The organism is Luteimonas colneyensis, assembly GCF_014836665.1.
GTDB classification, from domain to species: domain Bacteria; phylum Pseudomonadota; class Gammaproteobacteria; order Xanthomonadales; family Xanthomonadaceae; genus Luteimonas; species Luteimonas colneyensis.
The window spans coordinates 657,877-714,226 of the sequence record NZ_JACSQJ010000001.1 but is presented as its reverse complement, the minus strand read 5'-3'; the positions used below and the strand labels follow the sequence as shown (position 1 = coordinate 714,226).

Annotated in this window: 48 protein-coding genes and 2 tRNA genes (2 of these 50 running past the window's edge); 22 read left to right on the top strand and 28 right to left on the bottom strand. The window is 71.9% G+C overall.

The genetic code is table 11. The features are described 5' to 3' along the window. From H9645_RS03210 to H9645_RS03200, 3 genes are all read left to right on the top strand, one after another. Positions 1–95, top strand: the final stretch of a protein-coding gene (locus tag H9645_RS03210; RefSeq protein WP_191728263.1) for a hypoxanthine-guanine phosphoribosyltransferase. Its footprint begins 466 nt before the window's first position; 95 of the gene's 561 nt are visible here — the last part of the coding sequence; the start codon falls outside the window, past its left edge; it ends in the stop codon at positions 93–95. Continuing rightward, positions 92–850, top strand: a complete 759-nt coding sequence (locus tag H9645_RS03205; RefSeq protein WP_191728262.1) for an S-methyl-5'-thioinosine phosphorylase — start codon at positions 92–94, stop codon at positions 848–850. Before H9645_RS03210 ends, H9645_RS03205 begins: the two co-directional genes overlap by 4 nt. A 96-nt stretch (positions 851–946) precedes the next feature. Beyond that, positions 947–1,153, top strand: a complete 207-nt coding sequence (locus H9645_RS03200; protein WP_144893142.1) for a cold-shock protein — start codon at positions 947–949, stop codon at positions 1,151–1,153. 673 nt (positions 1,154–1,826) lie between these two features. Here the strand turns inward: H9645_RS03200 and H9645_RS03195 are convergent. Then, the gene (locus tag H9645_RS03195; protein WP_225217922.1) at positions 1,827–2,384 is read right to left on the bottom strand and encodes a DUF6630 family protein; all 558 of its coding nucleotides are present in this window, start codon (positions 2,382–2,384) and stop codon (positions 1,827–1,829) included. A gap of 80 nt (positions 2,385–2,464) precedes the next feature. Between H9645_RS03195 and H9645_RS03190 the strand changes: the two genes are divergently transcribed. Further along, entirely contained in the window at positions 2,465–4,090 is a 1,626-nt protein-coding gene (locus tag H9645_RS03190; protein ID WP_191728261.1) for an acyl-CoA dehydrogenase family protein, read from the top strand. A gap of 24 nt (positions 4,091–4,114) precedes the next feature. On the opposite strand, the gene H9645_RS03185 is transcribed toward H9645_RS03190, so the two are convergent. From H9645_RS03185 to H9645_RS03170, 4 genes are read right to left on the bottom strand one after another with little or no spacing between them, the layout of a single operon-like run. After that, positions 4,115–5,956, bottom strand: a complete 1,842-nt coding sequence (locus tag H9645_RS03185; protein ID WP_191728260.1) for an ABC transporter transmembrane domain-containing protein — start codon at positions 5,954–5,956, stop codon at positions 4,115–4,117. Next, positions 5,956–6,546: an IMPACT family protein gene (locus H9645_RS03180; protein ID WP_191728259.1), complete on the bottom strand. Its 591-nt coding sequence runs from the start codon at positions 6,544–6,546 to the stop codon at positions 5,956–5,958. Before H9645_RS03180 ends, H9645_RS03185 begins: the two co-directional genes overlap by 1 nt. Further along, the gene (locus H9645_RS03175) at positions 6,543–7,607 is read right to left on the bottom strand and encodes a hypothetical protein (RefSeq protein ID WP_191728258.1); all 1,065 of its coding nucleotides are present in this window, start codon (positions 7,605–7,607) and stop codon (positions 6,543–6,545) included. Before H9645_RS03175 ends, H9645_RS03180 begins: the two co-directional genes overlap by 4 nt. After that, positions 7,604–8,212: an RNA polymerase sigma factor gene (locus H9645_RS03170; protein WP_191728257.1), complete on the bottom strand. Its 609-nt coding sequence runs from the start codon at positions 8,210–8,212 to the stop codon at positions 7,604–7,606. Before H9645_RS03170 ends, H9645_RS03175 begins: the two co-directional genes overlap by 4 nt. A gap of 177 nt (positions 8,213–8,389) precedes the next feature. On the opposite strand from H9645_RS03170, the gene H9645_RS03165 reads away from it, so the two are divergent. Continuing rightward, positions 8,390–11,281, top strand: coding sequence for an EAL domain-containing protein (locus H9645_RS03165; protein ID WP_191728256.1), 2,892 nt, complete (start codon positions 8,390–8,392; stop codon positions 11,279–11,281). A 22-nt stretch (positions 11,282–11,303) separates the two neighbouring features. Here the strand turns inward: H9645_RS03165 and H9645_RS03160 are convergent, their stop codons facing one another. The 4 genes from H9645_RS03160 to xseA all read right to left on the bottom strand — a co-directional run bounded on the left by H9645_RS03160 (position 11,304) and on the right by xseA (position 17,801). Next, positions 11,304–13,019, bottom strand: a complete 1,716-nt coding sequence (locus H9645_RS03160) for a vWA domain-containing protein (protein ID WP_191728255.1) — start codon at positions 13,017–13,019, stop codon at positions 11,304–11,306. Positions 13,020–13,128: 109 nt separating this feature from the next. Continuing rightward, on the bottom strand, positions 13,129–14,691 hold the full coding sequence (locus H9645_RS03155) for an aldehyde dehydrogenase family protein (RefSeq protein WP_191728254.1): 1,563 nt from the start codon (positions 14,689–14,691) through the stop codon (positions 13,129–13,131). 37 nt (positions 14,692–14,728) lie between these two features. Further along, on the bottom strand, positions 14,729–16,375 hold the full coding sequence (locus tag H9645_RS03150; protein WP_191728253.1) for an acetolactate synthase large subunit: 1,647 nt from the start codon (positions 16,373–16,375) through the stop codon (positions 14,729–14,731). Between the two features lie 76 nt (positions 16,376–16,451). Beyond that, complete coding sequence (gene xseA, locus H9645_RS03145; protein WP_191728252.1) at positions 16,452–17,801, bottom strand: exodeoxyribonuclease VII large subunit; 1,350 nt, start codon at positions 17,799–17,801, stop codon at positions 16,452–16,454. Between the two features lie 408 nt (positions 17,802–18,209). Here xseA and ispG point away from each other — a divergent pair, with 408 nt between their 5' ends. The 3 genes from ispG to H9645_RS03130 all read left to right on the top strand — a co-directional run bounded on the left by ispG (position 18,210) and on the right by H9645_RS03130 (position 23,650). Then, positions 18,210–19,502 carry a flavodoxin-dependent (E)-4-hydroxy-3-methylbut-2-enyl-diphosphate synthase gene (gene ispG, locus H9645_RS03140; RefSeq protein ID WP_191728251.1) on the top strand — a complete coding sequence of 431 codons (1,293 nt, stop codon included), beginning with the start codon at positions 18,210–18,212 and terminating at the stop codon, positions 19,500–19,502. A 73-nt stretch (positions 19,503–19,575) separates the two neighbouring features. Further along, on the top strand, positions 19,576–20,181 hold the full coding sequence (locus tag H9645_RS03135; protein ID WP_425490188.1) for a phosphatase PAP2 family protein: 606 nt from the start codon (positions 19,576–19,578) through the stop codon (positions 20,179–20,181). 184 nt (positions 20,182–20,365) lie between these two features. Continuing rightward, positions 20,366–23,650 carry a S8 family serine peptidase gene (locus tag H9645_RS03130; RefSeq protein ID WP_191728250.1) on the top strand — a complete coding sequence of 1,095 codons (3,285 nt, stop codon included), beginning with the start codon at positions 20,366–20,368 and terminating at the stop codon, positions 23,648–23,650. Positions 23,651–23,727: 77 nt separating this feature from the next. Here the strand turns inward: H9645_RS03130 and H9645_RS03125 are convergent, their stop codons facing one another. From H9645_RS03125 to H9645_RS14385, 6 genes are all read right to left on the bottom strand, one after another. Continuing rightward, the gene (locus tag H9645_RS03125; protein WP_191728464.1) at positions 23,728–24,597 is read right to left on the bottom strand and encodes a DMT family transporter; all 870 of its coding nucleotides are present in this window, start codon (positions 24,595–24,597) and stop codon (positions 23,728–23,730) included. Positions 24,598–24,638: 41 nt separating this feature from the next. Next, positions 24,639–25,697 (bottom strand): UDP-N-acetylmuramate dehydrogenase, encoded by a 1,059-nt coding sequence (murB, locus tag H9645_RS03120; RefSeq protein ID WP_318240482.1) that lies wholly within the window; start codon positions 25,695–25,697, stop codon positions 24,639–24,641. Beyond that, positions 25,694–26,752 (bottom strand): quinone-dependent dihydroorotate dehydrogenase, encoded by a 1,059-nt coding sequence (locus H9645_RS03115; RefSeq protein WP_191728248.1) that lies wholly within the window; start codon positions 26,750–26,752, stop codon positions 25,694–25,696. The genes murB and H9645_RS03115 overlap by 4 nt, the downstream gene beginning before the upstream one ends. A 10-nt stretch (positions 26,753–26,762) precedes the next feature. Then, positions 26,763–28,298, bottom strand: a complete 1,536-nt coding sequence (amaB, locus tag H9645_RS03110; protein WP_191728247.1) for an L-piperidine-6-carboxylate dehydrogenase — start codon at positions 28,296–28,298, stop codon at positions 26,763–26,765. Between the two features lie 333 nt (positions 28,299–28,631). Then, positions 28,632–28,708, bottom strand: a tRNA-Arg gene (locus H9645_RS03105). A 67-nt stretch (positions 28,709–28,775) separates the two neighbouring features. Further along, on the bottom strand, positions 28,776–29,000 hold the full coding sequence (locus H9645_RS14385) for a helix-turn-helix transcriptional regulator (RefSeq protein WP_225217995.1): 225 nt from the start codon (positions 28,998–29,000) through the stop codon (positions 28,776–28,778). A 76-nt stretch (positions 29,001–29,076) separates the two neighbouring features. Here H9645_RS14385 and H9645_RS03095 point away from each other — a divergent pair, with 76 nt between their 5' ends. Continuing rightward, positions 29,077–29,322, top strand: a complete 246-nt coding sequence (locus H9645_RS03095; RefSeq protein WP_191728245.1) for a helix-turn-helix domain-containing protein — start codon at positions 29,077–29,079, stop codon at positions 29,320–29,322. Positions 29,323–29,385: 63 nt separating this feature from the next. On the opposite strand, the gene H9645_RS03090 is transcribed toward H9645_RS03095, so the two are convergent. After that, positions 29,386–30,378, bottom strand: coding sequence for a DNA cytosine methyltransferase (locus H9645_RS03090; RefSeq protein ID WP_191728244.1), 993 nt, complete (start codon positions 30,376–30,378; stop codon positions 29,386–29,388). A gap of 283 nt (positions 30,379–30,661) precedes the next feature. Between H9645_RS03090 and H9645_RS03085 the strand changes: the two genes are divergently transcribed. After that, positions 30,662–31,126: an HNH endonuclease gene (locus H9645_RS03085; RefSeq protein WP_191728243.1), complete on the top strand. Its 465-nt coding sequence runs from the start codon at positions 30,662–30,664 to the stop codon at positions 31,124–31,126. Positions 31,127–31,587: 461 nt separating this feature from the next. Here the strand turns inward: H9645_RS03085 and H9645_RS03080 are convergent, their stop codons facing one another. The 3 genes from H9645_RS03080 to rnd all read right to left on the bottom strand — a co-directional run bounded on the left by H9645_RS03080 (position 31,588) and on the right by rnd (position 35,078). Next, positions 31,588–33,714 (bottom strand): hypothetical protein, encoded by a 2,127-nt coding sequence (locus H9645_RS03080; RefSeq protein WP_191728242.1) that lies wholly within the window; start codon positions 33,712–33,714, stop codon positions 31,588–31,590. Between the two features lie 154 nt (positions 33,715–33,868). Continuing rightward, positions 33,869–33,944: transfer RNA gene (locus H9645_RS03075), tRNA-Ala, on the bottom strand. A gap of 15 nt (positions 33,945–33,959) precedes the next feature. Continuing rightward, entirely contained in the window at positions 33,960–35,078 is a 1,119-nt protein-coding gene (gene rnd / locus H9645_RS03070) for a ribonuclease D (RefSeq protein WP_191728241.1), read from the bottom strand. Between the two features lie 89 nt (positions 35,079–35,167). Between rnd and H9645_RS03065 the strand changes: the two genes are divergently transcribed. Then, positions 35,168–37,054, top strand: a complete 1,887-nt coding sequence (locus H9645_RS03065) for an SUMF1/EgtB/PvdO family nonheme iron enzyme (protein ID WP_318240481.1) — start codon at positions 35,168–35,170, stop codon at positions 37,052–37,054. 26 nt (positions 37,055–37,080) lie between these two features. Continuing rightward, positions 37,081–37,980 carry a M48 family metallopeptidase gene (locus H9645_RS03060; protein ID WP_191728239.1) on the top strand — a complete coding sequence of 300 codons (900 nt, stop codon included), beginning with the start codon at positions 37,081–37,083 and terminating at the stop codon, positions 37,978–37,980. 49 nt (positions 37,981–38,029) lie between these two features. On the opposite strand, the gene phaR is transcribed toward H9645_RS03060, so the two are convergent. The 3 genes from phaR to gluQRS form a co-directional block, all read right to left on the bottom strand. Next, complete coding sequence (gene phaR, locus H9645_RS03055; RefSeq protein ID WP_191728238.1) at positions 38,030–38,521, bottom strand: polyhydroxyalkanoate synthesis repressor PhaR; 492 nt, start codon at positions 38,519–38,521, stop codon at positions 38,030–38,032. Between the two features lie 86 nt (positions 38,522–38,607). Then, a complete protein-coding gene (gene phbB / locus H9645_RS03050) occupies positions 38,608–39,348 on the bottom strand; it encodes an acetoacetyl-CoA reductase (RefSeq protein ID WP_191728237.1) in 741 nt (246 codons plus the stop codon). Between the two features lie 49 nt (positions 39,349–39,397). Continuing rightward, positions 39,398–40,348, bottom strand: coding sequence for a tRNA glutamyl-Q(34) synthetase GluQRS (gene gluQRS / locus H9645_RS03045; RefSeq protein WP_191728236.1), 951 nt, complete (start codon positions 40,346–40,348; stop codon positions 39,398–39,400). Between the two features lie 73 nt (positions 40,349–40,421). On the opposite strand from gluQRS, the gene htpX reads away from it, so the two are divergent. After that, the gene (gene htpX, locus H9645_RS03040) at positions 40,422–41,330 is read left to right on the top strand and encodes a protease HtpX (RefSeq protein WP_191728235.1); all 909 of its coding nucleotides are present in this window, start codon (positions 40,422–40,424) and stop codon (positions 41,328–41,330) included. A gap of 49 nt (positions 41,331–41,379) precedes the next feature. Here htpX and H9645_RS03035 read toward each other — a convergent pair whose 3' ends face one another. Further along, on the bottom strand, positions 41,380–43,461 hold the full coding sequence (locus tag H9645_RS03035) for an EAL domain-containing response regulator (protein WP_191728234.1): 2,082 nt from the start codon (positions 43,459–43,461) through the stop codon (positions 41,380–41,382). Between the two features lie 101 nt (positions 43,462–43,562). After that, on the bottom strand, positions 43,563–44,567 hold the full coding sequence (gene epmB / locus H9645_RS03030; RefSeq protein WP_191728233.1) for an EF-P beta-lysylation protein EpmB: 1,005 nt from the start codon (positions 44,565–44,567) through the stop codon (positions 43,563–43,565). Positions 44,568–44,616: 49 nt separating this feature from the next. Between epmB and efp the strand changes: the two genes are divergently transcribed. The 8 genes from efp (at position 44,617) to H9645_RS02990 (ending at position 52,327) form a co-directional block, all read left to right on the top strand. Further along, entirely contained in the window at positions 44,617–45,183 is a 567-nt protein-coding gene (efp, locus tag H9645_RS03025; RefSeq protein ID WP_191728232.1) for an elongation factor P, read from the top strand. Next, positions 45,183–46,532: a TRZ/ATZ family hydrolase gene (locus H9645_RS03020; protein WP_191728231.1), complete on the top strand. Its 1,350-nt coding sequence runs from the start codon at positions 45,183–45,185 to the stop codon at positions 46,530–46,532. Before efp ends, H9645_RS03020 begins: the two co-directional genes overlap by 1 nt. Before the next feature lie 34 nt (positions 46,533–46,566). Continuing rightward, complete coding sequence (gene ubiG / locus H9645_RS03015) at positions 46,567–47,289, top strand: bifunctional 2-polyprenyl-6-hydroxyphenol methylase/3-demethylubiquinol 3-O-methyltransferase UbiG (RefSeq protein WP_191728230.1); 723 nt, start codon at positions 46,567–46,569, stop codon at positions 47,287–47,289. Continuing rightward, entirely contained in the window at positions 47,286–47,945 is a 660-nt protein-coding gene (gph, locus tag H9645_RS03010; protein ID WP_191728229.1) for a phosphoglycolate phosphatase, read from the top strand. The genes ubiG and gph overlap by 4 nt, the downstream gene beginning before the upstream one ends. After that, positions 47,942–48,643, top strand: coding sequence for an isoprenoid biosynthesis enzyme family protein (locus H9645_RS03005; RefSeq protein ID WP_191728228.1), 702 nt, complete (start codon positions 47,942–47,944; stop codon positions 48,641–48,643). The genes gph and H9645_RS03005 overlap by 4 nt, the downstream gene beginning before the upstream one ends. 90 nt (positions 48,644–48,733) lie before the next feature. Further along, positions 48,734–49,660, top strand: a complete 927-nt coding sequence (gene folE2 / locus H9645_RS03000; protein ID WP_318240480.1) for a GTP cyclohydrolase FolE2 — start codon at positions 48,734–48,736, stop codon at positions 49,658–49,660. Between the two features lie 64 nt (positions 49,661–49,724). Continuing rightward, a complete protein-coding gene (locus H9645_RS02995) occupies positions 49,725–51,461 on the top strand; it encodes a GGDEF domain-containing protein (RefSeq protein ID WP_191728227.1) in 1,737 nt (578 codons plus the stop codon). Then, on the top strand, positions 51,461–52,327 hold the full coding sequence (locus tag H9645_RS02990) for a C40 family peptidase (RefSeq protein ID WP_191728226.1): 867 nt from the start codon (positions 51,461–51,463) through the stop codon (positions 52,325–52,327). Before H9645_RS02995 ends, H9645_RS02990 begins: the two co-directional genes overlap by 1 nt. A 20-nt stretch (positions 52,328–52,347) precedes the next feature. Here H9645_RS02990 and H9645_RS02985 read toward each other — a convergent pair whose 3' ends face one another. Genes H9645_RS02985 through yidD form a run of 3 tightly spaced genes read right to left on the bottom strand, consistent with a single transcriptional unit; the run spans position 52,348 to position 54,837 of the window. Further along, positions 52,348–53,205 (bottom strand): M23 family metallopeptidase, encoded by an 858-nt coding sequence (locus H9645_RS02985; protein WP_191728225.1) that lies wholly within the window; start codon positions 53,203–53,205, stop codon positions 52,348–52,350. Positions 53,206–53,254: 49 nt separating this feature from the next. After that, positions 53,255–54,601, bottom strand: a complete 1,347-nt coding sequence (locus H9645_RS02980; RefSeq protein ID WP_191728224.1) for a dihydroorotase — start codon at positions 54,599–54,601, stop codon at positions 53,255–53,257. Next, entirely contained in the window at positions 54,598–54,837 is a 240-nt protein-coding gene (gene yidD / locus H9645_RS02975) for a membrane protein insertion efficiency factor YidD (RefSeq protein ID WP_225217921.1), read from the bottom strand. Before yidD ends, H9645_RS02980 begins: the two co-directional genes overlap by 4 nt. Before the next feature lie 299 nt (positions 54,838–55,136). Between yidD and dksA the strand changes: the two genes are divergently transcribed. Beyond that, entirely contained in the window at positions 55,137–56,150 is a 1,014-nt protein-coding gene (dksA, locus tag H9645_RS02970) for an RNA polymerase-binding protein DksA (protein ID WP_191728223.1), read from the top strand. 192 nt (positions 56,151–56,342) lie between these two features. Here the strand turns inward: dksA and H9645_RS02965 are convergent, their stop codons facing one another. Further along, positions 56,343–56,350, bottom strand: partial view of an MFS transporter gene (locus H9645_RS02965; protein WP_191728461.1) — the 3' portion only. It continues 1,171 nt past the right edge of the window; 8 of the gene's 1,179 nt are visible here — the last part of the coding sequence; its start codon lies off the right edge, out of view; its stop codon occupies positions 56,343–56,345.

The window sequence follows — 56,350 nt, the reverse complement described above, 5'->3', positions numbered from 1 at the left end:
GCGTGGACGTGCCCGACCGCTACGTCTTCGGCTACGGCATGGACTACAACGAGCAGGGCCGCAACCTGCCCGCGATCTACGCGCTGGGGGAGTGAGCATGGAGCCCATCGCGCTGGCGGTGATCGGCGGCACCGGGCTGTACCGCCTGGCCGGCCTGCAGGATCCCGAGGAGCACCAGCCGGTCACGCGCTACGGCGCGCTGTCGGGCCCGGTGCGGATCGGGCGCATCGCCGGTCGTCGCGTGGCCTTCCTGGCCCGCCACGGCGAAGGCCATTCGGTGCCGCCGCACCTGGTGAACTACCGCGCCAACCTGTCGGCGCTGCACGCTCTGGGGGCCAGTCGCGTGCTGGCGCTCAACACCGTCGGCGGCATCACCCAGGCCTACGGTCCGCGCGTGCTCGCCTGCCCCGACCAGCTGATCGACTACACCTGGGGCCGCATCTCCACCTTCTGCGAGGAGCCCGGCACCGAGGTGCTGCACGTCGACATGGGCGATCCCTACACGCCCTCGCTGCGCAGGGACGTGCTCGCCGCGGCGGCGACGGCCGGCGTCGCGCTGGTCGACGGCGGCTGCTACGGCGCCACCCAGGGCCCGCGGCTGGAAACGCGCGCGGAGATCGCGCGCATGCGCCGCGACGGCTGCGACCTGGTCGGCATGACCGGGATGCCCGAAGCCGGGCTCGCGCGCGAGCTCGGACTCGACTACGCCTGCCTGGCGATCGTCGCCAACTGGGCGGCCGGCGCCGGTCCGCAGGTCGACGAAGTGATCACGCTCGACGAGGTGCTCGCCAACGTCGCCGCGGCCACCTCGGGTCTACCCGCGGTGGTGGAGGCGCTGCTGGCCGGGTGATTGCGCGCGCCGTGCAGGCTTTGCATACTCGGGCCGCACGTGCCGGTCCCTTGCAGGCCGTCCGTGCAATCGCATCCAGACGAGGTAGGAAGAGTCATGCAATACGGCACAGTGAAGTGGTTCAACGACGCCAAGGGTTTCGGCTTCATCGCTCCCGAGGATGGCAGCGCGGACGTGTTCGTGCACTACTCGGCGATCGACTCCAAGGGCTTCCGCAGCCTGCAGGAAGGCCAGCGCGTCAGCTATGAAGTCACGCAGGGCCCGAAGGGCGCGCAGGCGGCAGGGGTGTCGCCGGTCGCCTGAGCGACACATCGCAACAGTATTTCCTGTTCCAGGGCTCCGGGTGTTCCGGGGCCCTTTTTTATGGTTCTTCTCCCAGGTGAGGGGAAGAGACCCGCGGTCGTGCTGACTGTCGTGATGCTGGATCGGCGTCTGCTACGGCCAGTGATGCTTGCGGAGCTGGGTCGTGATGCAAGTCGGCTCCGTGGTGGTGTACGCGGCCCGTCGCGCACACAGGGGGTGTGCTCCCCCGGCATCTCCGCGTCCTGCTCCCACTGCCGGCCGCCGGCCATCCATGGCCGGCTGTCCGCACACCCCCTGTGCGCGCGACGGGCTGTGGCGGGATCCGGCCTCGGGAAAGATCGAGGGCAACAGCAACAGCAACACCAACAGCAACACCAAGAACAGCGACAGCAGCAGCAAGACCAGCACCGCGGCGAACCGCACCCGCAGCGCCAGCATCGGCAGGAGGGCGACAGCGATCCCGGCGGCCGCCGCTCGCAGAGGGAAGGGCGGGACAGAACCGGAAGGAGTCGGGCAGGCAAGCTCTGGCGTCTTCCCGGACCGCGGGAAAGGTGGTGCCCCCTGCGTCCGCGCCGGGCCGCCGCAGCCCGAAAACACCAACGCGAACACTCCCCCCCGATGGGCGAAAAACTTTTCTTACTTCGTCGCAGCATCGCCAACCGCGGCGTCGCCCCTACGCCAGGCCTGCCGGCCTCAGCTCGATGCCCAGGGCAGGGGCGATCACGCGCATCGCCTCGTCGTCGCGGCTCAGCGTCATCCACCCGGCGACGGTATCGGTCCCGGTTTCCCACACCCACAGCGTGTAGCCGTAGGAGCGCAGCGCGTCGTAGGCCACGTGCAGCAACTCCTGGATGCTGGCGTCGTCGAGGAAGGCGTCGTCGGTCGGATCCTCGACGCCCCAGTCGAGGTCCAGGTTCCAGCGCGCCACCAGCTCGGTGATGCTCTCCACGAAAGCGGCCGCGTCATCGTCGTGGACCTGGAAGCCGGAGGTCCAGTCGATGATGTCCTTCAGCACCCAGGCCGGCTCGGTCTCGCGATCGTCCAGGTCGGCGGTCGCGTCCTGCCAGGCGCCGAACTGGCGCAGGGCGGTCTCCTCGTCGCCGGGGTTGATGAGCAGCAGCAGCTGCCAGACCAGCGCCTCGGTGCCGGCCTCCTCGTCGACCTCCATCTCCGCGTCGAAGCCGCTGGCGTACTGGTCGTCCGGGTCGAGTTCGTGGTCGGGTGCGTGCATGGCGATGTCCGCCGGGCGGGGGCGCACAGGATACGCGCGGCGCGCCACAATGACCCGACACGACAACCCGGAGCCCGGGGATGGAGCGTTGCCGCACCCACGAAGTCCGAAACCAGCCGCCACCCTTCGGCGAGCGCGATCTCTGGCGCGACGACGTCGCGCTGCGCGAGGCGCTGCGGCGCGAGGGAGGAGACGCGTTCGCGCGCGAGGTCGGCGCCTATGGCGCGCTGGCGGGCGGCGAGGTGCTGGCGCTGTCGCACGATGCGCACCGGGACCGTCCACGGCTGCGGACGCACGACGCCACGGGCCACCGCATCGACCGCGTCGAATTCCACCCGTCCTGGCACCGGATCATGGAGATCGCGATCGCCAGCGGCGTCGCCGGCCTGTCCTGGGCGCGTCCGGAGCCCGGCGTGCACGTGGCGCGCGCCGCGCTGGCCTACCTGCACTACCAGGCCGAACCCGGCAGCAGCTGCCCGCTCACCATGACGCACGCCGCGGTGCCGGTGCTGCGACAGTCGCCCAGCCTGGGCGACTGGGCGAGCAAGGTGGCGGCCTGCCGCTACGACGCGCGCGACGTCGCCATCGCCGGCAAGGCCGGGATCACCCTCGGCATGGGTATGACCGAGAAGCAGGGCGGCAGCGACGTGCGCGCGAACGCGACCACCGCGACGCCCTGCGGCGACGGTGCCGATGCCTACCGGCTGTCCGGGCACAAGTGGTTCTTCTCCGCGCCGATGTCCGACGGCTTCCTGGTGCTGGCGCAGGCTCCGGGCGGCCTGACCTGCCTGCTGATGCCGCGTCGCCTGCCCGACGGCACGCGCAACGCCTTCGCGCTGATGAGGCTGAAGGACAAGCTCGGCGACTGGTCGAACGCCTCCGGCGAGGTCGAGTTCCACGATGCGCTGGCCTGGCGCGTGGGCGACGAGGGCCGCGGCGTCGCGACGATCCTGCAGATGGTGATGCTCACCCGCCTGGACTGCATGCTCGGCTCCGCGGGCTGCATGCGCATGGCGCTGGCGCAGGCCGTGCACCATGCGCGCCACCGCATGGCCTTTGGCCGGCGGCTTGCGGAGCAGCCGCTGATGCGCAACGTGCTGGCCGACATCGCCCTGGAGGTGGAGGCCGCGCTGGCGCTGTCGATGCGGGTCGCGCGCGCGGTGGATGCGGCCGGGCGCGACCCCGCCGAGGCCGCGTTCGCGCGCATCGCCACCGCGATCGGCAAGTACTGGATCTGCCGTCGCGCGCCGGCGGTGGTCAACGAGGCGCAGGAGTGCCTCGGCGGCGCGGGCTATGTCGAGGAATCGCTGCTGCCGCGGCTGTACCGGCAGGCACCGCTGAACTCGATCTGGGAGGGCAGCGGCAACATCCAGTGCCTCGACGTGCTGCGCGCGCTGGCCCGCGAACCGGAGGCCGCCGACGCACTGCGCACTGAGATCGACGCCGCCCGTGGGCTGCACCCCGCCCTCGATACCGTGGCCGCGCAGCTGGACGACCTGCTTTCCGCAGCGGACGAAGCGGGATCCAGGCGACTGGTCGAACGCCTCGCGCTGGCCCTGCAGGCCGCCGTCCTCCTGCGCGCGGGAAGCCCGCTGGCCGAAGCCTTCTGCCGCACCCGCCTCGGCCACGATCACGGTCTCGCCCTGGGCACCCTCCCGGCTGGCTTCGACCACGCTTCGATCGTGGTGCGCGCGCTGCCGGGGTAGACGCCTTTTGCGACGGCAGAAAATTCAGCTTCCAGCCACGGGTGCCGCGTCCAGGAACTGCAGCCGCGCGAGCTCGGCGTAGAGGCCGCCCTGGGCGAGCAGCTCGGAATGGGTGCCTTCGGCGACGATGCGGCCCTGGTCCATCACCACGATGCGGTCGGCGCGCAGCACGGTGGCGAGGCGGTGCGCGACCACGATCGTGGTGCGGCCTTCCATGAGGCGTTCGAGCGCGTGCTGCACGGCGCGCTCGCTCTGGGCGTCGAGCGCGGAGGTGGCTTCGTCGAGCAGCAGCAGCGGCGCGTCGCGCAGCAGGGCGCGCGCGATCGCCACGCGCTGCTGCTGGCCGCCGGAGAGGCGTGCGCCGCGCTCGCCGAGTTCGGACGCGTAGCCGCCCGGCAGGCGCTCGATGAAGTCGTGGGCCTCGGCGGCGCGCGCGGCGGCCTCGACGTCGGCGTCGCTGGCGTCGAGGCGCCCGTAGCGGATGTTGTCGGCGGCGCTGGCGGCGAAGATGGTGGGCCGCTGCGACACCAGCGCCATGGTGCCGCGCAGCTCCACGGGGTCGAGCTCGCGCAGGTCGATCCCGTCGAGCGACACGCTGCCCGACTGCGGGTCGTGGAAGCGCTGCAGCAGGGCGAACACCGTGCTCTTGCCGGCGCCCGACGGGCCCACCAGCGCCACGGTTTCGCCCGGGGCCACGTCGAGGCTGAAGCCGTCCAGCGCGGCGCTGTCCGGGCGGGTGGGGTAGTGGAAGGTCACGTCGCGCATCGCGACGGCGCCGCGCACCGGGCGCGGCAGCGCGCGCGGCGACGCGGGTGCCACCACCGTGGGGGACTCCTCGAGCAGCTCGCCGATCCGGCCCATGCCGCCGGCGGCCTTCTGCAGCTCGTTCCAGACCTCGGCCAGCGCGCCCACCGATCCGGCGCCGAACATCGCGTACAGCACGAACTGTCCAAGCGTGCCGGCGCTCATGCGCCCGTCGGCGACGTCGTGCGCGCCCAGCCACAGCACCAGGGTGATCGCGCCGAACACCACCGAGATCGCGACCGCGGTCACCATTGCCTGCACGCCGATGCGCCTGCGCGCGACCTCGACCGCGGTGGCCACGGCGGCGCCGAAGCGGCCGCGCTCGTGGTGTTCGCGCGCGTGCGACTGCACGGTGTCGATCGCGCCTAGGGTTTCGGTCGCCAGCGCGTTGGCATCGGCCACGCGGTCCTGGCTCTGGCGCGAGATCTTCTGCAGCCGGCGCCCGCCCAGCACCAGCGGCAGCACCGCCAGCGGGATGCCGACCAGGGTCCAGGCCGCCAGCCGCGGGCTGGTCACCACCAGCATCGCGACCGAGCCCAGCACCATCACCAGGCTGCGCAGGGCCACCGACATGCTGGTGGCTACCACGCCGCGCAGCAGCTCGGTGTCGGCGGTCAGGCGCGAGACCAGTTCGCCGCTGCGGCTGCGTTCGAAGAACGCCTGGTCGAGGCCGACCAGGTGCCCGAACAGCTGCGTGCGCAGGTCGGCCACCACGCGCTCGCCAAGCAGCGAGACGAAGAAGAAGCGCGCCGCGGTGGCCAGCGCCAGCGCCAGGGTCACCGCGAACAGCAGCGCGAACGCGGCGTCGATGCCGGCGCCGCTGGCGAAGCCGTCGTCGATCATGCGCCGCACCGCGACCGGCAGGCTCAGCGTCGCCGCGCTCGAGGCCGCGAGGGCCAGCATCCACGCGACCAGCAGGCCGCGATGGCGGGCAAGGAAGGGCCACAGGGGGCGCAGCGATGACAGCGGGGCCTTCGCCTTGCCGGCGGCCACGGGCTCACCGGGGCTGGCGTCGGGCGATGGCGATGGCGGGGGCGTGGACGTGCGGGCGAATCGGACCATCACCCATTGTCGCCCATGCGCGCGCGATCGCGGGTGGCGTCGCGCAGCCGGGCGGCGAGGGCGGCGATGTGGCCGGCCGGAAGCCGCAGGCGGAAGCGCACGCCGTCGGCGGCGAAGTCCTCGCTGAGCTTTTCGGCGTCGAAGGCGGGCAGCGCGGCGTGCACGGCGGCGATGTCGGCGAAGGGGCATTCGACGTCCACTTCGGCCATCTGCACCACCTCGCGGCGTTCGGCCGTGCGCAGGCACTCCGCCGCCGTGCCGCCATAGGCGCGGACCAGGCCGCCGGCGCCGAGCTTGATGCCGCCGTACCAGCGCGTGACCACCACCGCCACGCCGTCCAGGCCCTGGCCGTCGATGGCGGCGAGGATCGGTCGCCCCGCGGTGCCTGCCGGCTCGCCGTCGTCGCTGGAGCGGTAGCCGTCGCCGATGCGCCAGGCCCAGCAGTTGTGCGTGGCCTCCGGCACCGACACCGAGGCGATGAAGGCCGCCGCGGCGTCGGCGTCGGCGACCGGCGCGGCGCTGGCGAGGAAGCGGCTGTGCTTGACGACGAGTTCGTGCGTGGCGGCCGCGGCGAGGGTGGTGGTGCTCATTCCTCGCCCAGCAGCATCCGCAGGTCGGCGGGAACGGGCGCGTCCGGGTGGCGGCGGCGGAACTCGGCGTAGCTGTCGCGGGCCTCGGCGTAACGTTCGGCCGCCACCAGCTCGCGGATGCGCGCCAGCCAGGCCTCGCGCACGGCGGGCGAGTCGACCGAGGCCGGCGGGGTGTCGTCGAGGGGCTGGTCGAGCCAGTCCTCGTCGCCAGCTTCGTCCGCGGCCGCGGCGGTGGTGTCGATGGCATTGGTCTGGCGGCGACGGGCTTCCGCGGCCGCGCGTGCCCGGGCCGCGTCTTCCGCGCGCGCAGCGTCCGGGATCGCGGGCAGGGGGCCCTGGAGCGCACGCGGCGCCGGTGGCGCAGGCGGGGCCGGCGGTGGCGGAGGAAGCGGCAACGGCGCGGGTGCCGTGGCTGGGGCGGGCGCAGGCGCAGGCGTATCCATCGGCGAGGGCGCGTCGAAGACCACCGGGGGCGCCTCGGGCTCCTGTGTCCCGGGCCCGTCCGCGGAGGGGGGCGTGGAACCCGTGGCCGCCGCCGCCGCCGGCGCGGCTGCGGCCGGGGCTGCGGCCGGTCGCAGCGGCTCCACCGGCTGCGGCGTCGCCCGTGGGTCTGGATCCGGACGTGCCTTGGCCGCGGCGTCCGCTGGGGGCGGGGAGACCACGGCCTCGGCCGCGACCTGCCGAGACGCGGCCGGCGCGGTCACCGCCGTCGCCGCCGTCCCGTCGCCCGAGAGGGCGGGCGCGTCGAACCGGGGACGCAGCTGCCAGGCCACGCCGACGGCGATCACCAGGGTCGCGGCCAGCGCGCCGCCGCGCAGCCACGCCGGGCCGCCGTGGCGCCTGCGATGCCGGCCAGCCTTCGTGATCGCATGGGCGGTCCCGGCCACGGCGGCCGATGCGCCAGCGCCAGCCGCGCGCGCGCCGGCCGCGGCCCGCGCCGACGCGAGGATCGCCTCGTCCAGCGCCGAGGGCGGCCCCGGCGGCGGCGCGCCGCGCGCGAGCGCATCGGCCAGCTGGCGTTCGGCCGGGGTCAGGGGGTCGGGGCGGGTCGGGCCCGTCATCGGGCGTCCTCCGGGGCGGGCACGCCCTCCGGCACGGGGCCGGCCAGGGCGGCGCGCAGCTTGTCCATGGCATAGCGCAGGCGCGATTTCACGGTCTCGCGCCCGACGCCGGTGATGCCGCCGATCTCGTCCAGCGTCAGCTCCTGCTCCAGGCGCAGCAGCACCACTTCGCGCTGCTCGTCCGGCAGGGCGTCCAGCGCCTGCTGCAGGTCGCGCTGGCGCTGCCAGGCGTCGAGCCGTCGCTCGGGCGTCTCCGGATCCTCGAGCCCCGCCGTGCGCGCCTCGGCGTCGTCGGGGGTGGACGGGCGGTGCTGGCGGGCGCGCCAGTGGTCGGCCACGCGATTGCGCGCGATGCGGTACAGCCAGGTGGCGAACGAGGCCTCGGGGCGCCAGTCCCGGCCCGCGGCCACCACGCGCTGCCAGGTGTCCTGGAAGACCTCGTCGGCCAGCCCGGGGTCGCGCAGCTGGCGCAGCAGGAAGCGGTGGAGGCGCTGGCGATGGCGCGCGTACAGCACTTCGAACGCCCCGGCGTCGCCGCCCACCCATGCCTGCATCAGCGCGTCATCGCTGCGTCCGGCGGCTTCGGGCTGCGACAGGGCGTCCATTGGCGGCAGGTTAAGCGCTGGGCCGGGGCGCGTGAAGCCCGTGCGCGACGGCGCGATGCACGGCATCATGTCGCCTGGGCGCAGGGGGGATGGCCGCCCCGGCTTGCCGCTGGTGGCGTGATCCGGCGTTGTTCCCCTGGTGCGGGGCTGTGCGAGGGGGCTTGGCAGGTGCAGGCAATGCTGGACATCCCGGTGGCGTCGCCGCCCCGCAACGTCGATCTCGCGGGGCTGGCGGGCATGCTCGCGCAGTCGCTGCCGACCGGGTCGATGGTCGCGGTCTGCTGGAACGACGAGCGGCTGGGCGAAGGCGAGTCCATCGTGGACGGCGCGTCCGGCCGCATGCTCGAGCGCGCGCGCAGCCTGGTCGCCGGCGCCCCGCCCTGTCGCGATGGCGGCGGGCGTACGGTGGAGGACGCCTGGCACGAAGGCGACGCGGTCGTGTCGATCGCCGCGCGCCTGCCGGAGGCGCTGGCGCCGGGCTCCTGCGAGGCCTGGCGCGCGCTGGCGCGCCGGCTGGTGTCGGCCACCCTGGCCTCGGCGCAGGCCGAAGCCCGCATCGAGTCGCTGCGCAAGTCCGAGCGGCTGCAGCAGGCCCTCTACGGCATCGCCGACCTCGCCGGCTCCGGCCTGGACATGGCGCAGGTGCTCAAGCGCATCCACGGCGTGGTCGGCGGACTGATGTCGGCCGAGAACTTCTACATCGTCGCCTATGACGACATGCGCGGCACGACGCGCTTCCTGTACTTCGCCGACCGGCGCGACACCTGGGTCGCCGATCCGGAGATGGAGATCCCGCTCGAGGACATGCCGGCCAGCCTGACCGTGGCCCTGCTCCGGCACGGGCACCCGCTGCGCGGGCCATCGGAGCGGCTCCGCGACCAGCTGGGCGTGGACCGCGCGGCCATCCACGGCCCCGACTCGGCCGACTGGCTGGGCGTCCCGATGCGCCGCGAAGGTCGGGTCTGCGGCGCGATCGTGGTCCAGAGCTACGACCAGCCGGACTGCTACACCGACGAGGACCGCGCGCTGCTGGAGTTCGTCGCGCAGCACATCCTCACCGCCCTCGACCGCAAGCACGCCCAGGCCGAGCTGGAGCGGCGCGTGGTGGCGCGCACGCGCGAACTGCAGCAGGCCAACGAGGTGCTGCAGGCGGAGATCGTCGAGCGCCAGCGCGCCGAGCGCCTGCAGCGCGCGCTGTTCCGCATCAGCGAGCTGTCGTTCACCGCGGGCAGCGTCGAGGGTTTCTACAACGACCTGCACGCGGTGGTCGGCGAGCTGCTGTACGCGCGCAACTTCTACATCGCGATGGTGTCCAGCGACGGCGACCACATCGAGTTCCCGTACTCGGTGGACGAGCGCGACATCATCCGCAAGCCGCGGCGCATGATCCGCGGCCTGAGCGAATACGTGATCAAGAGCGGCCGCGCGCTGCTGGCCGACCACGCGGTCATCGCGCGGCTGGAGGCCTCGGGCGAGCTGCAGCACCACGGCTCGCTCGCGCATTTCTGGCTCGGCGTGCCGCTGCTGCGCGACGGCGTCGCGGTCGGCGTGATCGCCGTGCAGAGCTATTCGCCGGACATCGCCTTCACCATCCACGACCAGCGGCTGCTGACCTTCGTCGCCCACCACATCGGCGGCGCGCTGGCGCGCAAGCGCTCGCAGGACCACCTGAAGGCGGCCCATGCCGAGCTCGAATACCGGGTCGAAGCGCGCACGCGCGAGCTGGAGGAGGCCAACCGCGAGCTGCGCGCGCAGATGTCGGAGCGCCTGCGCGCCGAGGAGCGCCTGATCCACCAGGCCCGCCACGACCACCTGACCGGGCTGCCCAACCGCATCCACCTGCTGGAGCGGCTGGACGCGGCGATCGCCCGCACCCGTGCCCAGGCGCGCGGGCCGTTCGCGGTGCTGTTCCTCGACCTGGACCGCTTCAAGCTGGTCAACGACAGCGTCGGCCACGCCGCCGGCGACGAGATGCTGGTGGAGGTCGGGCGCCGGATCGCACGCCTGCTGCGCGAGGGCGACGTGGTCGCGCGCCTGGGCGGCGACGAGTTCGCGGTGCTGCTGGGCGACGCCGGCGACGAGGCCGCGGCACAGGCGGTGGTCGCGCGCATCCTGGCCGATCTCGGGCGGCCGATGTGGATCGCCGGCCGCGAGCTGTTCCCCTCGGCCTCGGTGGGCATCGCCATGTGGCAGCCGCGCTACCACCACGGCGAGGACCTGCTGCGCGACGCCGACGCGGCGATGTACCGCGCCAAGGCCCTGGGCCGCGACCGCAGCGAACTGTTCGACGAGGAGATGCGCGCCGAGGCCACGCGCCTGCTCGACCTCGAGGCTGACCTGCGGCGCGCGATCCTGTCCGACGCCTTCGAACCCTGGTTCCAGCCGATCGTCGACCTGGCCGACGGCCGGGTGGTCGGCCACGAGGCGCTGCTGCGCTGGAACCACGAGGTGCAGGGGCCGCTGCCGCCGGGCGCCTTCATCGGCGTCGGCGAGGACAGCGGCCTGATCGAGCAGGTCGACTGGCTGGTCTACCGCCGCGCCTTCCAGTGGATGACGCGGCATCGCGAGGGCTACGTTTCGATCAACGTCTCGCCGCGCCACTTCCACTCCGACAACTTCGCCGAGCGTCTGCTGCGGATGCTCGAGGACGTCGGCGCGGACCCGGCGCGGCTGCGCATCGAGATCACCGAGGTGGCCCTGCTCGACGACGCGCCGCGCGCGCTGCGCATGCTGAAGACCCTGCGCGCGCGTGGCGTGTACGCGCTGCTCGACGACTTCGGGACCGGCTTCTCGGCGCTGTCCTACCTGCACCGCTTCCCGATCCATGCGCTGAAGATCGACCAGAGCTTCGTGGCCGGGCTCGACGACGAGATGCATCCCGAAAGCCTGGCCCTGGTGCGCGCGATCCTGGCGCTGGCCGGCACCCTGGGCATCGACACCATCGGCGAGGGCGTGGAGACCGCGGCCCAGGCCGAGACCCTGCGCCAGCTCGGCTGCACCATGGGGCAGGGCTTCCTGTTCGGGCGGCCGATGCCGGCGCCCGCCGCCGGAGACCGCGGCGCGGCCTGAGCGGCGGCGGGACGCGGCCATCTCAGTCGTCGCCGGCGGCGGCCGCGTCGCGCGTGGCCACGCGGCCGGCCTCGACCAGGGTGGCGAACTCCGCGCGCAGGCCCCAGCGGTCGTCGCCGCGCGTGGCGCGCGCGCTGGCCGAGATCGCGTCCCAGTCCCAGTCGCCGAGGTGCTTGCCGCCGCGCAGGGCATCGGCGAAGGCGGCGACCGTGGCCGCGAAGCGCAGCGCCTCGCCCGGCTGCGGCCGGATGTCCTCGCGACGCAGCGGCACCTCGATCAGCCGGCTGGGCCCGCCCGCCGGCAGCTTGTAGCGCAGGCGCAGGTGGGCCAGCTCGCCGCCGTGGGCGGTGGGGTGCGCAGCGCCGCCGCCGTAGCGCAGGGCGGGGAGCCGTTCGCCGCCCGAGCCCGCCAGCGCGATCTCGTACAGCGCGGTGACCTCGTGCCCGGCGCCGATGTCGCCGGCGTCGACGCGGTCGTTGGCGAAGTCCTCCTCGCGCAGCATGCGGTTGGCGTAGCCGACCAGGCGGTACTCGGCGACCACGGCCGGGTTGAACTCGACCTGGACCTTGACGTCGCGGGCGATGGTCAGCAGCGTCGACGACATCTCCTCGACCAGCACCTTGCGCGCTTCGAGCAGGGTGTCGATGTAGGCGTGGTTGCCGTCGCCGGCGTCGGCCAGGCGCTCGGCCATGGCGTCGTTGTAGTTGCCGGTGCCGAAGCCGAGCGTGGTCAGGGCGATGCCCGACCTGCGCTGGTCGGCGACCAGCGCCTCGAGGGCGTCGCGCCCCACGGTGCCGACGTTGAAGTCGCCGTCGGTGGCGAGGATCACGCGGTTGGCGCCGCCTTCGACATGGCCCTGCCGGGCCATGGCATAGGCCAGCTCGATGCCGGCGCCGCCGTTGGTGCTGCCGCCCGCCTGCAGGCGCTCGAGCGCGGCGAGGATCTCGCCCTTGCGGTCGCCCGGCGTCGGCGGCAGCACCAGGCCGGCCGATCCCGCGTAGGCGACGATCGACACCCGGTCCTGCGCGCGCAGCTGGTCGGTGAGCGCGCCGAAGGCCTGGCGCAGCAGCGGCAGCTTGTCGGGCGACTCCATCGAGCCCGAGGTGTCGACCAGGAACACCAGGTTGGCGGGCGGCAGCTGCGCCTTCGGCACGTCGTAGCCGCGGATGCCGACCATCAGCAGGTGGCGGCCGGGCGCCCAGGGCGCGGGCGCGATCTCGGTGGTCACGCGGAACGGCACCTCGCGCGTGGCCGGCGCCGGATGTCCGTAGCTGAAGTAGTTGATGAACTCCTCCGCGCGCACCGCGTCCGGAGGCGGGCGCACGCCCGCGCGCAGCATGCGGCGGACGTTGCTGTAGCTGCCGGTGTCGACGTCCGCGGAGAAGGTCGACACCGGATGCTCCGAGGCGCGGCGCACGGGGTTGTCGTCGAGCCCGGCGTATTCCTCGCGGTTGGCGGGGGGCGCGGGCGTCCATGGCGGGGGTGGCATGGGCAGGTAGGCGGCCGACGCGGGGGCGGCGGCGCGGGCGGCCTGGAGCCGCTGCCGCGCTCCGGTGGCTTCGATGCGCTCCTGGGCCGCGTCCTTCGCGGCGGCGGGCGGCGGGGTCGGCGCGTCGTGCAGGATGCCGGGCGCCGGCGCGGCGTCGGTCGGCGCGTCCACGGCGGTCGGCGGCGAGGTCCGGCAGGCGGCGAGCAGCAGGCTGGCCGCGAGCGCGGCGGCAAAGGCGGTGCGGTTCATGGCGGGCTCCGTGGAAGGGCAGGGCTGACAACGCCCGGAACCTGCCCACGGGGTTATCCCGCCATGTTTCCTGCCATGGATCCTGCAGGGGAGGCCAGCGCCAGGCCGGTCAGCCCCGGATCACCAGCAGGCGCGGCTCGGTCATGTCCTCGATGGCGCTCCGGATGCCCTCGCGGCCGAGGCCGGAATCGCGGACACCGCCGTAGGGCATGTTGTCGACGCGGAAGCTCGGCACGTCGCCGACCACGACGCCGCCGACCTCCAGCCGGTCCCAGGCGCGCATCGCGTGCGCCAGGCTGGCGGTGAACACGCCCGCCTGCAGGCCGAAGTCACTGTCGTTGACGCGCGCCAGCGCCTGGTCGAAGTCGTCGAAGGGCTCGAGCAGGGCGACCGGTCCGAAGACTTCCCGGCGGTAGAGGTCGGCGTCGCGCGGGACATCCTCCATCAGCGTGGCCTCCAGCATGTTGCCCTCGCGTCCGCCGCCGGCGACCAGCTTCGCGCCGCCCTTGCGCGCGGCGCGGATCCAGGATTCGACGCGGATGGCCGCGTCCTCGTCGATCATCGGGCCGATGAAGGTCCGCTCGTCGCGCGGATCGCCCATGCGCAGCGCCTGGACCGCGGCCTTCATCCGCCGCTTGAGCTTCGGGTACAGCTCGCGGTGCACGAGGATGCGCTGCACGCTGATGCAGCTCTGCCCGGACTGGTAGTAGGCGCCGCTGACCAGGCGCTCGACGACGTGGTCGAGGCTGGCGCCGGGATCGGCGTCGACGATGCAGCCGGCGTTGCCCCCGAGTTCGAGCGTCACCTTCTTCTTGCCCGCACGGGACTTGAGGTCCCAGCCGACCAGGCCTCCGGTGAAGCTCAGCAGCGCGATGCGCTCGTCCTCGACCAGCTGCGAGGCGTCCTCGTTGCTGCAGGGCAGGATCGAGAACGCGCCCTTGGGCAGGTCGGTCTCGGCCAGCACCTCGGCGATGATCAGCGCGCCGACGGGGGTCTTGGCAGCGGGCTTGAGCACGAACGGGCAGCCGGCGGCGATCGCCGGGGCGACCTTGTGCGCCACCAGGTTGAGCGGGAAGTTGAACGGCGTGATGAAGCTGCAGGCGCCGATCGGCACGCGCTTGACCATGCCGCGGTAGCCGCGCGCGCGCTCGGAGACCTGCAGCTCCAGCACCTCGCCCTCGATGCGCGTGGCCTCGCCGGCGGCGATGCGGAAGGTGTCGATCAGCCGCGCGACTTCGCCGCGGGCATCGCTGATCGGCTTGCCGGCCTCGATGCACAGCGCGAGCGCGAGTTCGTCCGCGCGCTCGCCGAAGCGGCGCACGCAGTGCTCGAGCACGTCGCGGCGGGCGTCGGGCGGGAACGCGGCCATCGCCGGGCGCGCGGCGTGCGCGGCCACCAGCGCCTTGCGCACGGTGGCGGCGTCGGCGAAGGCGACGCGCGTGGCGACCTGGCCGCTGTACTTGTCCAGCACCTCGAGATCGGTGTTGGCGGCGACCGGGCGGTTGGCGAGGTAGTAGGGGTAGCTGTGCGCCAGGCCTCCGGCCGCGCCCCTGGCCTTCGTGTTCTTCGCCACCGACCCGGCGTTCCGGGTCCTGCCGGCTTTCCCGCCCTTGCCGGCCTTCGCTGACTTGGCGCCCGTTCCGGGCTCCTTCACCTGCTTCTTCCTCGCCATCACCTGATGTCCTCCGTTGCGCCGCCGTCCGCGGCCGTCATTCCACCGCGGCGCTCAGCCGCGGGATCTCCTCGTTCAGGAGCCAGTCGTCCTCGCCGTAGTCCACCGGCACGTCGATCAGGTCCACGCCCGGGCTCGCCAGCGCCTGCCGCAGCAGCGGCAGGAACTCGCCGGCCGAGGCCGGCCGGTGGCCACGCGCGCCGTAGCTCTCCGCGTACTTCACGAAGTCCGGATTGCCGAGGTCCATGCCGAACTCCGGGTAGTCCTCGTGCGCCTGCTTCCACTTGATCATGCCGTAGGCATCGTCGCGCAGCACCAGCACCACCAGGTCCAGCCGCAGCCGCACCGCCGTCTCCAGCTCCTGCGAGTTCATCAGGAAGCCGCCGTCGCCGCAGACCGCGACCACCTTGCGCTCCGGATGCACGATGCGCGCGGCGATCGCCGAGGGCAGGCCCGCGCCCATGGTCGCCAGCGCGTTGTCCAGCAGCAGCGTGTTCGGGCGCCGGCAGCGCTGGTTGCGCGCGAACCAGAGCTTGTAGAGGCCGTTGTCGAGGCAGGTGATGTCGTCGGGCTCCAGCGCCTGCGCCAGGTCGGCGACGATGCGCTGGCAGGCCATGGGAAAGCGGTCGTCGCGGCTGCGCTGCCGCAGCTGCCCGCAGAGTGCCGCGCGCACGCGGTCGAAGAACGCGAAGTCCCAGTGCGGCTGCGGCTCGAGCGCTTCGCCCAGCCGCCACACCGCGTCGGCGATGTCGCCCACCACCTCGAGCTGGGGGAAGTACACCGCGTCGACTTCGGCGCCGTCGTAGTTGACGTGGATCACCGTGCGCCGGCCCTCGCGCATGAAGAACGGCGGCTTCTCGATCACGTCGTGGCCGATGTTGACGATGCAGTCGGCGGCGTCGATGGCGCGGTGCACGTAGTCGTGGTCGGACAGCGCCGCGGTGCCGATCCACAGCGGGTCGGTCTCGTCGAGGACGCCCTTGCCCATCTGCGTGCTGAAGAAGGGGATGCCGAGACGATCGACGAAGCCGCGCAGGGCCCGCGCGGTGGTCTTGCGGTTGGCGCCGGCGCCGATCATCAGCAGCGGATGCCGGGCGCCGTGGATCGCCTCGGCCGCGCGCGCGATCGCCTTGTGCTCGGCCAGCGGCCGGCGCGAGTACGACTTCGGGATCGGCGTCGCGTCCGTCTCATCGCCGGCGACGTCCTGCGGCAGCTCCAGGTGGACGGCGCCGGGGCGCTCTTCCTCGGCGCGGCGGAAGGCCTCGCGCACGCGCGCCGGGATGCTGTCGGCCGAAACCAGCTGGCGCGTGTACTTGGTCAGCGGGCGCAGCGTGCCGACGGTGTCGATGATCTGGAAGTGGCCCTGGCGGCTGCTGCGGATCGGCTTCTGGCCGGTGAGCATCAGCATCGGCATCGCACCGAGCTGGGCGTAGGCCGCCGCGGTCACCAGGTTGGTGGCGCCGGGGCCGAGCGTCGACAGGCAGACGCCGGTGCGGCCGGTGAGGCGGCCGCAGGTCGCGGCCATGAAGCCGGCGGCCTGCTCGTGCCGGGTGAGGACCAGGCGGATGCGCGAGGTGCGCAGCGATTCGATGAGGTCGAGGTTCTCTTCGCCGGGAATGCCGAAGACGTGGTCCACGCCTTCGGCCTCGAGTGCGGCAACGAGCAGGTCGGACGCCTTGGCCATGGGCTGCGGGTCCTCGGGCAGCGAGTGGACCGGCAGTATGGAAGGCGCGGCGTTAGCGCCGGGCGAGCATGGTGCGTCAGCCTTCGCGTTCGTCGCGTTCGACGCGCAGCCGCAGCTCGCCGTCGGCCACGCGCGCGGACAACAGGTCGCCGGCGATGACGTCGCCGGTGCCGCGCACCACGCGGCCATCCCCATGGCGGAGGATGGCGTAGCCGCGGGCGACGGTGGCCAGCGGACTGACCGCTTCCAGCGATCGCGCGAGGCCGCGCAGGCGCATCGCATCGGCCTGCAGCCGGCGCGCGATCGCGGCCTGCGCGCGCGGCGCCAGCCGGTCCAGGCGCTCGTGCAGCTGGACCAGCCGGCGCTCCGGCCGCGTCGCGCGCAGCACCGCGCCGGCGTGGCGCAGGCGTGCCTGCGCGGCCGCTTCCCGCACCTGCCAGGCCGCGTGCAGCCGGCGCAGCGCCTGCTGCTGGCGCTCGCCCAGGGCGTGCAGCCGCGCCCGTGGCGCCACCACCTGCAGCCGCAGCGCGGCGCGGTCGGCGCGCTGCATGCGCTCGCGCATGCCCTGCAGGTGCAGCACGCCCAGGCGCTGGTGCAGGCCGCGCACGCGGGTTGCGACGTCGATCGCGCTGGGCACCAGCAGCTCGGCCGCGACCGACGGGGTCGGCGCGCGCAGGTCGGCGGCGAAATCGGCCAGGCTGAAGTCGGTCTCGTGGCCGATGGCCGAGACCACCGGCACCGGCGAGGCGGCGATCGCGCGCGCCAGCGCCTCGTCGTTGAAGGCCCAAAGGTCCTCCAGCGAACCGCCGCCGCGGGCCAGCACCAGCACGTCGTAGCGGCCGCTTGCGCCGGCGCGCTCGAGCATCGCGCGGACCTGGGCGGCGGCGCCGTCGCCCTGCACGGGCACCGGCAGCACCTCGGCCTCGACCAGCGGAAAGCGCCGCGCCAGCACGCTCAGCACGTCGCGCACGGCCGCGCCGGAGGGCGAGGTGATGATGCCGATGCGGCGCGCGTACGCCGGCATCGGCCGCTTGCGGCCCTCGTCGAACAGGCCTTCGGCCTGCAGCCGCGCCTTCAGCTCCTCGAACGCGCGGCGCAGGGCGCCTTCGCCGGCCTCCTCCAGCGAGTCCAGGATGAGCTGGTAGTCGCCGCGGGCCTCGTACAGGGTCAGCCGGCCGCGCGCGAGCACGCGCAGGCCCTCGCGCGGCTGGAACTTCAGCCACTGGCTCTTGGGCTTGAACAGGGCGCAGCGCACCTGGGCGCGCGCGTCCTTGAGGGTGAAATACAGGTGCCCGGACGCGGGGCGCGACAGGTTCCCGAGTTCGCCTTCCACCAGCACCACCGGGAACGCATCCTCGAGCAGGTTCCGCGCAAGGGTGTTCAGCTGGCTTGGGGTCAGAACGTTGTCGCGGGCGGGGGCGGGCATGCCTTCAGGATACCGTCCGCGGGGGGCGGGTTGATGGGTATGGCGTGGGCGTCGCAGCTTCGCTGCTCCTGAATGCCCACGCCATACCCATCAACCCGCCCTGCAATCACCGTCGCGGACCGCAGGAAAAGCGACGGCGCACCGCAGCGCCACGCGAGAAACAAGGAGCCTCGGTGCACGACGCTCTTCGCCTTTCCTCCTAACCCGCCGCGTGGTTGCGTGACGGAGGGGTGTGTGGGTGCGCAGCCGGCGTTCAAGAGCAGCGAAGCTGCGACGCCGGCGGAGCACCCACACACCCCTCCGCCTCCGCAGCCAACCAAGGGTCAAACAGTCCCTTCCGACCACGAACATGAACCCGCAGGCCCGGCTGCCACCGCAATGCCACCCCGCGCGGACTAAAATGGTCGGATGAACGCCATCCCCGAGACCACCCACGCCGGCACCCTCCAGAGCCTGGAGGAATGGGCCTTCGGCCCGGCGCCGCGGCGCGCGACCCGCCAGGTGATGGTCGGAAAGATCGCCGTCGGCGGCGAGGCGCCGGTGGTCGTGCAGTCGATGACCAATACCGACACCGCCGACGTCGACGGCACCGTGAAGCAGATCGCCGCGCTCTGGCGCGCCGGCTCCGAGCTGGTGCGGATCACGGTCAACAATCCCGAGTCCGCCGCCGCGGTGCCGCGCATCGTCGAGAAGCTGGCGATGATGGGCGTGGAGGTGCCGATCATCGGCGACTTCCACTACAACGGGCACCAGCTGCTGGCCGGCGAGCCGGCCTGCGCCCAGGCGCTGGCGAAGTACCGCATCAATCCCGGCAACGTCGGCTTCGGCAGGAAGAAGGACCTGCAGTTCGCGCAGCTGATCGAGTTCGCGATGCAGTACGGCAAGCCCGTGCGCATCGGCGCCAACTGGGGATCGCTCGACCAGTCGCTGGCGGCCGCGCTGATGGACGAGAACGCGAAGCGCGCCGAGCCCTGGGACGCCGGCCGGGTGCTGCGCGAGGCGCTGATCCGGTCCGCGATCGATTCCGCCGAGCGCGCGGTCGAACTCGGCCTGGCACGCGAGCGGATCATCCTCTCGGCCAAGGTCAGCGGCGTGCAGGAGCTGATCGCCGTGTACCGCGACCTGGCCGCGCGCAGCGACTTCGCCCTGCACCTGGGGCTCACCGAGGCCGGCATCGGCAGCAAGGGCATCGTCGCGTCCAGCGCGGCGCTGGCGGTGCTGATGCAGGAGGGCATCGGCGACACCATCCGCATCTCGCTCACGCCCGAGCCCGGCGCGCCGCGCACCCAGGAAGTCGTGGTGGCGCAGGAGCTGCTGCAGACCATGGGCCTGCGCGCGTTCACGCCGATGGTCACCGCCTGCCCGGGCTGCGGCCGCACCACCAGCGAGTTCTTCCAGGAGCTGGCCAAGGTGGTGCAGGAGCACGTGCGCGCGAAGATGCCCGAGTGGAAGATCACCCGGCCCGGCGCCGAGCACATGACGCTGGCGGTGATGGGCTGCGTGGTGAATGGTCCGGGCGAGTCGCGCCATGCCGACATCGGCATCTCGCTGCCCGGCACCGGCGAGGCGCCGACCGCGCCGGTGTTCATCGACGGCGAAAAGGCGATGACGCTGCGCGGGGAGAACATCGCCCACGAGTTCGTGGCCCTGGTCGATGCCTACGTCGACCGCCGCTACGGCGCGGCGGTGCGTGCCGACTGAGGATCCGGTTACGCCGCGCCCGTCGGCCGCAGCGCGCGGCGGCGGGCATGGCGCGCCGCCGGGCGACCCTCCGGTGCTGCCCTGGCTGGTCGCGGGCGTGCTGCTGCCGCTGGCCGCGTTCGCCGTCCTGGCCGCGATGGTGGCGGCGGGACCGCCCGGCTTCGACCTGACGCTGGCCGGCATCGCGCAGCGCGGCGTGGGTGGTGCCATGGATCCGGCCTGGCTGCTGCTGTCGCGCTTTGGCCATGAGTGGGGCGTGGTGCCGGTGGACATCGCGCTGGTGGCGCTGCTCCTGCTGCGGCGGCGCTGGCGCGCGGGACTGTTCTCGGCCGTCGCCCTTGGCGGCTCCGGCCTGCTGAACATGGCGGCCAAGCAGCTTTTCGCGCGCGCGCGTCCGGAGCTGTGGACGTCGATCGCGCCCGAGCACACCTTCAGCTTCCCGAGTGGCCACGCCATGGGCTCGATGACCCTGGCCTGGGTGCTGGTGCTGCTGGCCTGGCGGACGCCGCTGCGTCGGCCCCTGGCCGTGGGCCTGGCGGTCTTCGTGGCCGGCGTGGGCTGGTCCCGCGTGCACCTCGGCGTGCACTACCCCTCGGACGTGCTCGCCGGCTGGGCGCTCGCCACCGCCTGGACGGTGGCCTGCCGGCTCGCGTTTCGTCGTGGGAACGGCGCCGGCTGATCCGTCGCCGGCCGGCGGCAAGGTGTGACGGCGGCAGCACTTGTGGCGCCCCTTCTTTCGGGAGATGCTCCGACGCGCAGCGACACAAGGCGCTGCGCGTCCGGCACAGGGGCCGGCACGCCGCCACGGCGGTTGCCGGGACCGGATGCACGTCATCCATCCGAGGGGGAGAGAACCCGTGATCATGAAGTCCAGCTTGGCGAAGGCGGTGGCTGCCGCCGTCGTCGTGTCGGCCGCAGGCGCGACCGTGGTGGGAGTGAAGTCGAGGAGCGCGGCGACGGCCGCAGCGCAGCCAGCGCCCGTTCCCGTCTCGATCGCCGCCGCGAAGGCGCCGAAGGAAGCGCTCGAGCCGCATATCGTGCTGTTCGCCGAGCCGTCGCTGGCCGCCTACCGCGGCGGCGTGCGCGGGCTCGCCGCGCCGGCGCGCCACGCCGGCGGGCGCATCGACGTGTCCAGCCGTTCGGCCGGCGCCTATGTCGACTACCTGCGCAGCCGCCAGGCCGCGCGCGAATCCGACATCAGCCGCAGCCTCGGCCGCGGCCTTCAGGTCTCGCACCGGATGCAGCATGCGGTCAACGGCATCGTGGTGGCGCTGGCGCCGTCCGAAGCCGCGAAGATCGCCCGCATGCGCGATGTGCGCCTGGTCGAGGGCTACCGCGAGTACGCGGCCGACACCGACACCGGTCCGGCCCTGATCGGCGCGCCGGCGGTCTGGTCGGGCGCCGCGGCGGGCAGCGAGTACCAGGGCGAGGGCATGGTGGCCGCGATCCTGGATTCGGGCATCAACTTCGGCAGCCCCTCGTTCTCCGCGGTGGATCCCGTCGACGGCTACACGCACGTCAATCCGCTCGGCGCCGGCACCTACCTCGGCACCTGCGCGCCTGGCGGCGTCGACGAGGGCCGCTGCAACGACAAGCTCATCGGCGGCTACGACTTCGTCTGCGAGGCGCCGGGCAATACCTGCGCCAACCCCGGCTTCCGCGAGGAGCCCGGCTTCGGCGACACCAACTCGCACGGCACGCACGTGGCCTCCACCGTCGCCGGCAACCGGCGCACCGTCGGCATCAGCGGCGCGCAGGCGGACATCTCCGGCGTGGCGCCGCGCGCGGGCGTGATCGCGTTCGACATCTGCTACACCAACATCTCCACCGGCCAGGGCCTGTGCCCGAACGTGTCCGCGGTCGCGGCGGTGAACCAGGTCGTCGCCGACGGCGTGGCCGACGTCATCAACTACTCGATCGGCGGCGGCTCGCAGCCGTGGAGCGAGGCGGTATCGCTGGCCTTCCTCGACGTCGTCGAGGCCGGCGTGTTCGTCGCCAGCTCGGCCGGCAACAGCGGTCCGGCGGCCAATACCCTCGGCCACCTCGAGCCGTGGGTGTCGTCCACGGCCGCGTCCCAGCACGGCCGCGAAGGGTTCTCCTTCCTGATGCAGGTCACCGGACCGGGCACCGTGCCGGAGCCGCTCACCGCCATCGAGCTCACCACGGGCGCGAACGGCGTCGGCCACACCCAGCCGTACCCGGCGAACACGCCGCTGCGCGTCAGCCCGACCATCGATGCCGTGGACGACGGCTGCGCCGGCTATCCCGCCGGCAGTTTCAGCGGTGCGATCGCGGTCGTGCGCCGCGGCAGCTGCAGTTTCACGATCAAGGTGAACAGCGCGGGCGCCGCCGGTGCCGTCGCCGTCGTGATCGCGAACAACGTCGCCGATCCGCTGATCCCCTCGGTGCCCGACACCACGGTGCCGGCGTTCGGCGTGACCCAGGCGATCGGCAACGCGCTGCGCGACTTCCAGCAGGTGAACCCGACGGCCACCGCGGCGATCGGCTTCCCGGCCACGCCGGTGCCGAACACGCCCGATGCGCTGGCGGACTTCAGCTCGCGCGGGCCCGCAGGCAGCTTCAGCCTGATCAAGCCCGACGTCACCGCGCCCGGCTACGCGATCCTCGCCGCCATCGCCGGACCCACGATCACCGGCTTCGAGAACGCCGTCGGTCTGATGAACGGCACCTCCATGGCGTCGCCACACCAGGCCGGCGCCGCGCTGCTGGTGCGCCAGGCGCGTCCCGACTGGACCGTGTCCGAGGTCAAGTCGGCGCTCGCGATGACGGCGACCAGCCAGGTCTTCCTCGAGGACGAGGTGACCCCGGCGAATCCGTTCGCGCGGGGTTCGGGCCGGATCCGCGTCGACCAGGCCGTGCGCGCGGGCCTCGTGCTCGACGAGTCCGCCGAGAACTACCTGGCGGCCGACCCGGCGGACGGCGGCGATCCGTCGACGCTGAACCTGCCCACCCTGGCCAACCGCAACTGCGAGACCAGCTGCACCTTCACCCGGACCTTCCGCAACGTGGACGGCCGCGTGCAGACCTGGACGGCCAGCCTCGGCGGCATCCGCGGCAAGGTGGCACCGATGGTGGCGCGCGTTCCGGCCAACGGCACGGTGACCTTCCACGTGACCATCGACAGCACCAGCCTGCCCAACGACGGCAGCTGGAGCTTCGGCAACCTGCAGCTCAAGGCCAGCGGCCTGCGTGGCGGCAAGGCCGATCCGGTGCTCAACCTGCCGGTCGGCATCGCGGTGCAGCCGCCGGTCGCGAGCCTGCCGCCGGTCACCGCGGCCAGCGTCGCCGCGGGCGGCCAGGGCTCGGTCAGCATCCCGCTCGGCAATACCGGCGGCTCGGTGCTCAACTGGTCGATCGACAACACGGGTGATGCGATCAGCCGCCTGGCGGAGCGCTGGCGCGGTGCGGTCGGCAGCGGCTTCCGCGCGACCCGTTACACGGACCCGGCGACGGCCGGCCTGCTGGCCCAGTTCTCCGGCGACGACTTCGTGGTGGATTCCACCACGCGCCTCACCGCGATCTCGGCCGAAGGCTTCGTGGTCAGCGGCGCGGCGCTGGCCACGGCCGCCCAGTCGCTGCAGTGGAGCATCTATCCGGATGCCGCCGGCCTCCCCGCCGGCGACCCGCTGACCAACGCCGCCGCGGCGGCCTGGAGCCACGCCAGCGCGCCCAACGGCGCTGGCGTGACCCTGGCCGGCGGTCGCATCAGCATCGACCTGGATGCCGCGGGGCAGGTGGTCACCCTTCCGCCCGGTCGCTACTGGGTGGTGATCAACACCACCGGCACCTTCGCCAATCGCTGGGCGTGGTTCGGCAGCGCGGACGGGCAGGGTGGTTTCGCCGGCATCAACATCGCCACCAACGGCACCGGCGCGTGGGTCGCGAACACGTCGTTCAACAGCCTGGATTTGCAGGTCGACGGCGAAGTGCCGTGCGGCGCGAGCTGGCTCGGTGCGATCGCGCCGTCGTCGGGCGCGCTGCAGCCGGGCGACACCCAGCCGCTGGTGGCCCAGCTGCTGGCCAATGGCCTGGCGGCGGGCAGCTACTCGGGCTACGCCTGCGTGGCGAGCAACGATCCGGTGGCGCCGCTGAAGGCCACGCGCGTGGCGCTGACCGTCACGCCGTGACCGGCGCAAGCCTGCGGTGATGCAAGCGAAGGGCCCGGGAAACCGGGCCCTTCGTCATTGCGGGGGTACGGCCGGACTCATTCCGCCGGCTTGGCCGCCTCGGCGGGCGCGGTGGTCGCCGCACGCCGCGCCAGCTGCACCTCGCGATGCGCGATGTAGATGTTGGCGGCGAGGATGATGCCGGCGCCTGCCAGGGTCCAGCGCGTGGGCGCCTCGCCGAACAGCAGCCACGCCGCCAGCGCCACCAGCGGCAGCTGGACGAAGCTGATCGGCTGCAGCGCCGAAACCTCGCCGATCTTCAGGGCCCGCGTCCACAGCAGCTGCCCGCCGGTGCCGAAGGCGCCGAGCAGGAGCAGCCAGAGCCACTGGCTGCCCTGCGGCCACTGCCAGGCGAACAGCGCCGGCACCAGCGAGATCGGCACCCAGAACACGTAGGTGTAGAAGACGATGGTGTCGGCGGCGTCGACGCGCGAAAGCTGCTTGATCTGGATCGCCACCAGCGCCGCGAGCAGGGCGCCGGACAGGGCGACCAGGGTGCCGAGGCTGAACTCGGTGCTGCCGGGACGGACGATCACCAGCACCCCGACCAGCCCGATGACCACCGCCGACCAGCGCCGCAGGCGCACGGTCTCGCCGAGGATGAACACCGCGGCCACGGTCGCGAACAGCGGCGTGGCGTAGGACAGCGCCACCGCCTGCGCCATCGGCAGGTGGCCAAGCGCCCAGAACCCGCACAGCATCGAGGCGACGCCGATCGCGCACCGCACCAGGTAGCGCGGCAGCTGCCTGGTGCGCGGCAGCTCCCGGCGGCCGCGGAACAGGAACGGCAGCAGGAACAGCAGGCCGAAGAGGTTGCGGAAGAATGCCACCTCGTAGGTCGACAGTGCCTCGGACGCCAGGCGGATGGTCACCGCCATCGCGGCGAAGAAGCCGGTGCTGCCCAGCATCAGCAGCGCGGCGCGGGCCTGCGGGCTGGAGGCGGCGGGGTTCACCAGCTGGCGCCGACGATGCGCGGCTCGGGCTCCAGGGCCACGCCGAAGCGTGCCTGTACCGAGCCCGCGATCCGTCGCGCCAGCGCCAGCAGCTCCGCGCCGCTGGCCTGGCCGTGGTTCACCAGCACCAGCGCGTGCCCGGGCGCGACGCCGGCATCGCCATCGCGATGGCCCTTCCATCCCGCCGCGTCGATCAGCCAGCCGGCGGACAGCTTGCGCCAGCCCGGGCCCGCCGCGAACGAGGGCATGCCGGGGTGCGCGTCGAGCAGGGCCGCGGCATGGTCTTCCGGCACGATCGGGTTCTTGAAGAAGCTGCCGGCGTTGCCGAGCACGGCCGGGTCGGGCAGCTTGCTCCGGCGGATCCGGCAGACGGCTTCGGAGACCAGCGCCGGCGTGGGCTCCACGACGCCCATCGTCGCGAGTTCAGCGCCGATGCCCGCATAGCCGAGCTGCAGCCGCGGCGTGCGCGACAGCGCGAACTCCACCGCCGTGACCACCCAGCGCCCGCTCTCGCGCTTGAAGCGGCTGTCGCGGTAGGCGAAGCCGCAGTCGTCCGCGGCCAGCCGCACCGGGCGTCCGGCGTCGCGGTCCCAGGCCTCGACGGCATGCACGCGCTGGTCGATTTCGACGCCGTAGGCACCGATGTTCTGGATCGGCGCGGCGCCTACGGTGCCGGGGATCAGCGACAGGTTCTCCAGTCCGGACAGGCCCAGCGACAGCGTGTGCTGCACGAAGCCATGCCAGCCGTGTCCGGTCCCGGCGCGCACCACCACGTGGTCGCCGTCGTCGCCCACGACCTCCACGGCGTCGCCCGTCAGGGCCAGCGCAACGCCGTCGAGCGGCGCGGCGAACAGCAGGTTGCTGCCGCCGCCGAACACGAGCAGTTCGGCCCCGGCGATCCGGGGATCCTCGAGCACGGCGGGCAGGCTGCCCGCGTCGGACACTTCGACCAGCCAGGCGGCCCGCGCCGGCACCCGGAAGCTGGTGCGCGCGGTCAGGTCGGCGTCGCGGGTCCAGCGTGGGGCGGACCCGGCTTCGGAAGCGGCGATGCTCACAGGTTGGGCAGGTTGCCGCGGCTGGGGGCTTCCTTGCGGCGGCGGATCGCCTCCACGCATTCGCCGATGAGGGCCGGTCCGCGATACACCAGGCCGGTGTAGAGCTGCACCAGCGAGGCCCCGGCCGCGGTCTTCTTGGCTGCGTCCGCGCCCGACAGGATGCCGCCCGCGCCCACCAGCGGGATCGTCTCCGGCAGCCGCGTGCGCAGCATCCGCAGCACCGCGGTGGACTTGTTCATCAGCGGCTCGCCGGACAGGCCGCCGGTCTCGTGCGCGTGCGGGTGCTCCTGCACCGCGATGCGCGACACGGTGGTGTTGGTGGCGATCACGCCGTCCACGCCGAGGTCGCCCAGCACGCGCGCGGCGGCGTCGATGTCCTCGTCGCTGAGGTCGGGCGCGACCTTGACCAGCACCGGCACGCGGCGGCCGTGGCGCGCGGCCAGGCGCTCCTGGCCCTCGCGCAGTTCGCCCACCAGGCGGCGCAGCGCCTGCTCCTCCTGCAGTTCGCGCAGGCCGGCGGTGTTGGGCGAGGAGATGTTGACGGTGACGTAGTCGGCCAGCGGGTAGACCCGCTCGAGGCAGTGCAGGTAGTCGGTGTGCGCCGACTCGTTGGGCGTGTCCTTGTTCTTGCCGATGTTGATGCCGAGCACGCCGTCGCCGCGGCGCTGCGCGCGCGCGACGTTGCGCACCAGCGCGTCGACGCCATCGTTGTTGAAGCCCAGGCGGTTGATGACCGCGCGGTGCTCCGGCAGGCGGAACATGCGCGGCTTCTGGTTGCCCGGCTGCGCGCGCGGCGTGACCGTCCCGACCTCGACGAAGCCGAAGCCGAGCCCCAGCAGCGCGTCGATGTGTTCGCCGTTCTTGTCCAGCCCGGCCGCCAGGCCGACCGGGTTGGGGAAGGTCAGGCCGAGGGCCTTGACCGGGAACGGGCGCGGCGCGCCCCCGAGCAGGCGCTGCAGCCGCAGGCGGTGCAGCGCCTCGAGCGAGGACAGGCCCAGTCCGTGCGCGCGCTCGGCGTCGAGGGCGAACAGGAAGGGCCGCGCCAACCCGTACATGGGGGTGTCCTCAGAGGTCGAACTTGATGCCCTGGGCCAGCGGCAGCGCGTCGGAGTAGTTGATGGTGTTGGTCTGGCGGCGCATGTAGGCGCGCCACGCGTCCGAACCCGACTCGCGGCCGCCGCCGGTCTCCTTCTCGCCGCCGAAGGCGCCGCCGATCTCGGCGCCCGAGGTGCCGATGTTGACGTTGGCGATGCCGCAGTCCGAACCCGCCGCCGACAGGAAGGCCTCGGCGCGCTTGAGGTTGGTGGTGAAGATCGCCGACGACAGGCCCTGCGGCACGTCGTTCTGCATGTCGATCGCGTCCTCGAGCTCCGAGTACTTCATCACGTAGAGGATCGGCGCGAAGGTCTCGGTCTGCACCACGTCGGCGTCGTTGGCCAGGCCGGTGACGATGGTCGGCAGCACGAAGAAGCCCTTGCGGTCGGTGAGCGCGCGGCCGCCCGTCTCGACGGTGCCGCCGCTGGCCTTGGCCTTCTCGATCGCGGCCAGGTAGGCGTCGACCGCCGCCTGGCTGTTGAGCGGGCCCATCAGGTTGGCGGCGTCGGTCGGGTCGCCGATCTTCTTCTCGACCTGGCCGTAGGCGGTCTTGAGCTTGCCGAGCACGTCGTCGTAGATCGACTCGTGGATGAAGACGCGGCGGGTGGTGGTGCAGCGCTGGCCGGCGGTGCCGACGGCGCCGAACACGATCGCCGGGATCGCCAGCTTCAGGTCCGCGGTCTCGTCCACGATCATGGCGTTGTTGCCGCCGAGCTCGAGCAGCGAGCGGCCCATGCGGCGCGCGACGCGCTCGCCGACCTGGCGGCCGACCTTCGTCGAGCCGGTGAAGCTGATCATCGCCACGCGCCTGTCGTCGACCATGCGCTCGGCCAGCGCGTTGTCGGTGTCGTTGAACAGGAAGAAGAGGTCGGGGAAGCCGCCCTCGCGCAGCGCCTCGTTGCAGACGCGCATCGACGCGATCGCCGACAGCGGGGTCTTGCCCGAGGGCTTCCAGATCGAGATGTCGCCGCAGACGGCCGCGATGAACGAATTCCAGGCCCAGACCGCGACCGGGAAGTTGAACGCCGAGATGATCCCGACGATGCCCAGCGGGTGCCACTGCTCGTACATGCGGTGGCCGGGGCGCTCGGAGTGCATGGTCAGGCCGTAGAGCTGGCGCGACAGGCCCACGGCGAAGTCGCCGATGTCGATCATCTCCTGCACCTCGCCGTCGCCTTCCGGCTTCGACTTGCCCATTTCCAGCGCGACCAGCGAGCCGAGCATGTCCTTGTTCGCGCGCAGCGCGTTGGCGCACAGGCGGATGGCCTCGCCGCGCAGCGGCGCCGGGGTGGTGCGCCAGGACTTGAAGGCGCGCTGGGCGCGCTCGACGATCAGCTCGTAGTCGGCCTCGGAGGCGGCATGCACCTGGCCCAGCACCTCGCCGTCGGTCGGGTTGACCGGCTCCAGCACGCCGGCGTCGCGGGTCGACGCCCACTCGCCATTGCCGAGGTAGGTGCCGGATTCGCTGCCGGACAGGCCGAGGGCGGTGAGGACGGGGTGGGTCATGGGGTGGGCCCCGGGGGCGGGGGGGGGGGGGCGCTGCGCGCCCCGCTGGGTGGTGGCGCCCCCGGCGCGATTCGAACGCACGACCTTCCCCTTAGGAGCTTCATATAGTTATATGTATACGAAGTATCTTCTTCTAAGTTCGTCGTACTTCTTCTAACTAGCCGGGAACGTCTGTTAAGTTGACTGTTGTGTCGGTTTCTTTTATGCAGTAAAGGTCAGATCGCTGATTGGGCTGTTAGGCGCATAAGGCGCGCGTACGGCACCTCTGGATGGAACGATTGCGCGCGACCTGAGCCGAGTACGAATTCGCTCCGACCCCAGCAGCTGATCGGTTGGCGGCCCCGACAGGACTTGAACCTGTAGCCTCACCCTTAGGAGGGGTGCGCTCTATCCAGTTGAGCTACGGGGCCTAGTGCACAATTATTGCAGACAAGGCCCGCGCGGTCATTGTTCAGATCTGCAGAGTGGCTGCGTGCGCTAGCGCTCTCTGCCTTCTGCCCACCACTCAAGCAGCTCGGCCTTGACGTACCTCACCGATCTTCCGCGCCTGATGTATGACGGTCCCGTACGCTCCCAGCGGTGGCGCTCAAACCAGGCCATGCTCATCTTCGTGAGGGCTGCTGCCTCACGGGTAGTCAGGAGCTCGGCGTCTGCTGGGAGGAGGCGGGTGGGGGGAAGACTGGCGGTCTTTCGGGCTCGCATAAGGCACCTCTTCACTGAGCGGGCCTTAAGAATAGTCCAAAATGGGTTATTCGGTGCCAGCCACTAGGCTGGCTAGATGCGTAGCGGAGTGAAGGCGGCCGGATATGCGCTCCTCAGGAAGGAGTTGATCTCGGCCCGTGAATCTCGTGGGCTGACTCAGGTTGAGCTTGCTCGCGCTCTCGGTCGTACGCAGTCATTTGTCTCAAAGTACGAACTAGGCGAGCGTCGGCTGGACGTTCTGGATTACGTCCTTGTATGTCGTCACCTTCGAGTCGACGGGGGCGCCCTTTTAAAGGTTCTTGAAGGCTCAGATGCTTCCTAGCGGCATAGGGCCACGACTTTAGAGAGCAGTGGGGCAGCCTAAGCTGCCCCTCCGCTTTGCGCGCTACCCGGTTTTCACTTGTTGCCCTTTCACCTGCTCTTCGTGGCCTTCTTCGACCGCGATGATGCCGCGTGCGATCCACTCTGCGATGGGGGGGGCGACGGCATTGCCAATGAGTCTCCCTCTACGGCCGTCCATCCTTCGGGGAAGCCCATCAGTTGTTCGCACTCGTCCCACGTCAAGTTCCTGGCGACAGAGAATCGGTCTGTCGCTATGGCCGCCCTGATGTCCTCCAGTTTGAGCGCGAATCGTGGGGCTAAAATCTCTTGCTTTGGTATACCCAAAGCCTCCCCGACGTTGCACCAGAAGCGGATCGTGCTCTGCAGTCCCTCCTCGAAGATCGGATCCAGACTTCTCCCGTTTCGCTCCTCCCGGCGGAGAATCCCGGTAGCGTTCGCGGCAGTTAGAAAGGAACTTATAGGCGGATTCTGATCGATAACTTGCGACAATGAACACTCGTTCTCGATGGTGGGGCAGACCCGCATCGAGAGTGTTGCACGCGAACCACCCCCCCAAATACCCGACTTCTTCGAGCTCGTCGGTAACTGCCTCAAGCGCCTCGCCCCCTTCGGCGCTGAGGAGCCCGACGACATTTTCCAGGACAAGCCATCGAGGCCGTGCTTCTGAAGCAAGCTCAACAAAGTCGTGAAAGAGCCCGCTTCGCTTGCCTTTGAGGCCTTTACGATCGGTGTTGGCGTGGCTGAGATCCTGGCACGGCCAGCCGCCTGCCCAGACTTCGGCTTGGGGGATGTCTTCTGCTTGGAGCGTGGTGATGTCGCCATGTAGGGGTACCTCTGGCCAATGCCGCCTGAGGACAAGCTGGCAATGGGGGTCAATTTCGCAGTGAAAAACGGGAGTCATTCCGGCTCGCTGGAAGCCGAGATCGAATCCACCGATGCCCGCGAAGAACGATGCGAACCGAAGCTGATTAGCCTCGGAAGGGGTTGGTGGCCGTTCCGGTAGACTGGCGCTACCAATGTCAACTGATTGGAACATCGTGGTCAGTAAGTCTCGCGCTAGTAAAGGTCTCTTGGTTCCGCCTCGGCTGACGCCTGTCCCTGACGAGGCGGCGAGGCAAAAGTGGTTGTCGGACACTGTAAACGGCTTCGTCGCCCCGGGCCAGGCCCTCAGGGAGATCTATGCCCTCATACTTCACCGACTCTGGCCGTCAGGTCATGGTATCCCCGGCCCTCAGGTTAGTGAGCAGGAGATCCGCGCACTCATTGACGCCGCTCGGATCGAGCGTGGGAAGGAGGCCTACCGAGACCCCTTCAGACGCATGCGGGAGCTTCAGGGGGAGGAAGGGCTCACCTGCATCATCAAGGAAGGGACGAAGTACCAGCTCATATCGTTGGACGTGAGTCAGAAGCGGGAGCCGCGTGCTAAGCCGGCCGCCAAGTTGTGGGAGCAAATCAAGGCTGGCGTAGGGTACAAGTGCGCCCATTGCGGACAGCAGGAGCCTGCTGTCAAGTTGTCGCCCGACCATCGCGTTCCGCGCTCCAGAAACGGGACAAACGACGATCACAACTGGCAGCCACTTTGTGAGCAATGCAACAACGCAAAAAGCTCCGCCTGCCAAGGGTGCGGGATGAATTGCAACGTCTGCTTCTGGGCATTCCCCGAGGAGTACAAGCCGATCGTTATCCAAGACGATAACCGGGAACAGGTCCGCCGCGCTGCGGTCAAGCAAGGGCTGAACCAGAGCGAACTCGTCAACAAGATCCTGCGCGACTACTTTCGATAGTTGAGACCAAGCGAAGGTTGCATCCACGTGGACGGCTCAAGCTAGGAGGCCTTCGCAAAGCTTCCCCCTAAGCCGTCTCGCTGGCTGAGACTTGACTGTTGAAGCGATCTACAGGAAGCATCGGCCGTTCCCGCATGCGGAAGGATGACAGCAGGGCGACTTCAGTCGACGTCTAAGGTGTCGTGAAGTAAGTCAGCACTGATAGACCTCAAACCCCATACAGACCCCGATTGGTAAGTCACGACTGACATATCTCCCTAAGTGATTGATTATCAACGAAAAAGAGTTGATAAGTCAGTCCTGACCTTCCCCTTAGGAGGGGGACGCTCTATCCAGCTGAGCTACGGGGGCAACAGCCGGCAATTCTCGCACGGCCCCCGGACGCGGGCAAAAGAACGGCCGCGAGCGCGATGTCACAGCGCGGGCGGCCGTCTGGAGAGACGGAGTGGGGCGCAGGCGGCTCAGCCGGCGGGCTGCATCCGGAGCTGGCCGGGGAAGGGCCCGCCGGAATCCCAGGCCAGGGGCATCATGTCCTCGATCACCGTGCCGCCGTGGCGGTCGTCGGCGAGGATCGCGAACACCTCTTCCGGCGTCTTCGCCACCGCCAGGCGCTCCTGAGTTTTCGCCCACCACGGGGTCTCGATACCGGCGTCGAGGTTGTCCAGCTTCTCCTGCCCCTGGTGCCCGGCCACCGAAACGCGCGCCTGGTCGCGGATCGCCATCAGGTCGTCGGTGGTGAAGCTCATCTGGACGTGCTGGTTGCCGTCGATGCTGCGGTTGCTGGGCGCGCCGTCGAAGGCGGCCTCGGCGTAGGAGGCCAAGGCCGGATGGAGGTCGGCGCGGACCACCGTCCACTGCGCGTTGTCGTAGTCGGGCGTGCCGTCGGCGCCGACCTGGTAGCGGACATCGGTCGTCAGGCCGCCGGAGTTGGTGTAGGTCACCTGGCGGTCGATGCTGCCATCGTCCCAGCGCGTGTCGGTGACGGTGTACTGGCTGTCGCCGTCGATGGCGACCTTCAGCCCGCCGAGCTCGATGCCGGCGAAGCTGGCGTGTTCGGCGTCGAAGACCTGGGTGGTGCCCGACTGCGGCACGCCCGGCGGCGACCACTCCGGGATCTTGCCGGTGGCCAGGAACTGCTGGTAGGCGGCCTGGCCCTCGGCGGTCGAGAGGTCGATGCGGGCGACGTCCATCTCGCGGCTTTCGTAGCTCGATTCGCTGCCGATGCCGACCGCGGCCACGCCCTGGCGGCCGATGCCCAGGAAGAGGTCGTTCTCGACCGTCTCCACCGGCCCCGCGGCCACCTGCACGATCGAGCCCTCCTGGCGGGTGACGCTGAAGCCCAGGCCGGACAGTTCGGTGTGCTCGCTGCCGATGGTGAAGGCCTTCCAGTTGGCCTCGAAGGCCGAGCCCTGCAGCGACTGGCCGCGCATCAGCACGGAGCTGCCGGTCGGCATGGACAGGGGGTCGAGGGGGTTGGGCAGGCCGTCGAGGTTGCCCTCGCCGAGCTGGGCGCCCTGCTGCGGGGTCACGATGGCCTCGTAGTCCAGGCGCATCCCCGCGAATTCGTGGTAGGAGCCCGAGACCGGCAGGCCCTTCATCACCTGGCGCAGCACCGGCGAGCCGTCGGCCAGCGAGCGCACGGAGTCGGGCAGCGCGTTCAGCCGGTCGGCCCACTTGTACAGCTTCTGCAGCGGGGTCCTGCCGAGGTCGACGCCGACCTCGCCGCGGATCTCGACGCTGGCCTCCAGGCGCTGGGTCTGTTCGAAGCCCACGCCCGTGCGCACCTCCGACAGCTCGACCTCGCCCTCCACGGTGACCTGGGCCTCGCCGCGCACCGGCAGCCAGCTGGTCGTGCCGACGCCACCGGCCTGGCCGGAGTAGCCCACGCTGAATCCCGGGTTGAGCAGGGGGCCGAGGATGTCGTCGGGCACGGTGCCGAGCAGCTCGTAGCCGGCCGCGATCTGCTCCGGCGTCGCGTCCGCGGGCAGGTCGATGCCCAGCAGCGACAGCGCGCCGCGCGCCTGCGGCAGCGGGATGGCGTTGGTGTCGGCGTTGGAGCCGCTGGCGGTGAGGTAGCCCGGGATCGTCGCGGGTGATTCCGCGGCCTCGTCGACGATGCGCTGCAGCTCCTGCACGTAGGGGCTGGAGGCGTGGTGCTGGCGGGCCTGTTCGTATTCGAAGTTGGCGGTTGCCGGCGGCAGGGCGTCGTAGTCGCTGCGCTGCGGCTCGAAGCGGTCCAGGGCGGCCTGCGCGGCTTCGGCGCGCTGTTCGTTGAAGCTGGTGTTGCGCGACTCGCGGATCGACTGCAGGTCGTCGGGCGGCAGGTTGCGCAGCGGCGGCCTGGCGAGATCCGAGTGGTCGGGCAGCGACATGTCGTGGATGGCCGCCACGGCCTCCTGCGGGGTGCTGGCGGAGGCGGGGGCCACCGCGGGGGTGGCCAGGGGCGCGGGCTCGGCGGCCGGCTGCTGCGGGGCGGGCGCCGCGGGCGCGTCGTCCTGGCGCTGCTCCCAGCTGTTGCGGATGGAGGCCTGGTCGTCGGGCGGCAGGCGATGGTAGAGCTGGGAGTCGACGCCGTAGATCTGGGTCATGGGGCAGCACGGTCACGGGGGAAGCATGACCGTAGCCGTGTCGTGGTGGCGGCCGGTATACGGGCGAACCCTAGGCGGCTGCGTCGTGTCGCTTCGCCCTCAACGACGAAGGGCTGGAACGGTGACCGTCCAGCCCTTCATGCGACTTCGTGGGTGGTGGAGCCAGGGAGGATCGAACTCCCGACCTCGTCATTGCGAACGACGCGCTCTCCCAGCTGAGCTATGGCCCCACAGGGGATCGCATTCTATACGCCCGCATCGCCGCTCGGCAATTCCCCCGTGGTGGCCGACAGCAGCGGCGCGAGCACCGGCTCCAGCTGCGCGCGGCGCCAGGTGCCGAACACCGACCAGTCGCCCTCGTCCTGCAGCGATTCGAGCCTGCGGCGCGAGGCCAGCACCCCGTCGGGCAGGCCGAGGGCCGCGCCGGCGGCGGCAGCGGCGTCCTGCAGGCGGCGCAGGGTGCGCTTGTCGCGTTCGTCGACCCGCACCGGTGGTGCCTCCTCCTCGTCCGGCAGGGGCGTGGCGAGCGCGTCGAGCAGCTCCGCGGCCAGCTTGCGCGGGGCCTTGGGGTGGCGGTCGAGCACCGCCTTCAGCGCCGGCAGGTCGGCCGGCGCGGTGCGGGCGAGGGTGGTCGCGAGCTCGTTGTCGAGCACCCAGCTGCGCGGGCGGTCGTGTTCGCGGGCCCAGGCGTCGCGCCAGCGCATCAGGCGCAGCAGGCGCAGCTGGGCGGCGCGGTCGAAGTGCTGGGCGCTGCGGATCGGCAGGTGCGGCCAGCGCTCGAGCCCGCTGTCGCGGGCGGTGGCGATCATGCGCGCGCAGTCCTCGCGCAGCCAGTCCATGCGGCCGAGCGCCTCGAGCTTCGCGGACAGGGCGTCGTGGAGCTCGAACAGGTGGCGCACGTCGTCGGCGGCGTAGGCGAGCTGGGCGTCGGACAGCGGGCGGCGCGACCAGTCCGAGCGGGTCTCGCCCTTGCCCAGGGTGACGCCGGCGATGTCGGCCACCAGGCGCTGGTAGCCGGCGCCGGCCGCGATGCCGGCGATCGCCGCCGCCACCTGGGTGTCGAACAGCGGTTCCGGCACCGCCCCGCAGGCATGCTGGAGGGCGATCAGGTCCTCGCTGGCGCTGTGCATCACCTTGGTGGTGGCGGGGTTGGCCAGGATGCCGCGCAGGGCCTCGGCCATGCCGGCGGCCTGTGCGTCCACCAGCAGGATCTCGTCGCGCACCGCCACCTGCACCAGCGCCAGGTGCGGCCACCAGGTGCGTTCGCGGATGAACTCGGTGTCCAGGCCGATGCGGGAGGGCGGGGTGTCGAAGCGTGCGAGGAGGGCGGCGGGTTCGGCCACCCAGGTGAAGTCGGGTTCCATCGGCGCCAGCGTACCGGCCGCCGCGGGCCAGGGGCAACGGTGGCGGGGCCATGTGGCTGCGCGGGCAGGGCTTGCCGTACTCTGCCACCGTGAGCGACTGCCGATTCCTCCACCTGACCACCGCCCGGGCGCGCCGCGCGGGTGCCGCCGCGGGGCTGGCGCTGCTGCTGGCTGCCGGCTGCGGGCGCGATGCCGGACCCGGGGCCGAGACCCCGGAGGCCGCCGCCGAGGAGGCGCGCGGCGACGGCAGCGTGACCATCAGCGGCGACGATCGCCTCGCCGACAGCCTGACCTGGCACGCGCCGAAGGTGGAGCTGGACAACGAGGAGGCCGCGCTGGAAGACGCCCTCGAGCGTGCAGGCGCCGCGCTCGAGGCGGGCGACCTGGATGCGGGTTCGGGCTCGGCGATCCCGCTCTACCAGGCCGTGCTCGCGCACGTGCCCGACAGCGCGCCCGCGCGCGAAGGGCTGGAGCGCGCGTTCACCGCGCTCCTGGCCGAGGGCCGGCGGGCCCTGGCCCGGGCGGGCGACGACGATGCCGCGCTCAGGCGTGCGCGCGAGGTCGCGGCGGTCGCGCGCAGCCTGCGTCCGGGCGGAGACGAGGTCGACGGCTACCTCGCAGGCGTCGACCGCGCCGAGGAAATGGCCGAGATCAACCGCGCCGCCGAGGTCGAGCTGCGCGAGGGGCGCCTGGGCGAGGCGGGCGGCGGGGCCCTGGCCCGGGTGCGCCAGGCGCTGGCGATCGACGCGGAGCAGCCACGCGCGCTGCAGACCCTCGCGGCCGTGGAGAGCGCGATGATCCGGCGCGCCGAGGACGCCGCGTCGGAGGGCGATTTCGAGGCCGCCGGGACCTGGCTGGGCCACGCCGGCAAGGTGCGCGAGGACGTCGGCACGGTGGAGGATGCGCGCGCCCGCGTCGATGCCGAGCGCCGGCGCTGGATCCAGCGGCTGCGCGACGACGGCGTAGCCGCGCTGTCGAAGCCCGACGGCATCGAGCGTGCCCGCACCCTGCTGGCGCGCATGCTGGCGCTGGCGGAGCCCGGCAATCCGGCCGTGGCCGAGCTGCGCGAGCGCATCGATCTTGCGGTGCACTACGGCAGCTTCCGCCCCGGCCAGCGCTTCACCGACGGCGCCGCCGGCGGCCGCGGGCCGCGGATGGTGGTGGTGCCGCACGGTGGCTTCAGCATGGGCGCGCTCGACGACGACCGCGACGCCGAGGACAGCGAGCGTCCGCGCCGCAACCTGCGCTTCGAGCGCGGCTTCGCGCTCTCGCTCAACGAGATCACGGTCGGCCAGTTCCGCCGCTTCGTCGAGGCCACCGGCTACCGCAGCCGCGCCGAGCGCCGCGGCTTCTCGATGGCCTACGACGAGCGCAGCGGCAACTTCGTCCGCCGCAGCGGCGTGGACTGGAGGTCGGACTTCGCCGGCGCCCCGGCCGCGGCCAACCTGCCGGTGGTCCACGTCAGCGCCCGCGACGCCCAGGCCTATGCCGACTGGCTGGCCGAGGTCAGCGGCGAGCGCTACCGCCTGCCCAGCGAGGCCGAATTCGAGTACGCGCTGCGCGCCGGCGGCGGCGGCCGCTATCCCTGGGGCGACGAGGCGCCGCCCGCGGGCACCGGCAACCTCACCGGCGGCAAGGACCGTTCGCCCGGCGGGCGCGGCTGGAGCAATGCCTTCGACGGCTACGACGACGGCCACTGGGGGCCGGCGCCGGTCGGCGGCTTCACGGCGAATGCATTCGGCCTGCACGATCTTGAGGGCAACGTCAGCGAGTGGGTGGCCGACTGCTGGCACGACAGCTATCGCCGCGCGCCGGCGTCAGGCGCCGCCTGGGTCAACCCGGGCTGCCGGATGCAGGTGGTGCGGGGCGGTGCCTGGGCGAGCTCGCCGCCGCAGACGCGCAGCTCGTGGCGGGCGCCGTCGCCGGTGGACAACACCAACGCGCGCGTCGGCTTCCGGGTCGCGCGGGACATCTGAAGCACACACTGAGGACAGACAACCGCATGCGCCAGGATCCGTTCGGACGTCAGCGTCAGCAGCAGTCGAGGCCGCGGCGCGGCTTCAACCCGAGGATCCTCGTCCTCGTCGCCTTCATCGCCTACGGCGCGTACTACTACTTCTCCAACCAGACGCTGGACCCGGTCACCGGCGAGAAGGTGCTGATCGACCGCTCGCTGTCGGTCGAGGACGAGAAGGCGCTGGGGCTTCAGGCCTACGAGGAGATCCTGTCCACCGAACGACCGGTCGATCCGAACACCCCGATCGCACGCGAGATCCGCGAGATCGCGCGGCGCCTGATCGAGCGGGTGCCCGACATCGAAGCCGCGCTGGCGGCCGAGAACGGCCAGCAGCCGACCGGGTTCTCGTCGACGTTCGACTGGGACGTCAACGTCATCCAGTCCGACCAGGCCAACGCCTTCTGCCTGCCCGGCGGCAAGATGGCCGTCTACACCGGCCTGGTGCCCGTGGCGGAGAACGAGCACGCGATGGCCGTCGTCATGGGGCACGAGATCTCGCATGCGCTGCTGCGCCACGGCGCCCAGCGCATGGCCCAGCAGAAGCTGTCCCAGGTGGGGCAGATGGCCGGCGCGATGAGCGGCATGGATCCGCAGCAGCAGCAGATGGTGATGGCCGCGATGGGCTATGGCTACCTGCTGCCCTACGCCCGCAAGCACGAGACCGAGGCCGACTACGTGGGCCTGATGCTGGCCGCCGCCGCGTGCTACGACCCGCGCGAGGCGGTCCCGCTCTGGGAGCGCATGAGCGCGGCCAGCGGCGGGCAGTCGCCGCCGGAGTTCCAGTCCACGCATCCCAACCCGGGTACGCGCATCCAGAACCTGGAGTCGCTGATGCCGAAGGCGCTGGAGTTCTACGAGCGCTACTGCCCCGAAGGCGCCCTGTAGCCGGGGCTGCGGCGGCAACAGGCAGAAAAGCGCTTTAGCTTTTGCAGGACTACTTGCGCTTGCCGCCGGCGGTGCCCCGGGGGTTCTCGGGGGCGGCGGGTGGGTTGGCCGTTGAGGCCAGGTTGCGCTGGAACTCCTGCCACATCGCCATGTTGCGCTCGGTCAGCTCGGTCATCATCGACCACGGCGTCTGGCCGAGCATGCTGCCCATCTGCTGGCGGAACTGCTGCTGCTGGTCGAGGAAGGTCTTCATCGAGCGCTCGAGGTAGCTGCCCATGAAGCCCTGCAGGGAGTCGCCGTAGAAGCGGATGATCTGGCTGAGCAGCTCCGTCGACAGGATCGGCTGGCCGTCCTGCTCCTGCTCGGAAATGATCTGCAGCAGCACCTGGCGGGTCAGGTCCTCGCCGCTCTTGGCGTCCCGGACCTCGAACTCCTCGCCGTCGACGATGAGCTGGCGCACGTCCTCGATGGTGATGTAGCTCGAGATCTCGGTGTCGTACAGACGGCGGTTCGGATACTTCTTGATGACGCGCATGGCCATGCTGCGGTGCCCGGTGTTCTCTCCTGGCCGCAGCATGACGCAGCGCAACAGTGCTTGCAACCGGCCCCCGGAAGGGGGCCGAGGCGTCACCAGCCCATGTACTGGCCGCCGTTCGCGGCGAGGTTGGCGCCGGTGATCCACGCGGCTTCGTCGGCCACGAAGAAGGCCACCGAATAGGCGATCTCGTCGGGCGTGCCGAGCCGCCCGGTGGGGATCTGCGCAACGATCTTCTCGCGCACCGCCTCGGGCACCGCCATCACCATGTCGGTGCCGATGTAGCCGGGCGAGACGGTGTTGACGGTGATGCCGAGCTTCGCGTTCTCCTGCGCCAGCGAGATGGTGAAGCCGTGCATGCCGGCCTTGGCCGCGGCGTAGTTGGCCTGGCCGTACTGGCCCTTCTGGCCGTTGATCGAGCTGATCTGCACGATGCGGCCCCACTTGCGCTCGCGCATGCCCTCGATCACCGGGCGGGTGACGTTGTAGCAGGCGTTGAGGTTGGTGGTGATGACGTCGGTCCACTGCTGCGGGGTCATCTTGTGGAAGGTCGAGTCGCGGGTGATGCCGGCGTTGTTGACCAGGATCTCGACCGGGCCCAGCGCCTCCTCGACCTTGCGCACCATGGCCTCGGCGTCCTCGGGGGAAGACACGTCGCCCGGCACCAGGGTGAACTCGAAGCCTTCCGCGCGCATCGCCTGCTCCCAGGCGCGCGCCTTCTCCTCGTTGCGGTAGTTGGTCGCCACCCTGTGGCCGGCCTTGGCCAGGCGCTTGCAGATGGCGGTGCCGATGCCGCCGGTCCCCCCGGTCACCAACGCAACCCGTGACGTCATGTCGTCGCTCCCGATGCGTGGGCGCGGAGTGCGCCCGCTGGAATCGATTCTAGGCGTGGGGCATTGCAGGGGCATTGTGCAGTGCGATGGCCGGAACCGGTCCGCGCGGAATGCGCCGCGGATCGAAGCCGGCCACCGCCGCGGCGAGGGTCGCACGCAGCGGGCCATGCGCCGGCAGCATGCCTGCGTCCTGGCCCAGCGCGCGCCAGGCGGCGCGCAGCGTGGGCAGCGGGTCGCCCGCATCGACCGCGAGTGACCGGTCCGACTTCGACAGCTTGCGCCCGTCGTCGCCGAGCACCAGCGGCAGGTGCAGGTAGCGCGGCCGCGGCAGGCCGAGCGCGTCCTGCAGCAGCAGCTGGCGCGGCGTGGAGTCGAGCAGGTCGGCGCCGCGCACGATGTCGGTCATGCCCTGGTCGGCGTCGTCGACCACCACCGCCAGCTGGTAGGCCCACCAGCCGTCGGCGCGGCGCAGCACGACGTCCCCGACCTCGCGGCCGACGTCCTGGGCGACGTGGCCATGCACGGCGTCCTCGAACGCCGCGCGGCGGCCGTCTGGCACGCGCAGCCGCACCGCGGGATCCGGGCGGCGCGCGCCGGGACGGCAGCTGCGGTGCACGCCGCCGGTCGCGGCGACGTCGGCGCGGCTGCAGTGGCATTCGAAGGCGTGTCCGGCCGCGAGCAGCCGCTCCAGCGCGGCGGCATACAGGTGGCCGCGCTGCGACTGCCAGGCCACCGGGCCGTCGTGCTCAAGGCCGAAGGCGGCGAGCGTGCGCAGCTGGTCCAGCGCCGCCCCGGGCACCTCGCGACCGCGGTCCACGTCCTCGATCCGGATCCACCACTCGCCTCCGGCGCTGCGCGCGGCCAGCCAGCTGCCGAAGGCGGCGAGCAGCGAGCCGAAGTGCAGGGCACCGGTGGGCGAGGGCGCGAAGCGGCCGCGGACCCCGCCCGCGGGCGACCCGGGGCGGATGGACGACGTGTCGGACGGGAAGGACGGGCTCATCGCGTCACCTTGAATTCAATGCCGGGCGTGCACACTTGATGGCTGAACCGTGATCCCGCAGGAAACCTTTCCCATGCTCAAGCGCGTCGCCCTTTTCCTCGCCACCAACCTGGCGGTGCTGGCACTGCTCAGCATCATCATGTCGGTGTTCAACATCAATCCGCAGGGTATGGGTGGACTGCTGTTGATGGCCGCGCTGTTCGGCTTCGGCGGATCGCTGATCTCGCTGCTGTCGTCGAAGTGGGTGGCCAAGCGCGCCGCCGGCCTGCATGTGATTGAACGCCCGAACAGCGACGTCGAGCGCTGGCTGGTCGACACCGTCGCCCGCCAGGCGCAGGCCGCCGGCATTGGCATGCCCGAGGTCGCGATCTACGACGCGCCCGAGATCAACGCCTTTGCCACCGGCGCCAACCGCAACAACGCGCTGGTGGCGGTGTCCACGGGCCTGCTGCGCTCGATGGACCAGGACGAGGCCGAGGCGGTGCTCGCGCACGAGGTCAGCCACGTCGCCAACGGCGACATGGTCACCATGGCCCTGCTGCAGGGCGTGCTCAACACCTTCGTGATCGTGCTTGCGCGCCTGGTCGGGCGCGTGGTCGACGGCTACCTCAGCGGCGGCCGCGACAACGGCGGCGGCGGGCTCGCGTACTTCGCCATCGTGTTCGTGCTGGACATGGTGTTCGGCCTGTTCGCGAGCATGATCGCGATGTGGTTCTCGCGCCACCGCGAGTTCCGCGCCGACGCCGGCGGCGCCGCGCTGGCGGGTCGCGACAAGATGATCGCCGCGCTCAAACGCCTGTCGCTCAACCAGGGCCAGAACACCCTGCCCAAGCAGGTCGCGGCCTTCGGCATCAGCGGTGCGATGGGCCACGGCCTGCGCCGGCTGCTACTGAGCCATCCGCCGCTGGAAGAGCGCATCCGCGCGCTCGAGGCCGGCAGCGTCGACGGCGAAGCGGCGCTGCGCCAGGGCCTGCTGGCCTGATCCTGGCGGTGGTGATGCGGGGCGACGCACCTGCGCCGCCCCGCCGGCGTCACTCGAAGTCGTAGGACATGTCCGGCCCCGACGGGGCCAGGAAGTTGCCCGACACGTAGTCCACGCCGGTGCCGAACAGCACCGACATCGTGGCCGCGTCGGAGATGAAGTCCGCCATGGTCTGGATGCCCAGCTCGCGCGCCTTGGCCGCGATCTCGCGGACCCGCGTCTGGTTGTCGGCGTTGCCGGTGAGGTCCTGGGTGAACCCGGGATCGATCTTGAGCATGTTCGGCTTGAGGTGCGCGAGCAGCTGGAACGAATCCAGGCCGGCGCCGAAGTTCTCCAGCGCGATGCGGCAGTCCAGGCGTGCGGCGGCCGCCGCGAACTCCTGCGCCGCCTTGAGGTGGGTGAACACCTTGGCCTCGGCCAGCTCCAGCACTAGGTACTCGCCCGGCACGCCGTGGGCCAGCAGCTGTTCGCCGATGTAGCGGGTCAGGCTGTCGTCGGCCAGCGAGGCCTGGCTGACCTTGACCAGCAGGGTGGTCGGCCGGTTGGCGCGGATGCGCTCGCCGATCACCGCGATCGCGCGTCCGACGACGTAATGGTCGATCTCCCAGAGCAGGCCGTGCTCCTCGGCGATCTGCAGGAAGCTCAGCGGCTTGATCAGCTCGCCGTCGGCGCCCTTCAGGCGCAGGAAGGCCTCGTACACCGCCCCGGTGTCGCCCTGCAGGCTGATCACCGGCTGGTAGTGCAGGACGAAGTTCTGGTGGTCGAGCGCGTCGCGCAGGCGCGTCACCCAGGCCTGGATGTGTTCTTCCTCGGCGCGGTCCACCGCGCTGGGGTCGAACAGTTCGAAGCGGTTGCCGCCGGTGGCGCTGGCCGAGGCCATCGCTTCGGTCGCCTTGGCGAGCACCTGGCTGACGCTGGCGATCTTCTCGCCGACCTGGACCGCGCCGATGCTGGCGGTGATCACGCTCGAGCGCGCGCCGATCTCGAACAGCTCGGCGGCGAAGGCGGCCAGCACGCGGTTGGCGGCCGCTTCCGTGCCGGCGTGGTCGGTGTTGCGCACCAGCAGGGCCAGCGTGTGTTCGCCGAAGCGCGCGGCGACCGCGTCCAGGCCCTCGGCGGCCGCGGTCAGGCGCGAGGCCGCGGATGCCAGCAGGTCGTCGGCGGAGTCCAGGCCGATGTCGGCCAGCAGGTGCTGGTAGTGGTCGGGCTCGACCAGCATCAGGCCGTGCCGCGCGCTGCCCCGGGCGGCGGCCTCGACGGCGTCCTCCAGTGCATGCAGGAAGGTCGCGCGGTTGTACAGGCCGGTGGCCTGGTCGCGCTGGCGCAGCTCCTCGATTTCCTGCGCCAGCTCCGGGTCGAGCTCCTGGCGGCGGATCACCACCTGCACGCAGGGCTCGCCCTCGTACTGGGCCTGGATGAACTCCATCGCGGCCGGGAACACGTTGCCATCGATGTCGCGGGCCTGCAGTTCGTGCCGCGGCGGCGGCGGCTCGCCCTGGGCCAGCGACTTGAGCAGCTGGCGGAACTCCTCGACGTGCTGGGGCGCGACCATGTCCAGCAGCGACATGCCCTCGATGTCCTCGAACTCGTCGTAGCCGAACATCTCCAGGTAGGCCTGGTTGGCGCGGATGTGCATGCCCTCGTGGACGTAGGCGATGGGGTCGCGCGAGGAGTCGATCAGGGCGTCGCAGCGGCGCTCGGTCTCGCGCAGCCGGGCCTCGAGCCGGCGCTGGGCGCGGCGGGCCTCGAGGTCGGTCCAGGCGTCGCGGACCAGGGCGAGCAGCAGCGGCGCCGGCTCGCGCGGAGACACGGTGCGGGCGCCGGCGCCGATGGCCTGGACCCAGGTGTCCTGGTCGATCGCGTCGCACAGCGCAAGCACCGGCATGTCCTTGCCGGTCGCGGTGACCTGCTGCACCACGGTGGCGAGCGGCAGCACCGTCGAGTCGACCTGCGCCACCAGCAGGTCGACCGGCTGCGCGGCGAGCATCGCGGTGAATTCGTCCGCTGAAGCCGGCCGCAGCGGACGCACCGCGATCCCGGCGTTGCGCAGCGTGCTGACGATGGCCTCCGCCGCTTCCGGGCTGTCGTCGACGATCATGAGCCGCAGCGCGGCGTCCTGGGTTCTGGACATGGGGTTCTCCGTGATGCGGCGTTATGCCATGCAGCGGCGCGTGGCGTCCACGGCGCGGCGCCGGCAGCGGGCAGGGTGTACAGCGCCGGCGGCGACCGCGGTCACAGTGCGCGCTTGGAGGTGTCGCCCGGCAGCTCGCGTACCAGGCGCGGCACCAGGTAGCCGGGCAGCCGCGCGACCAGGGCGGCGTGCAGCGCGCGCGCGCGCGCGTCGTCGACCTCGAAGTGGGCGGTGCCCGCGACGCGGTCCAGCTGGTGCAGGTAGTAGGGCAGCACGCCGGCCTCGAAGCCGCGCTCGCAGAGGTCGGCCAGGGCGTCGACGGAGTCGTTGACGCCGGCCAGCAGCACGGCCTGGTTGAGCAGGCTGGCGCCGGTGCCGCGCAGGGCGGCCATCGCCGCGTCGACCGCGGCGTCGAACTCGCGGGCGTGGTTGGCGTGCACCACCACGGCCACTGGCCAGGGCAGGCCGCGCAGCCAGGCCAGCAGCTCGTCGTCCACGCGCTCGGGCAGGACCACCGGCAGGCGGCTGTGGATGCGCAGGCGACGGACGTGCGCGACGTCGCGCAGCTGGTCCGTCAGTTCGACCAGCTTGCGCGTGGCCAGCGACAGCGGGTCGCCGCCCGACAGGATGACTTCGGTGATGCCCGGATCATCGGCGATCGCCGCCACCGCGTCGGCCCAGCCGCCCGCGGCGGCGGTCTCCTCGGCATAGGGGAAATGGCGGCGGAAGCAGTAGCGGCAGTTGATCGCGCAGCTGCCCGTGGCCACCAGCAGCGCCCGGCCCTCGTACTTGTGGATGACGCCGCGGGCCTTCTTCGCGGCGGCGTCGCCGACCGCATCCAGGCCGAAGCCGGGCACGGTGCGCAGCTCGTCGGCCAGCGGCAGGACCTGGCGAAGCAGGGGGTCGTGACGGTCGCCCCGGCGCATCCGGGCCACGAATCCGCGGGGCACGCGCAGGGCGAAGGCCTCGAGCGCGGCCGCAGGCACCGCGTCGGCCTCGGCCTCCAGCCCAACCAGGCGCAGGAGCTCGCGCGGATCGCGCACCGAGGCGCGCCAGGCGGCCTGCCAGCCGCTCGGCTGCATGGGAAGGGGGGCTGCGGGTATCATTTCCACGACATTCTAGCCGCTCGCGCGGCCCAACCCTGCAGGAGCACGCATGGCCAGCTATGGCATGAACGACGTCAAGAACGGGATGAAGATCCTCGTCAACGCGGAACCCGCGATCATCACCGACACCGAGTACGTCAAGCCGGGCAAGGGCCAGGCGTTCACGCGCGTGAAGTACCGCCTGATCAAGTCGGGCCGGGTGCAGGAAATCACCATGAAGTCGACCGACTCGGTGGAGGCCGCCGACGTCATCGACACCGACATGCAGTATCTGTATGCGGACGGCGAGTACTGGCACTTCATGAACCCGGAGAGCTTCGAGCAGGTGCAGGCCGACGCTGCCGGCATGGGCGGCGCCGAGAAGTGGCTCAAGGGCGAGGAGGAATGCGTGGTCACCCTCTGGAACGGCACGCCGATCCAGGTCACCCCGCCGAACTTCGTCGAGCTGAAGATCACCGAGACCGACCCGGGCGTCCGCGGCGACACCTCGGGCGGCGGCGGCAAGCCGGCCACGCTCGAGACCGGTGCGGTGGTGCGCGTGCCGCTGTTCGTCGGCCAGGACGAGGTGATCAAGGTCGACACCCGCTCCGGCGAGTACGTCAGCCGGGTCAAGTGATGGCGGTCGAGGCGGGCGCGCCCGAGGCCTGCGACCTGCTGGTCGAGGCCGGCTACGTCGTCCCGGTGGAGCCGCACGGTGTGGTCCTGGAGGACCATGCCGTGGCGGTGCGCGGCGGCGCCATCGTGGCGCTGCTGCCGCGGGCCGAGGCGCGCGCGCGCTTCGCCCCGGCCGAAGTGGTGTCGCGGCCCGACGGCGTGCTGCTGCCGGGCTTCGTCAATGCGCACACCCACAACCCGATGACGCTGATGCGCGGCATCGCCGACGACCTGCCGCTCAAGGTCTGGCTGCAGCAGCACATCTGGCCGATCGAGGCCGCGGTGATGGCGCCGGACTTCGTCGCCGACGGCATCACGCTCGCCATCGCCGAGATGCTGCGCGGCGGCACCACCTGCTGCAACGAGAACTACTTCTTCCCCGACGTGCAGGCCGCGGTCTACAAGCGCCACGGCTTCCGCGCCCGGGTCGGCCTGCCGGTGATCGACTTCCCCACGGCCTGGGCTTCCGGCGACGACGAGTACTTCGACAAGGCCGGCGCCGTCCACGACCAGTGGCGCGGCGATCCGCTGATCGGGATGGCCTTCGCGCCGCATGCGCCGTACACGGTCAACGACGCCAACTTCGAGCGCGTGCGCATGCTGGCCGACCAGCTCGACGTGCCGGTGCACCTGCACCTGCACGAGACCGCACAGGAGGTCGAGCAGTCGCTGAAGGAGCACGGCCAGCGCCCCATCGCACGCCTGGACCGGCTGGGCCTGGTCAACGACCGACTGATCGCAGTGCACATGACCCAGCTGACCGACGCCGAGATCCACCTCTGCGCCGAGCGCGGCGTGAGCGTGGTGCACTGCCCGGAGTCCAACCTCAAGCTGGCCTCGGGTTTCTGCCCGGCCTGCGCGCTGGAGCGCGCGGGCGTGAACCTCGCCATCGGCACCGACGGCTGCGCCAGCAACAACGACCTCGACATGGTCGGCGAGACCCGCACCGCGGCGCTGCTGGCCAAGGCGGTGGCGCAGGACGCCGCCGGCTTCGACGCCTTCACCGCGCTGCGCGCGGCGACGCTGGGCGGTGCGAAGGCGATCGGCTTCGACCACCTGGTCGGCTCGCTCGAGCCCGGCAAGCAGGCCGACATGGCCTGCATCGACCTTGGCGACCTCGAGACCCAGCCGCTGCACCACGTGGTGTCGCAGCTTGTCTATGCGGCCGGCCGCCACCAGGTGTCCGACGTCTGGATCGCCGGTGCGCCGAAGCTGCGCGCGCGCGAACTGGTCGACCTGGATCCCGCCGCCCTGGTCGCCAACGCCCGCCAGTGGCGCACGCGCATGGCCGGCGTCCGCACCGGCGCCTGAAGCGCCGGCGCTTCCCCCACCTCCGAGCCTCCACATGACCACCTCGTCCCACGGCACCAACTTCCGCCAGTCCGAGCTCGACAAGTTCGCCGAGCTGGCCAACCGCTGGTGGGATCCGGAAGGCCCGCAGAAGCCCCTGCACGCGCTGAATCCCGTGCGCCTGGACTACGTCGCCGCGCGGCGGCCGCTGGCCGCTGCGAGGGTGCTGGACGTGGGCTGCGGCGGCGGCCTGCTGAGCGAGGCCATGGCGCGCGCCGGGGCCGAGGTGACCGCGATCGACCTGGCCGACGACCTGGTCCGGGTGGGGCGGCTGCACGCGCTCGAAGCCGGAGTGAAGGTCGATTACCGCGTGCAGGCGGTCGAGGCGCTGGCGGCCGAGGCGCCTGCCAGCTTCGACGCCGTCACCTGCATGGAGATGCTCGAGCACGTGCCCGATCCCGGCGCGATCATCCGCGCCTGCGCAACGCTGCTGAAGCCCGGCGGCAAGCTGTTCGTGTCCACGCTCAACCGCACCCCGGCGGCCTTCGCGCTGGCGATCGTCGGCGCCGAGTACGTCGCGCGCCTGCTGCCGCGTGGCACCCACCAGTATCGCGACTTCATCCGGCCCTCCGAACTCGCGGCCTGGCTGCGCGAAGCGGGCCTGGAGCTCGATGACGTCGCCGGCCTGGCCTACGAACCCTGGGCCAACCGCGCCCGCCTGTCCTCGCGCACCGACGTCAACTACCTCGCCGCGGCGACCAGGCCGGACGCGCCGTGAGCTTCCCGCGCTGCGTCCTGTTCGACCTCGACGGCACCCTGCTCGACAGCGCGCCGGACATGGCCGCCACGGTGAACCGCATGCGCGCCGCGCGCGGCGTCCCGCCGATGCCGCTGGCCGCGCTGCGGCCGCACGTGTCCAAGGGCGCGCGGGCGATGAGCGCTGCGGCCTTCCCGGAGCTCGGCGGCGAGGTGCCGCCGGACCTCATCCGCGAGTTCCTGGACGTGTACGCGGAGGAGCTCGGCCGCCACGGCGCCGCCTTCGACGGCATCGAGGCGATGCTGGCCGCGCTGGAAGCCGACGGCGCGCGCTGGGGCATCGTCACCAACAAGCCGGAGTACCTCGCGCGCGGTCTGATGCCGGCGCTGGGCTGGGACTCGCGCAGCGGCGTGCTGATCGGCGGCGACACCCTGGCCGAGCGCAAACCGCATCCGCTGCCGCTGCTGCATGCGGCCGAAACGATGGGCTTCGACGTGGCCGACTGCGTCTACGTGGGCGACGACGAGCGCGACATCATCGCCGCGCGGGCCGCCGGGATGCGCTCGCTGGTCGCGCTCTGGGGCTATCGCCTGCAGCACGACGATCCGCTGGCGTGGGAGGCCGACGCGATGGTGGAGACGCCCGCCGACCTCCTCGATCCGGATGCCTGGCCGTGAGCGTCGACGTCGACGTCCGCGACGGGGCTTCCAGCTTCGTCGAGAAGTGGCGTGCGCGCTGGCCGGAGTGGGAATTCGGCATGGTCTTCGTGCCGGTTGCGCAGCGGCCGCTCGCGGAAGCCTGGCTCAGCCTGCTGAACGAACTCGCCGAGGCGGCCTGGGGCGGCGGCGATCCCACGCCGGGACTGGCCAAGCTCGCCTGGTGGCAGGAAGAGCTGGGCGGCTGGTCGAAGGGCGCGCGACGGCATCCGCTGGGGGCGCTGCTGCAGCCGCGGCCGGCGCCCTGGCTGCAGCTCGGGCGGGCGCTTCCGGACCTGCGCGCGCTGCGCGGTGACGGCGTCGACGACCTCGTCGGACCTGTCACGGATGCCGCCTCCATCGCAGGCACGCAGGTGCCCGGCGAGGAGGCCGGCAGGGATTTCGCGGCCGCCGTGGCCGCCTGCGAAGCCGCGCTTTTCGACGGGCGAACGGGCGACGACAGCGTCGCGGCCGTGCTCCAGTCCGTTCGCGACGAGCGCGTGCTGATGCGCGGCGCAGCGATCGAGCCGGCCACCACGGCGCGTCCGGGACGTCCCGGCTGCCGGCTGCGGGGAGTGCAGATGGCGCTGGCGGCCGCGCGCCTCGCGCGTCCCGGCGTGCCGGTGTCGCCGCTGCGCGCGCTGCTCGGCGCCTGGCGGGGCGCACGCCGCGCCGGCTGAGCCCGTGCGGCCGCGGCATGCAGCGTTCCGGCGGCCTGGGCGGGGTGCGCGGTTAGAATTGCGGACCGTTCTCATTTGCGAGCCTCCCGCGTGACTTCTTCCAAGCCGTCCCCGGCACTGCCCGACGTCGCCTACGATCGCGCCGCGGCGGCGCGCCCGCTCGACTGGGTCGGCATGCGCCGCGTGGCGCTGCCCCTGTGCGTGTCCGATGGCGACGGGCGCCCGCAGCGCGTGCCGGCATGGGCCGACATCGGCGTGGACCTGGCGAGCGCGGAAACGCGCGGCATCCATATGTCGCGGCTCTACCTGCTGCTGCAGGAGCGCCTGGTGGCCGGTCCGCTTACCGCCTCCCTGCTGCGCACGCTGCTGCGCGACTGCATCGACTCGCAGTCGGGCCTCGCCACCACCGCGCACCTGGGCCTGCGCTGGGAGCAGCTGCTCGAGCGCCGCGCGCTGGCCAGCGACAATGCCGGCTGGAAGTCCTATCCGGTCGCGATCGACGCCAGCCTGTCGCCGGCCGGCGCGGAGATCGTCCTGGCCTTCGGGGTCGAGTACTCCAGCACCTGCCCGGCCTCGGCGGCGCTGTCGCGGCGGGCCAACGCCGAACGCTTCGAAACGGACTTCGCCGGTGACGACGCGCCGTCCAAGGTCGACGTGCGCGAGTGGCTGTCCTCCGGCCGCGGGCTTGCCGCCACGCCGCACGCCCAGCGCAGCCGCGCCGACGTGCGCGTCACCCTGCGCGACGACGTGGACGCCCTGCCGCTGCTCGAACTGGTCGACGCCATCGAGGCCGCGCTCGGCACGCCGGTGCAGACCGCGGTCAAGCGCGAGGACGAGCAGGCGTTCGCCCGCGCCAATGCCGACAACCTGATGTTCTGCGAGGACGCCGCGCGCCGCGTCGCCGCGGTGCTGTCCACCAGTCCGCGGGTGGCGCGCTTCGACGCCACCGTGTCGCATTTCGAAAGCCTGCACGCGCACGACGCGGTGGCACGCGTGGCCGGAACGGCGACGGGCTGAGGGCAGGGCGTCCGGTCGCCTACGTCGCGCGCTCCCCGCATTCCCGCGCTGCTACGATGGCGCGATGGGGATTGGGGATGCCAGCCGCGGTTCGTGGTGGCGCAGCTTCTGGCTGTGCCTGCTGCTGCTGTGCGCCCCGTTCGCGAACGCATCGGCCGCGCCGCTCGTCCTGCAGTTCCTCGCAGGCGATGCCGAACCGGCCGAGGTGCTGTCCGGCGCCCTGGACGCGCGGCTCGGGGCTCCGCTGCAGGGCGGCATCAAGCGGCAGGAGCATCCGGTCGGCTGGTGGCGGATCACCGTGCCGGGCGGGCTGGCCGCCGAAGGCGAGCCGAGGCTGCTGCTGGAGCAGCCCTTCCTCAATCGCGTGGATGCCTGGGTGCCCGGGCGGCAGGGGCCGACCCGGCACGCGCTCTACGGTGCGCATGCCGATCCCGGACATTCCGCGCGCGCGCTGGTGATCGAACTCCCGCACGGGATCCCCGAGGGCGAGGCGGTGTGGCTGCGCGTCCACACGGGCAGCCTGATGGCGATGCATCCCACGATCGACAACGCCGCGCAGGTGCGCGCGGACGACCTCGCCTACGTGGCCTGGCGGATGTTCGTGCTGACCGTGCTGGCGGTGCTGTCGCTGCTGGCCTTCGCGTTCTGCGCCGGCACCGGCGAGACCAGCTTCGCCTGGTTCGGCGCGATGCTGGGCTTCGCCACCCTGTACCTGGTCGCCATCGGAGGCGACGCGCGCCTGGTCCCGGGCGCGGACGCGATGTTCTCGAGCACGCGCGCCAACGCCATCATCGCGGGCCTCGGCGTGCTCTGCAGCAACATGTTCCAGCGCGACTACCTCGACCTGCGGCGGAAGCTGCCCTGGCTGGACCGGCTGCTCCGGGGCGGCAGCGCACTGGTGGCGCTGGGCTGCCTCGGCTGCGCGCTCGGCGACTGGCGCGGCTTCTGGCACCTGGTCAACGGCGGCCTGGTGCTGTCGGCCATTTTCCTGCTGGTCGGCAGCACGGTCCTGGCACTGCGCCGCGACCGTGCCGGCCGCGTGGTGATGGCGTCCTGGCTGCCCTTGATGGTCTTCATCAGCCTGACCGCCACCGGTACCGGCATGCTCGGCCTGTGGGACAGTCCGCGCTGGCTGCCGCAGGCGCTGGCGGGCAGCTTCGCGCTGGCCAGCCTGCTGCTCAGCATCGGCCTGGCGGACAAGCTGCTGGAGCTGCGGCGCGACCGCGACCATGCCAGTGCGCGCGCCCATGCCGACGAGCTGACCGGCCTGCTCAACCGCGCGGGCATCGAGTCGGAGCTGGCCCGCGTGGTGCAGGCGGCGCAGCGCGGTGGGCAGGCGATGTCGATCGCCTTCATCGACCTCGACCATTTCAAGCCGATCAACGACGCCCACGGCCACGGGGTCGGCGACCAGTGCCTGCGCATCGTGTCGCAGCGCATCCGCAACCAGCTTCGCGGCGACGACGTCATCGGCCGTTACGGCGGCGACGAATTCCTGGTCGTGCTGCCGGCGACCGCGGCCGGCGAGGCGCTGGGCATCGCGAGGCGCATGCTGGACTCGGTCCGCCAGCGTCCGCTGACCATCGGCGAGCTGCGCCTGGACGCGGGCCTGAGTATCGGCGTGGCCGAGCGCCTGCACGGCGAGCCGATCGAATCGCTGGTCGAGCGCGCCGACGCAGCCCTGTATTCGAGCAAGCAGGCCGGCCGCAGCCGGGTGACCGTCGCGCGGACGGAGCCGGCGCCCGGGCAGGACGCGGTGCCGATCATCAACAGGCGGGATGGAGGGGTGACGTGGGGCTGATGTCGATCGATGCACTGCAGGAAGGCGACATCCTGCTGATGATGGGCGACGGCCCGCTTTCGGAGCTGATCGCCTGGGCCAGCGACGGTCCGTACAGCCATGCCGCGATCGTGGTGGACGGTGGCGACCTGCTGGAGGCCTCGTTCGCCGGTGTCCGCCGCAGTCCCCTCGCGGCGCGGGTGCAGGAACTGGCGCACTACCACTTCATCGACGCGTGGCGGCCCGTGGATGCGCAGGGCGGTTCGTGCAGCGCGGACGACCGCCGACGGGTGCGTGACCAGGCCGGGACCATGCTGGGCGCGCCGTACCCGGTCGACCAGCTGGCCCTGTTCGGCGCGATCATGGCGGTCCGCGGCAAGTGGCCGAAGCATCCGCTGCTGCGGACGCTGGTGCGCTTCGCCCTGGACCGCGCGCTGCCGTCGGAGTCGCAGGGCATGGTGTGCAGCGAGGTCGTCTATCGCGCCTGGGCCGAATGCGAGGTGTCGCCGCGCGGCCGGCTCGCGCTGCCGATCGTCGAGGGCACGCGCGGAGACGCGCCGTTTCCCGCGATCGACTGGCAGCGCCTGTACGAAGACATCGCTCCGCTGCTGCTGCCCGCGCCCGCGGACGGTCGCTTGCGCGGCGGCGTGCCCGGGGACGTTGGGTCGCTCCTGGATTCCATGGAGGCGCCCGACGACGAGGCCCTCGAGCAGGCCCGCCAGCGGGTGCTCGCCAGCCTCGACGTCCGCGGCGGGCTGCGCAGCGCCGGCCGGAACACCGCCGGTGCGGCCTACCACCCGAACCCGCGCCTGGTCTCGCCGCAGGACCTGGCCGGCTCGCCCGGCACGCGGCTGCTCGGGCGGCTGATGGAGCGTGTCGGAGCGTAAGAGCGTTTGCCAGGTGACCGCTACGGCCGCTCCAGCACCAGCAGCGGATCCACGCGCACGTCGAACCAGTTCATGCCCCAGTGCAGGTGCGGGCCGGTGGCGCGGCCGGTGGCGCCGACGGCGGCGAAGGCCTGGCCCTGCTCGACGCGGTCGCCTTCGGCGACGTCGATGCGCGAGAGGTGCAGGAAGTTCGAACTGACGCCATGGCCGTGGTCGATCACCACGGTGCCGCCGGTGAGGTAGAGGCCCGGGTCGGCGAAGGTGACGATGCCCGCGGCCGGCGCCTTCACCGGCGTGCCGGTGGGCGCCGCGATGTCCATGCCGGAGTGGCCGGCGCCGGGCTTGCCGTTGTAGATGCGGCCGCTGCCGAAGCGGCCGCTGATGCGGCCCTCGACCGGGCGGACGAAGCGCTGGGCGAAGTCGGCGCGGTCGTCGTCGCGGGTGCGCGCCGCGATCACGCGCGCCTGTTCGCGGCGGATGCGCTCGGCGATCGCCGGCGGTGGCTCGACGGTCTTCGGCGGGACGCCGTCGACGCGCTCCATCGGCCAGTCGCGCGGGTCCACCTCGATGCTGGCGTCGCTGCGGCTGCCATCCGGGCGGGTCACGCCGACGCGCAGCGGACCGCTGGCGTCGCGGCCGACGCCGAATACCACGGTGCCGTAGCCGGTGGTGCGCAGCGTGCGGCCGTCGTACTCGACGCGACTGCCCGGCGGCACCCTGCCGAACACCAGCGCGCCCTGCTGGACGCGCTCGGGGAAGGCCACCCGCGTGTCCGCGGCGGCGTCGGCCGCGGCGATCGCCGGGGCTGCCTGGGCGACGGCCAGTGCCCAGGGCAGGGCGGACAGCAGGCCGACCAGGAGGACGCCTGCGGCCGTCATGCAGCGTGCTCCGCGGCGCCGGTGGCGGTCCCCGGGGTGGTTCGCGCGTTCATCGCGCGAACTCCAGGCGGCGCCCGGCAGCTTCGCCGGTGATGCGCGCGCCGTCCCAGGCCAGCACGCCGTTGACCCAGGTCGAGGCGATGCGCGAGCGGAAGCTCGTGCCCTCGAAGGGCGACCAGCCGCACTTCGACAGCACGTCCTCGCGCTTCACCGTGAACGGCGTGTCCTCCACCAGCACCAGGTCGGCCCAGTAGCCCTCGCGCAGGAAGCCGCGCTCCTTGACGTCGAACAGCTGCGCCGGCGCGTGCGCGAACTTCCGCACCACGCGCGCGGTGTCGAAGTGCCCCTCGTGCACGCACTCCAGCGCCGCCACCAGCGCGTACTGCACCAGCGGCAGGCCGCTGGGCGCGCGGGTGTAGGGCGCCTGCTTCTCCTCCCAGGTGTGCGGGGCGTGGTCGGTGGCGAGCACGTCGATGACGTCGTCGGCGAGCGCGCGCAGCAGGGCTTCGCGGTCGCTGGCGTCCTTGATCGCGGGATTGCACTTGATCTGGTGGCCCAGGCGCTCGTAGTCGGCGCGCTCGAAGCGCAGGAAGTGGATGCAGGTCTCGGCGGTGATGCGCTTGCGCAGCCTGCCTTCCGCGTCCACCAGCGGGCCGGCCTCGAACAGCGCCAGCTCGTCGGCGGTGGAGATGTGCAGCACGTGCAGGCGGGTGTCGTGGCGGCGCGCGAGTTCCAGCGCCAGGCGGGTCGACCTGATGCAGGCCTCGCGCGAGCGGATGTCGGGGTGGCAGGCGGCCGGGATGTCGTCGCCGTACTTCTCCCGGTAGCGGGCCAGCTCCGCGTCGATCATCGGCGTGTCTTCGCAGTGGGTGATGATCGGCACCGGGGTGTCGCGGAAGATGCCGTCGAGCGTCTCCGGGTCGTCGACCAGCATGTTGCCGGTGGAGGCGCCCATGAACACCTTCAGCCCCGGGGTGGCGCGCGGGTCGATGGCGCGCACCGCCTCGAGATTGTCGTTGCTCGCGCCCATGTAGAAGCCGTGGTTGGCGCGGGCGCGGCCGGCGGCGCGGGCGTACTTGTCCTCCAGCGCGGCGGCGTCCAGCGTCGGCGGACTGGTGTTGGGCATGTCCATGAAGCTGGTCAGGCCGCCGGCCACGGCCGCCGCCGACTCGGTGGCGATGTCGGCCTTGTATTCCATGCCCGGCTCGCGGAAGTGCACCTGGTCGTCGATCATCCCCGGCAGCAGGCGACGGCCGGCGGCGTCGACCACGGTGTCGCCCTGGCGCGGCGAGAGGCTGCCGATGGCGTCGATGCGGCCGTCGCGCACGCGCAGGTCGGCGTCGAACTCGCGGCCCTCGTTGACCAGGCGCGCGTTGATGATCAGGGTGTCGGTCATGGCTTGGGGGATCCGTCGTCGCGGGGCGGCACCGGGTCGAAGCCGCCGGGGTGGAGGGGGTGGCAACGCCCGACGCGCCGGGCCGCGAGCCAGCTTCCGCGCAGGGCGCCATGCGCCGAGATCGCCTGCATCGCGTACTCGGAGCAGGTCGGCACGAAGCGGCAGCGCGGCCCCAGCAGCGGGCTGAGCCAGCGCTTGTAGCCGCGGAGCAGGGCGATGAGCAGGCGGTCGATCAAGCGGTGGGTCGAGCAGTCTGTCGAGCGGTTGATCGCAGGCTTGGGCAAAAGGGCGCGGATGCGGTGCGTCGCGGTTGCCGCTGCAGTCAGGGCAGGGTATAACAGCCCGCTTTCCCGTCCAAGCGACGGGAGTGTGGCGCCGGCCACTCGCGCGCCCTCCGGGACGCTCCCGGTGGCCGGACACGTCAATCGTCGCCGCAATGCGGCCACGTCGGTGAATGCCCCGCTCCCGCTGCATGGCCGGCGGCCGGCCGCGTGCAGCGGGCCGGCGCCCACTTGTCCCAGAAGGATCGCCGAACGTGGCAGTGAAGAAGACCGTCAAGAAGGCCGCCAAGGCGGCCAAGCCCGCAGCGAAGAAGGCCAGCAAGGCCGCCCCGGCCAAGGCCGCGGTGAAGAAGGTCGCCGCGAAGAAGGCACCCGCGAAGAAGGTGGTGGCCAAGGCCCCGGCCGGGAAGACGGCCGCGAACAAGGTCGCGAAGAAGGCCGCCCCGGCCAAGGCCGCGACGAAGAAGGCGCCGGTGAAGGTCGCCTCGAAGAAGGCCGCGCCCGTGAAGAAGGTGGCGGCGAAGAAGGTCCCGGCCAAGGCGCCCGTGGCGAAGAAGGCCGCGGTGGCCAAGGCGCCGGCGCCGAAGGCATCCGCGAAGTCGCCCGTGCCCGCCGCGACGCTGAAGAAGGCGGTGGCGAAGGCCCCGGCGGCACCGGCCAGGGCGCCCGCCGCGGCCCGCAAGGCCACTGCCAAGCCCTCCACCAAGGTCGCACCGGTGACGGCGCCCGCGCCGCGCCAGGCGCCTGCCCGCCGCGGTGCCAAGGTGGCCAAGGCCGTGACCAGCCGCCAGCCGCAGGCGCCCGCGCCGAAGCCTCGCTACAAGACCATCCCCTACAAGACCGACGACGCCACCGGCCGCCCGATCCTGCCGGCGGGCTACAAGCCCGGCGCGGACGAGGAGTACATGAGCCCGCTGCAGCTGGAGTACTTCCGGCAGCGCCTGCTGGACTGGCGCGCGGACCTGGTCGAGGAGTCCAAGCAGACGATCGAGAACCTGAAGGACGAGGTGCGCGACGTGGGCGACGACGCCGAGCGCGCCACCCGCGAGACCGAGAACTCGCTGGAGCTGCGGACCCGCGACCGCTACCGCAAGCTGATCGGCAAGATCGACAGCACGCTCAAGCGCGTCGACTCGGGCGAGTACGGCTACAGCGTGGACTCGGGCGAAGAGATCGGCCTGGACCGCCTCGAGGCCCGCCTCACCGCCGAGCGCACCATCGACGAGCAGGAGCGCTGGGAGCACCTGCAGAAGCAGATCGGGGACTGAGCCCGGGTCGGGTGACGCCAGGAAAGCCCCGCCCGCGCGGGGCTTTCTTTTTGCGCCAGCGCCACCCCCGCCGACGCCACCCGCCGATGTCTCCCCTGTAGAGCAGCTACAGCTGCGACCGGCATTCCCGCAAGCTCCGGGTCGCAGTTGTAGCTGCTCCCACACGGACGCGTGCGGGGATGCCGCGGCAGCTCAGTGCA

Bases quoted from the DNA above. Each gene is read 5' to 3' on its own strand.
- H9645_RS03080 (WP_191728242.1), bottom strand. From the start codon at position 33,714: ATGACCCAGATCTACGGCGTCGACTCCCAGCTCTACCATCGCCTGCCG.
- H9645_RS03185 (WP_191728260.1), bottom strand. From the start codon at position 5,956: ATGGTCCGATTCGCCCGCACGTCCACGCCCCCGCCATCGCCATCGCCC.
- efp (WP_191728232.1), top strand. From the start codon at position 44,617: ATGGCCAGCTATGGCATGAACGACGTCAAGAACGGGATGAAGATCCTC.
- H9645_RS03175 (WP_191728258.1), bottom strand. From the start codon at position 7,607: ATGACGGGCCCGACCCGCCCCGACCCCCTGACCCCGGCCGAACGCCAG.
- H9645_RS02995 (WP_191728227.1), top strand. From the start codon at position 49,725: ATGGGGATTGGGGATGCCAGCCGCGGTTCGTGGTGGCGCAGCTTCTGG.
- ubiG (WP_191728230.1), top strand. From the start codon at position 46,567: ATGACCACCTCGTCCCACGGCACCAACTTCCGCCAGTCCGAGCTCGAC.
- ispG (WP_191728251.1), top strand. From the start codon at position 18,210: ATGAACGCCATCCCCGAGACCACCCACGCCGGCACCCTCCAGAGCCTG.
- phbB (WP_191728237.1), bottom strand. From the start codon at position 39,348: ATGACGTCACGGGTTGCGTTGGTGACCGGGGGGACCGGCGGCATCGGC.
- H9645_RS02985 (WP_191728225.1), bottom strand. From the start codon at position 53,205: ATGACGGCCGCAGGCGTCCTCCTGGTCGGCCTGCTGTCCGCCCTGCCC.
- phaR (WP_191728238.1), bottom strand. From the start codon at position 38,521: ATGGCCATGCGCGTCATCAAGAAGTATCCGAACCGCCGTCTGTACGAC.
- H9645_RS14385 (WP_225217995.1), bottom strand. From the start codon at position 29,000: ATGCGAGCCCGAAAGACCGCCAGTCTTCCCCCCACCCGCCTCCTCCCA.
- H9645_RS03170 (WP_191728257.1), bottom strand. From the start codon at position 8,212: ATGGACGCCCTGTCGCAGCCCGAAGCCGCCGGACGCAGCGATGACGCG.
- H9645_RS03200 (WP_144893142.1), top strand. From the start codon at position 947: ATGCAATACGGCACAGTGAAGTGGTTCAACGACGCCAAGGGTTTCGGC.
- H9645_RS03060 (WP_191728239.1), top strand. From the start codon at position 37,081: ATGCGCCAGGATCCGTTCGGACGTCAGCGTCAGCAGCAGTCGAGGCCG.
- H9645_RS03115 (WP_191728248.1), bottom strand. From the start codon at position 26,752: ATGTACGGGTTGGCGCGGCCCTTCCTGTTCGCCCTCGACGCCGAGCGC.
- htpX (WP_191728235.1), top strand. From the start codon at position 40,422: ATGCTCAAGCGCGTCGCCCTTTTCCTCGCCACCAACCTGGCGGTGCTG.
- amaB (WP_191728247.1), bottom strand. From the start codon at position 28,298: ATGACCCACCCCGTCCTCACCGCCCTCGGCCTGTCCGGCAGCGAATCC.
- H9645_RS03095 (WP_191728245.1), top strand. From the start codon at position 29,077: ATGCGTAGCGGAGTGAAGGCGGCCGGATATGCGCTCCTCAGGAAGGAG.
- epmB (WP_191728233.1), bottom strand. From the start codon at position 44,567: ATGATACCCGCAGCCCCCCTTCCCATGCAGCCGAGCGGCTGGCAGGCC.
- H9645_RS03190 (WP_191728261.1), top strand. From the start codon at position 2,465: ATGGAGCGTTGCCGCACCCACGAAGTCCGAAACCAGCCGCCACCCTTC.
- H9645_RS03180 (WP_191728259.1), bottom strand. From the start codon at position 6,546: ATGAGCACCACCACCCTCGCCGCGGCCGCCACGCACGAACTCGTCGTC.
- H9645_RS03155 (WP_191728254.1), bottom strand. From the start codon at position 14,691: ATGGCGAGGAAGAAGCAGGTGAAGGAGCCCGGAACGGGCGCCAAGTCA.
- H9645_RS03160 (WP_191728255.1), bottom strand. From the start codon at position 13,019: ATGAACCGCACCGCCTTTGCCGCCGCGCTCGCGGCCAGCCTGCTGCTC.
- gluQRS (WP_191728236.1), bottom strand. From the start codon at position 40,348: ATGAGCCCGTCCTTCCCGTCCGACACGTCGTCCATCCGCCCCGGGTCG.
- H9645_RS03085 (WP_191728243.1), top strand. From the start codon at position 30,662: ATGCGGGAGCTTCAGGGGGAGGAAGGGCTCACCTGCATCATCAAGGAA.
- H9645_RS03125 (WP_191728464.1), bottom strand. From the start codon at position 24,597: ATGCTGGGCAGCACCGGCTTCTTCGCCGCGATGGCGGTGACCATCCGC.
- H9645_RS03090 (WP_191728244.1), bottom strand. From the start codon at position 30,378: ATGTTCCAATCAGTTGACATTGGTAGCGCCAGTCTACCGGAACGGCCA.
- H9645_RS03195 (WP_225217922.1), bottom strand. From the start codon at position 2,384: ATGCACGCACCCGACCACGAACTCGACCCGGACGACCAGTACGCCAGC.
- H9645_RS03150 (WP_191728253.1), bottom strand. From the start codon at position 16,375: ATGGCCAAGGCGTCCGACCTGCTCGTTGCCGCACTCGAGGCCGAAGGC.
- rnd (WP_191728241.1), bottom strand. From the start codon at position 35,078: ATGGAACCCGACTTCACCTGGGTGGCCGAACCCGCCGCCCTCCTCGCA.
- H9645_RS02990 (WP_191728226.1), top strand. From the start codon at position 51,461: ATGTCGATCGATGCACTGCAGGAAGGCGACATCCTGCTGATGATGGGC.
- H9645_RS03165 (WP_191728256.1), top strand. From the start codon at position 8,390: ATGCTGGACATCCCGGTGGCGTCGCCGCCCCGCAACGTCGATCTCGCG.
- H9645_RS02980 (WP_191728224.1), bottom strand. From the start codon at position 54,601: ATGACCGACACCCTGATCATCAACGCGCGCCTGGTCAACGAGGGCCGC.
- H9645_RS03020 (WP_191728231.1), top strand. From the start codon at position 45,183: ATGGCGGTCGAGGCGGGCGCGCCCGAGGCCTGCGACCTGCTGGTCGAG.
- H9645_RS03130 (WP_191728250.1), top strand. From the start codon at position 20,366: ATGAAGTCCAGCTTGGCGAAGGCGGTGGCTGCCGCCGTCGTCGTGTCG.
- xseA (WP_191728252.1), bottom strand. From the start codon at position 17,801: ATGCCCGCCCCCGCCCGCGACAACGTTCTGACCCCAAGCCAGCTGAAC.
- H9645_RS03035 (WP_191728234.1), bottom strand. From the start codon at position 43,461: ATGTCCAGAACCCAGGACGCCGCGCTGCGGCTCATGATCGTCGACGAC.